The sequence below is a fragment of the Bacillus sp. FJAT-29814 genome (assembly GCF_001510715.1).
Lineage (GTDB): Bacteria > Bacillota > Bacilli > Bacillales > Cytobacillaceae > Neobacillus.
The window spans coordinates 57,672-115,342 of record NZ_LMTJ01000004.1; the positions used below are offsets into that span (position 1 = coordinate 57,672).

Genomic DNA, 57,671 nt, shown 5'->3' on the forward strand with positions numbered 1-57,671 from the left:
TTTGCATTCCATAGCTTTGTTCCCTCCAGCTCAAGTAGACAAATGGCGATAACTCCATTGCTCTTTCAATAAGTTGTTTGTAAATTTCCTCACGTTTTGCTGGATCAATTTCCTTTTTACCTTGTGCTAACAAATTGTTAATTTGTTCATCATCAAAGTTTGCTGAGTTATTAAGACGTGCAGGGCCGCCTTTGTAGAAGTTGCTCATCCAATCTCCATCTGTAATATCACCGGAAGTACCGGCCACTAAGAATTGGTATTCACCTTTAACGTTTTTATTGATTCGTGTTGCCCAGTCTGGAAGCTCTAATTCTACCTCAATGCCGATTTTCTTTAACTCGGATTGTACAGCCACCGCTGTTTGCTCATGCATTCCATATTGAGAAGTTGATAGAAGAGTGGCTTTAAATCCATTTGGATATCCCGCTTCAGCAAGAAGCTCTTTTGCTTTCTTTACATCATGCTTAAAGTATTTTGTAAACTTTTCATCATATCCCATATAGCCTTTTAAAATAGCCATTCCATAAATTGCTTCTCCACGACCGCTAAATGCTGTATTAATGATGGCATTCCTGTCGATACCATAAGCAATTGCCTGTCTTACCTTTGGATTGCTAAATGGTTCAAAGTCAGTATTAAATTGTAGAGCCATAAATGGTCCATTTGCACTTTCAAGCTTTAAATTATCTACCTTCGAAATGGAATCTGTATCTTTCCAAGGAACATTCTCAATTAAATTAACATCACCAGCGCGCAGGGCATTAACACGAGTATTTTCATCGGAATAGAATTGGAATTTAATTTCATCTAAATATGGTTTGCCTTCTTTATAGTAATCGTCAAATTTCTCTAGAACAATGTTACTTCCTTGTGTCCAGGAAACAAACCTAAATGGTCCAGCACCCATTGGCTTCGTCGCCAAACCTTCACCATTTGCTTCTGTATAAGACTTCGAAACAATAACGGATTCAGGAAGCGCTGTATAGTGCACGAAAGGAGCGGATGGCTCAGTAAGATTAAATGTAATTGTTTTTTCATCTGCAACTTGGATATCCTTAATGATCGATAATTCTGTCTTAAACGTTGCCTTGCTATCCGATGCTAACATACGCTCGTATGTAAATTTCACATCTTCCGCAGTAACTGGATCACCATTATGGAATTTTGCATCCCGAAGCTTAAAGGTATAAGATGTCAGTTCGTCATTTGTTGTATAGGATTCTGCCAACTCTGGTTCTAATTCACCTTTTTCATTGTAATTAAACAGACCTCTGTAAATAGCTAATTTTACAGTTCTTCCATGAGTACCATTTTGAATATAAGGGTCCATTGTCGTTGGTTCTGCAGCTAATCCAAATGTTAAAGATCCTCCTGATTTATCCCCTTCTGCCCCTTGGGATTTCTTTTCTGTTGATGCATCTTTCCCTGAACACGCTCCCAATAAGCCAATTACTCCAAATGCTAAAATAAACAAAACCATTAATTTCTTTGTCATACTCTCACTCCTTTATTTTGTAAAATCTTTTAAAAACGCTGTCATTAACTTCTATTGTTTGTTCTTAAGCCTTGGGTCTAGAATATCTCTGAAGCTGTCACCCATTAAATTAATAGCAAGCATTGTCACACCCAAACAGAGGGATGGCCAAATGACATACATAGGATTGTTATAAATATAGCCACGGGCATCGCCAATCATTTGCCCCCAAGAAGGTTCCGGCGGCACGACTCCCAAACCTAAGAAACTCAAGCCAGATTCTAATAAAATGGCGGCCGCTATCGTTAAACTGATTTGGATAATTAACGGAGACATGATATTTGGTAAGATCGCCTTGGTAATTACCCTGAAATGAGAAGCACCCAATGAAAGTTCACTTTGAACATATTCCAGACCTTTCACCTGCAGAGTTGCAGAATGAGTAATACGTGCAAAACGTGGAATGTATAGAACTCCAATAATAATAATTAAATTTTTCACACCAGAGCCCCAAAACCCAACTACCATTAAAGCTAATAGAATAGGTGGGAAACATAATATAATATCAATTGCTCGCATGATAGCCTTTTCGGTTAACCCACGGGCATACCCCGCAATGACCCCTAGTGAAACCCCGCCAATAAACGCTATAATAGTTGCCCCAAATGCGACAAGCATAGTTGGACGGATGCCTAGGATCAACCGGCTTAAAATATCTCTTCCATATTCATCGGTTCCCAATGGATGTCCCGATGAAAAACTTTTAAGTACCTGATTCTGATCAATCTCAAGGGGATCATTCGGAGCAATCAAAGGTCCAATAAGTGCGATTATTAAAATTGGAAGAAGTATGATAAAACTGAATAAAAACGTTTTGTGATGTAAAAATTTCCGAATCATCCTTCCACCTTCCTTCCAAGAGAATAGACAGTTTACTAACGTGTTCTCGGATCCATCAATCCATAAATAATTTCTACAGCTCTATTGATCAAAATGTAAAAAGCGGCAATCACGATAATAGAACCTTGTATAATAGGATAATTACGATTATTAATCGCTTCTACCAACAATGTGCTTAAACCAGGCCAATTGAATAGAAACTCGATTAACACTGTTCCGCCTATTAAATTGGCTAGCTCTAAACCTATTACTGTGATAACAGAAATAATCGCGTTTCTTAATACGTGTTTAAAAATAACGACTCTTTCAGCCATTCCTTTTGCTCTTAATGTTTGAACAAAGTCCCTACCTAAAACTTCAAGCATGGATGATCTCGTCATCCTTGCAATCGAAGCCGCCAAGGGCAAAGCAACTGTAATGGCTGGCAGGAGCAGCTTCTGTAAATGCTTTACGGGGTCTTCCGTAAAATCTGTATAACCGCTGGCAGGAAGCAGATTTAATTGCAAACTCAAAACCAATATAAATACCGTTCCTGTGACATATACCGGAAAAGACAAACCGGCAGCAGCAATAGATGAAACAATCATATCCACAAAGCCGCCGCGTTTTACAGCAGCAATAATTCCTAGGCTTATTCCAAATATAGAACCGACAATAATCGCTGCAATCGCTAATTCTAATGTTTTGGGAAGCCTTTCAGCCAAATATGTAGTAACATCCATGTTATTGAAAAGCGATTGTCCAAAGTCCAGTCTTAGAATATCGGCAAACCAGGCAAAATATTGTTTCAATAAAGGCTGATCCAAACCCAGTGTTGCACGCATCGCTTCAACTGCAGCAGGATCCGCTCCTCTTTCTGTACCTAATACCAATAACACGGGATCACCAGGCATGAAACGAAGTAACGCAAAAACAATCGTAGCAACAATGAAAATCTGAATCACAGCTACTCCTAAGTTTTTAGATACAAAACGAAGCAAAAATCTCACCCCAATCTTTATGGACTATTAATTAATCTTTTGTATTTTTGATTCCGCAAACAAATGACACGCAGCAGAATGGTTAGCTCCAACAGACATAAATTCCGGCTTCACTTCTTTACAGATAGCCATCGCATAAGGACATCTCGAGCTTAATCTGCAACCGCTTGGCGGGTTAACAGGACTTGGAAGGTCTCCTTCCAAAACAATCTGTTCCTTCTTATAGGTAGGATCTGGGATTGGTATCGCCGATAATAAAGCTTGAGTGTAGGGATGCCTTGGATTTTTGTAGATAGTTTCAGCTTCTCCCACTTCCACCATCTCACCCAAATACATAACACCGATTTTATCACTGACATGCTTTACCACGGATAAATCGTGAGAGATAAATAAATATGTTAGTTTAAATTCTTTTTGCAAGTCGTTCAAGAGATTCAGGATTTGAGATTGAATGGAGACGTCTAACGCTGAAACTGCTTCATCACAAATGACCAATTTGGGGTGTAAAGCAATTGCGCGGGCTATCCCGATCCGCTGTCTTTGTCCGCCGGAAAATTCATGCGGGTATCGATTAATATATTGCTGACTTAGCCCAACCATCTCAAGCAACTCATTCACTTTTTGGACACGTTCTTTTTTGTCGTAAATGCCATGGATTTCAAATGGTGCACTTATAATCTCTCCGACTGTCATCTTTGGATTTAAAGATTCATACGGTTTCTGAAAAACCATTTGCATATGTTTTCTGTTTTGGCGTAATTCCTTTCCTCGTAATTGAAGAAAGTTTCTCCCCTGAAAGTTGATTTCTCCACTGTCAGCCTTGATTAATCCCATGATTAATCTTGCCAGAGTACTTTTTCCACATCCGGATTCTCCTACAAGTCCAAATGTTTCCCCTTCATTAATCGTAAAGCTGACATCATTGACAGCCTGAACAAAATGCTTTTGAGTTGAAAACATTCCTTTGTCTTTAATCGGAAAATACTTTTTTAAATTTTTCACCTCTAAAAGAGTGTTGCTTTTCATTGTCACTTCACACTCCTTCGTTAATATGCCAACATTTAGCCGAATGTTGTGGATTGATTTCTTTAAGTACTGGTTCCTTTTCTATACATAAATCAGTAGCAAAGGAACAGCGCGGATGAAATCTACAGCCTTTGGGCATCGAATTGATGGTCGGTACTGTACCTGGGATGCTATACAGCGTTTTATCTTTTTGATGTAAGGGTGGAACTGATTGTATTAATCCTTTTGTATAAGGGTGTTGTGGATTTTTAAAAATGGTTAATACATCCGCTTGTTCGACAATTTGACCTGCATACATGACGGCAACACGGTCCGCCATCTCCGCCACGACACCCAGGTCATGTGTGATTAATAGAATCGCCATGTTATATTCTTTCTTAATCCTGTTCAATAAATCTAGAATCCTCGCTTGCACCGTCACGTCCAAAGCAGTAGTAGGTTCATCGGCAATTAACAGCTGAGGGTTGCATGATAAGGCCATTGCAATCATGACACGCTGGCACATTCCTCCTGAAAGTTCATGCGGATAAGAGTGAAAAATAGTTTCAGGGTGGGGGATCCCCACTTGTTTCAGTAGTTCGACAGCTCTATTCCTAGCCGCTTCTTTTGAAGTTTGCTCATGAATTCGGATTGCCTCCGTGATCTGACTACCACAGGTATAAACAGGATCAAGGGCTGACATCGGGTCTTGAAAGATCATAGAGATCGATTTCCCCCTGATTTTGTCCATCTCTTTCCTATTTAGGTTTACTAGATTTTTATCTTCAAAAATAATCTCACCTGATGCTATTTTCCCGGATGAAGGCAAAAGCTGCATAAGTGACATAGAAGTAATCGTCTTCCCACTTCCACTCTCACCTACGACGCATAATGTTTCACCTTTTTTCAGGGACAAGGTAACATCCTTTATGGCAGGAAAAACACCATAATCGGTATTAAATACAGTAGATAAACCTTTTATGTCAAGAAGTGTATCCCCCACAAACATCCCTCCTCCAACTGGCAAGAAAACCATTATTTGTCTTAATTTGTCTTAATTTGTTATAATAAATAATAGGCCATACTTACCGAATGTTCAACCTTATTCGAAAATTTAACTTAAGCGCTTACTTTTCTAAAAAAGTAGTTTTCAGAAAAATCGCTACCTACAACTCTACTACTATTCACTTTGTAGGTAGCGTTAATTTTTTAAATACTATTTTGGATCAATCCCAATCTATACTTTTCTGTTGCTTCCACATCGACAGAATAGGTTCCGTTGTCCCATATGATCTTAACCCCATAATCTTCTAACGCTTTTTCAACTGATACCTTTTGATCAATTACATCAAATAAAACTAATTCTGGTTCCCTGTCCACCGGAGAACCGAAGCCCCCTGACCCTGGTGTGCAAACACTGATAAGATCACCTTTGTTTAAAGGCAGCTCCGAAACTTTCGAGCTAAGTCTCATTTCCTCTTCTCCATCTTTAGAGTATAAAAATACTCCTGGGCTTCCTACTTTCCCACCATTAATGCCCCAAGGAGCAAACTTGTGACGGTCGCCCAGACCGGTATAAGAAATATCATCCGTTAAAATTCGATAGTCCCTCTGAATTCCTAATCCGCCGCGGTGTAATCCTGCTCCACCTGAGTCCTTCCTAAGAGCGTATTTTTCAATTAAAATTGGATACTCTCTTTCAAGGGCTTCAACTGGCAAGTTAGAAGTATTTGTCATATGAACCTGCACACCGCTCAATCCGTCGCCAAATGCATGGGCCCCTGAACCGCCGGCAATTGTCTCTAAATACACAAAGTAATTATCCGTATTCGGATTTGTTCCGGAGAAAATCGCTGAAGTGACTACACTATTACAGGCAGCCAATACCCGTTCTGGCGCTACCTTTGATAAGGCTCCTAGCACGACGTCAACTACACGTTGTGAAGTATCAATCCGCTGGCCGACGGGCACAGGAAGTGTACAGTTAACGATTGTGCCTTTTGGCGCTTTAACCTGTAATGGACGATAAATTCCTTGGTTTGAGAAAATATTTTGTCCGGCCACTGCCTTAAAGCAATAGAAAATCGTAGTTACCAAACCAGAATAAACCATATTTAACGGTCCGGGCACCTGAGGGCTGGTTCCTTCAAAATCTACAATGGCATTACTATCATCGATTGTAATCTTGGCTTTTATTAAAACTGGATCCTGCGAATGCGTTCCGGCATCGTCTAGATAGTCTTCAAATGTATAGGTTCCATTTGGCAAGGAACGGATTCCAGTCCTCATTAATTCTTCGGCGTAATCCAGTAATGCATCCGTGCATGTTTCGAAATAAGCTGAGCCATATTTTTGTACAACTTCCTGCAATCTTCTGACCCCTGCTTTATTGGAAGCAATTTGGGCATCCAAATCTCCTTGCCTTTCTAAAGGAGTTCTTGTATTTAGCGTAATAAAATCATAGCTCTCTCTTACAACCTGACCCTTGCTACATATTTTTACAAGGGGAATCCGTAACCCTTCTTGGTATATAGTCGTAGAATCAGGTGAAACACTTCCCGGTACGATCCCTCCAATATCGGAATGGTGCGCAATATTAGCCACAAATCCTACCAATTTCTCTTCCACAAACACCGGCGCAACCATTGTGATATCTGGCAAGTGGGTTCCACCTCCCGAATACGGGTCGTTGGTCACAAACATATCCCCAGGGAAAATTGAATCGGACGGGTATTTTTCCAATACTTGATTGACTACATCTAGCATAGATCCCAAGTGCATCGGTACATATTCAGCTTGAGCTGTCATATTTCCCTTCGCATCGAAAACGGCGGTAGAACAATCTTTACGTTCCTTAATATTAGTAGAAAAGGCCGTTTTTACTAGAGTTATTCCCATCTCTTCAGCAACAGAAAGCAATAAGTTCCCAACAATCTCCAAAGTAATAGGATCTACTTTATTCACCATGGTTTATTCCTCCTCACCGAACGTATAAATAATCAAGTTCCCATATTCATCCACCTTCATTGATTGTTCGGGGAGGACTAAAATGGTGGTATCCATCTGTTCAACAATTAAAGGACCCTGAACTTTGTTTCCAGGCTTCAGATCTTCACGGACAAATATTTTTGTTTCGTAATACCCTGGTTCATCAACCTCTGTAAAATAAACTGGCCGCGTAGCAATAGGCGATGCTGTTACAGATGCCGTGTCTGCTTTTTCAAATTCAGCTTTTGGCAACTGGCCAACAGCTGTTAATCTGAAGTTTACAAATTCCATCACACCATCTTTTTTGGAATAGCCATAAACCTTTTCATGTTGTTCTTGGAAGCGATTAGTTATTGCTGCAAAACCAAATGGATTCAATTCATCCCATTCTACAGGAATTGGAATTTCATAGTTCTGCCCCTTAAATCTCATATCAATAACCAATTCATATTTTCGTTTTGATTCTGAGATATTTTCTTTTTCCAGTAATTTTAGGCCTTCCTCTTTTAGTTCTTCAAAAATAGCAGCGGAAACGATCATGTTCTCAGGTGTAGCCTCATGTAAAGATGAACGAACATAATCTGTTCTTACGTCCGTAACCAACAAACCAAGGGAACAAAAAGTTCCCGGAGAAGGCGGAATAAGCACTCTCGGAATATTCAACTCTTTGGCAAGAGCACTGCAATGTAGACCACCTGCACCGCCAAATGAAACTAAAGTAAAGTCCCTAGGATCATGACCTTTCTGAATTGAAATTAAGCGAATAGCCCTTGACATATTGGCATTCACAACCGAAATAATACCAGCAGTTGCTTCTTCCAATGTAAGATTGGAATGCTTGCAAATGTGTTCTTTTATTGCTCGTTCTGCGGCTTCCCTATCTACCGTCATTCGACCGCCCAAAATTTCCTTAGGATTTAACCGACCCAGCAATAAATTCGCATCTGTTACAGTTGGTTTTGTACCGCCGCGTCCATATGATGCAGGTCCAGGTGTTGAGCCAGCGCTTTCAGGTCCCACTTTCAGAGCTCCACCATTGTCAATATAGGCAATGGAGCCGCCGCCTGCCCCGCAGGCATGAATATCTAACATGGGAATACGAGCGGGAAATCCTTCGACTTCTCTTTCCATTGAAATTTTCGGTTCTCCGTTTTCAATTAAACTGAAATCTGCGGATGTACCTCCCATATCGAAGGTAATCATATTTTTATAACCGGTTAGTTCAGCCAGATTTTTCGCAGCGACTACACCTGCTGCTGGACCAGAAACAGCTGTGCGTAATGGCGAAGAAACTGATTCCTGAATAGAAATAATTCCGCCATTTGACTGAGTAATATATGGTTCAGCCGGAATTCCGTATTCTTTTACCGCATTTAAGAAGTTTTCCATATAATTTTTCATGACCGGCCCGAGATAGGCATTTAATGCTGTCGTACTTAACCTTGAGTATTCGCGGAATTCAGGAACAATCTCATGGGATGCCGAAACGTAAGCTTCAGGAAAACGCTCTTTTATTGTTTCAACGGCCTTCTTTTCATGTTCAGGGTTTAAATAGGAAAAAAGGAAACAAATTGCTACCGATTTTACCCCTTGTTCCTTCAATGCATCAATTGATTTATGAAGACTTTCATCATCTAAAACTTTATAGACTTCACCGTTGGCCATAAGCCGCTCATTAGCTTCAAATCTCAAATTTCCAGGAATAATAGGGGCAGGTTTTTCTTCAAAAAAGTTATATAAGCTAGGACGTGTCTGCCGTCCTATTTCTAGTAAATCCCGAAATCCCTTTGTTACAATAAGCCCCGTAACCGCTCCCTTCCGCTCAATTAACGCATTCGTCGCAACTGTGGTGCCATGGGCTAAATAATGAACATCTTCCACTGCAATATCATTCAATTCAAGAATTTCTTTTATCCCTTTCATAATGGCACGAGAAGGATCGTCAGGGGTTGAAGAAACTTTGTGGTTCTTGATTTTCCCATTTCTACTATCGACCAATGTTACATCTGTAAATGTCCCTCCAACATCTACTCCTACCATGTAGCTCATAAAGCTTCCTCCTTTGGAAAGTAAACAGAAACTTATAAATCAATTATGTAATACATTCGTTATATATTATCATTAATAATTTTATAACATTGCAATACATTTGTTGACTGTTTTTTTTGAATAGTCCTATTATAGAATATTTTTAATAAATTTAATACTGAAAGTGATGAAAATAGGAAAACGCTATTGTAATGCTCTTTTTTTAATGATACCGGCACAAAGCGCGGGATTTGACCTGAAGTTATATTTTTATGTAAAAATAATTTTACAAAACGGCCTCCTTTTAAGAGGCCGAAATTGCATAGAAAGATATAGGACAATTAATATGCTACCTTCCACATATATCTTCGTTGATCCATTGAATGGTTTCTGAGAATAGACATTTGATAAACAAAAAATCTTTCGATTGGTATCATTACTACAGAATTAAAGAATTCAGCTACACTTGAATCGATTTGATCGAGCCCTATTTCATCTGCATCTATAATAATAAAACGTTCCGCATATTGATTTAAAAACTTCTCCGCCCTTTCATCCATCGGACGTGTGCGACCCAGACTCTTTAAGAGAACAAACGGAACTTTCTTGTCAGTTGTTTCAAATGGTCCATGGAAATACTCGCCAGAATTTAACGCAACGGCATGTTTCCACTGCATCTCCATAAAGTGGCAGCACGCCATAGTGTATGCAGTTCCGTAAAGCGGTCCGCTTCCTAAAACATAAAAGAATTCATCGTCCTTAAATTCCTCAGCAAACTGTTTGGCTTTAGGCAATAAGCTTTTTTTTGCAGAATCTACGATATTATCAATTTTGTCGTAAGCACTGATAGCAGCTTCATAGTTTTGATACCCTTCGAATTGATGCAGTATCTCGAATACTAATTTTAATGCCAGAGCCTGGTTTGCCTTAGAATAAACCTGATTATCTCCATTTGAATAAATTACTTTATATTGACCATTTTGGGCCATGAGTGTTTCAGGAGACCCCGTCATAGCAATAGTAATCGCGCCTCTTTTGTTCGCTAATTTTACAGCTTCTACAGTTTCAGGTGTAGCATTTAAAGAGCATATGATACAAACTGTCTGTTCACCTAATGCTGCTGGAGTTGCATGGACAAATTCATTACTGTTATAAATTGCTGTTGCGATATTTTTCGCTTCGCTTTGCATTAAATATTTAGCTGGATATATAGCCGCTTGTGATCCGCCGCAAGCCACAAAATATAACGCTTTCAATCCTCCCGCCACTTCAACCTTTTGTTTAATTTCATTAATTATCGTTTTAATTTCCATGTTTATGTATACCCCTTTCTAATTGTATTATATTGTATGGAAAAATGTTAATAACAATATAGTACCATTAAATTGAGGTTTTTCAACTATTTTTTTTATCTTTTCTATTTTAGTTAACACAAAGGCATTATAACCTTAAATCGTCGGGTTTATAAACCAGTATGTACAATCACTAGAGAATATCTAATAAAAAACATTCGTTACTAATTGTCATGATTATAAAACAAAAAGGATATAACAAATGTATTATAACTTTAAATAAAAAGTCAATACCAATTATTTTGAATATTATATTAAATTATATAAGAGCAAAAAAATAGCACACATCTCAACAGAGATATGTGCTTTAATTATATATCGAACCAGCCAAAACACTGATAAAGCTAATAAATAAGGGTTTTACTAAGATACTTAAACGGTAAATTTAAATTTATCCGCAACAATAAATTGCATAGAACGATGGGACGGTACGCCTTCTTTATCTGTTGAAACTCCCGAAATCGATAAAAGAGGATACCCTAATGATATATTAAGATAACGTGACATTTCATAAGTGGCATAAACAAGCTCTATTGTTTTACGCGAATTCATAAAGACAATACCATACTTTTCCGCTAAAATTGTAAACATGGAAGAATCATTTAAATCTTCATCCAATAAAAATGTAAAGCGTTGAGGTAATCTTGAAATTTCGAATGCAACTGGGATCCCATCGGCATAACGTATACGTTCTATAACAATGATTTTTGAATTCGGCTCTAATTTGAGTACTTCCGTATCCTTTTCATTTGCATCTTCTATAACACATTTAATAACCTTCGCCCCAGGTTTACGGCCTATTTCACGGCACATTTCCGTGAAACTTTTTGAACCGCTTATTCCTCTGCTGAATTTTTCATTGTTAATAAATGTACCTTTTCCTTGTTTACGTATTAACAAATTTTCCTTTGCAAGTTCTTCTAATGCATTACGAACTGTAATCCGGCTTACATTATAGAGTCTACTTAATTCAATTTCAGTCGGAATTTTTTCACCTTTTTTAAACTTGCCCTTTTCAATATCGCCACGTAGTATGTCAGTCAGTTGCTTATACAAAGGTAAAACATCTGCTTTATTAAGTGTCATTTTTTATTCCTCATATTCTTTTTATATAACCTTATAATACTATTCAATAAAAAAGAAAGCAATAAATTAACTAGAAGGATGTGGTTTATCATCAACAATAGGTACAATGCGCTTTACAGCGGCTTTCAAATAAGTATTATATTGTCTTTTTTTGCATATATCGTTTAAAAAAATAGTAAGTTACAGGACCTTTCAAAGAATAAGGGAACTTGAAAATCTCTGGATTGTGCCTGCCATCCATTGTTTCAGGTAAAATAGGGAGTATCAATTAAAATAGGGTGAATATTAATGAAACAAATAACATTCGAAAATATCAATACGCTTGGAATAATAGTCAATGAAAACACTCAATATAGACACTATCATTATCCTGAGATGTTAATCAGGTATGATAGTAAATATGAAGCACTAAAAGTATATCAGGATTAGAAAAAATTTGGGGAGTGACACGGAAATCAACAACTTAAAATCAGTGCCACTGTCACGCCCCGAAATGGCACTACTTACCCAAATAGGAAGTTGGCAATGGAGCGGCCGACGGATTTTACGCCTTCCCAGGTTTTAGTTGCGATGGTTTTAGCTGTATTACTTACTTTTTTTGCTGTGTTATATACCCTATCTCCGAATTTGGATCCCGCCATATAGCCGACTGTTCCTCCGACTACACTCCCTACAAATGGTCCGACGACGGGAATCCATGAAAGAACGGCAGCACCAACAGTCGCACCTTCCGCTGCCCATCCTAAGCCGTATGCCATCGAGGTGGTGGTTCTTCCCATTCGATCCAATCCTTGATTGACGGTCAGTTCCCCGGAGGCAATTTCACCTAGAATTTTGACATTTTCGATTCCAACACAGGCGATATTGGCAATTATGCCGGCTGGAGTCCCCTGAGGAATCACCGTAAGAATCCCTTTTTCCGAGGCTGTTTTTAGGGCAGCCGCTGCGGCAGCTTTAATGCCTGCGTCCGTTCCGGTCTTCAGAGCAAGTTCAATGGACTCGTCCACATTAATGGTTTCACCAACAGCCGCTTTCCTTGCCAAATCAAACCCTGTTGTAATAACGGCAGCCTGGATACCTGCTGTTCCTGCATTTTTTGCCAGATTAAAAGATAAATCCTTTATTTGATAATGATTCCAATCATATTTTGGCAGAATGCCCTTTTCCTGAAGCGTTAGCTGCAGCTCTTTGATTTTCCCTTTTTCCAAAGGGTGGCTGATGGCTTTTACCTTATCCGTTCCCCCAATCGAACTGACCACGGTCTTCCCAGGGAAAGCTTTTCTGACCTCGCTCAGCTGTTCCGCCGGCACAAGAATTCTTTGATTGTTGTAGTTCCCGTTCTTGACCATTCTGATCGTATCTTGAGCAGTTGCCCCGTATTTTGCTTGATACTGATTGACAATATTCTTGTTTTTATCAAGGATGACAATATCGAAGGAATTTTTCCCGTACCCTGCGCCCGGCTCCGGCCCTGAGACCTTTGCGATAAATTCACTGCCACTCAACTTCGCATTCATATTAAAGGAATTGACATGATGCTGCTCCGCCATAAACCCATCTAAGTTCATATTTTGACTGACGGCGCCATCCATGTTGGTAACAGCCTGGAGCATTTGGGCATTGGCCTGTTGAATGGATGCATCAATGGTATTCAAATAGTTTCCCATATCATTGACACTCACACCGACAGATGCTTCTTGAACCTTTTTAAAAAACCAACTTTCCTTCGTCCCGCCGTTTTCAATTGTCTCATTTAGAGACTTTAGATTAGAATCAAATGTTTCCACGCCGCGGATCGTTTCTTCACTCAGAGAGGAAGCCTCTTGATCGCTCAACTCAGGCAGCCCCCTCTTATATGCAGTTCGCAGCCATTCCTGATCACTAACATTTTTGTCTTTTTGTTGGTAGGAGTGAATAAATCGGCTTAAAACTTGTTGAAACTCGGCCGTATTTTTTTCATCTAAACCATCCAGCGTAATATTTCCCATTAGTCTATTGCCTCGCTTATATTAGGGATGCATTCTTAAATTTACGGCGTTCATATTCCTTAGACATCTTATCAATTGAATCTTTCATGATCTCAGATAATGAATTGGTGTTTTTGATTGCATTTAATATGTCATTGGTCGTTAACCGCTTCTTCTCTTCTGCAAAAACCGCTTCAATACTATCCCGGACGACCCCTTCAATATCTGCTCCACTGAAGCCCTGTGTTTTCAACACTAACTCATTAAGATTGATGCTGGATAAATCACGCTTGCGGCGTTTTCCGATATGGATTTCAAATATCTTTTTACGCTCAGCATCATTAGGCAGCCCAACGTAGAAAATTTCATCAAATCTTCCTTTTCTCATCAATTCAGGCGGAAGCTTCAAAATATCGTTCGCAGTGGCAACCACGAAGGTCGGGCTCGTCTTTTCCTGCATCCATGTTAAAAAATTTCCGAACAAACGGGTCGTTACCTCGGCACCACCGCCTCCACCAATTCCGGCAAAAGCCTTTTCGACCTCGTCAATCCAGAGAACGCACGGAGAAACTGCTTCGGCTAATGAAATGGCCTTTCTCATGTTTGCCTCCGATTCTCCTACGTACTTTCCCAGCAATCTGCCCATATCCAATCTTAGCAATGGAACATTAAAGAGCTTTGCAGCTGCTTTTGCATTGAGGGACTTACCGCAGCCTGGAACACCGGCAATTAATACGCCCTTAGGCATATCTACCCCGAACTCAATTGCCCGATTGAGATCGTTAAAAATAGCCGCCTTCCGCTTCAGCCATTTCTTCAAATTCTCTAAGCCGCCAATATCCTCAAGGCTTTCCTTTAAGTCGATCATTTCCAAAATTCCGGACTTCTTGATAACCTGCTGTTTCTGGTCATGGATAAACTTTAAATCTTCTTTCTCAAAGCCGCCGTCATGGGCGTATGCTAGAGCGAGAATATTTTTGATTTCATATTCTGTCAGCCCTTTAAATGCCATTACCATTTCATTTAATAGAGTTCTGGAAATCGACGGCATTTCATAATCCTTGAAAAACTCCGAGATGACTCCTTCTAATTCATCATGATCAAGGTAGCCAATTTCTAGCACAGTGGTGTATTTTTCTATTTCACTTGGAATGGTTAAAACAGGGGAAACGATGAATATAGTCGTTTCCACACGTCCTGACAGAATCATATGCCCGATGTCTTTTAACATACTGATAATTCGTGGTCGGTCAAAAAAATGATGGGCATCCTTCAATACTAAAATTTTCTGTGAAAGTGAATCGCCCTCTTTTTCTGTACTTAATGTCTCTTCTATTGTTCGGGTTCCTTCAAAAAGGCGTTTTTTTATAAGAGGATCCTTTCGGGTCACATTCCATTCTGTTTGCCCGTTGGAGGCATCCCACTCAACGACACCTCTCCCAACCTTTTTGGCAACATCAAATATGATCCGGTCAGCCTTTGTTTCTTCAAACGTATGAAGATAAATAATGGGAAAACTGGCATCTATGTAATGGCATAATTTTTCAATCATATGAATGTTCAACTCACTTTTGATTATTCTTATTGACAATAATTTCAGCAATTACATTAGAAAAACTCTTCGCAAATTCGCCCCATTCCGCCTTTACTTTTTCCATGATCCTATACAGGCTAAGATCTAAAATAACATCATCAAATTCTATATTTTTAGCAGTATAGAAATCTTGATCATGATACAATTGTACACGCGGTTGATTAATACCAATATATTTTGTCTTTTCTACTCCATCATTTATCCAAAATCTATGTCCCAGTAGATAAACCGGCTGATTCCCTTTGGCAGTAAGTTGATTTAACTCTTCCTGAGTCGTAATAACCCTGTCGAGGTCTTTCAATATCTCTTCAGAATCAGTAAATTGTTTAATTAACGCGATTTTTTCCCGATCCCAGAGATACTTTTTAAAATTAAAATCCTGGTTATAATCGACCCCAAACAGTTCTGAAATGACCTTCGGAATATCCTCGTTGTCATCCTTTCCTCGCAATGCCGGCAATGCGTTCAGTACTTCTGTGAATCCTCTTTGCTCTAACCACTTTTTTAACCGGCCATCAAAGAAATAGTCCAGTACACTTTCCAGGTCAAAATTCTTGCGCAAATCTTCCATAGTCCTTATTTGTTCGCTCTTTATGACAAGGGGGAATTTGATTTGCCGTTTCACTTAAACCGCCCTCTCTTATTCAAAAATCAGCACATTACTTTTATACAAAACAGCCATTTTATCATCATCAAAGTCAATCCCAAAGGATGGCTGCCCACCACGATAGCCCGGAGGTATTTTAATGGTATGAAGTAAATCAAGATTAGGTAGATCCCAGACCTTTATCGTTCCATCCTCGGATAAGGTATAAAGATTATCATTAAAGTCCTTTATTACCTTAATTTCACTATTGTGGGCTTGCACCTTTTTCTTGACCTTACCCGTTCCTAAATCAAGAATCACAATTTGGCCCGTTTCTCCCAATTGATTCCAAAGGGACCCATTATTGGCTGGAGTTCCGAAAATGGAGTTTTCATGGATCGCGAAAAGCCCCAGACTCCCCTCCAGCTTAAATGCCTTTTTCCCATTAATATGAAATTGATCAAAGACGGCACTGTAAAATTGGTCGTGATGAATAAAATAGGTAACCTTATGCTCGGTTCGATACTGTGAATAGCTATGGGCATCGCTTACCCTGAACGTTTTGCTATCATACTTGTAAAAATCAAAATAAGTAACGCTTCCTGACATATAGGTATCGTACAGACTCCAACGATAAAAACAATCCCCGATCCGTTCTAAAATGGTGGTATTTTCGGTTCCCTGTCTGTTGAAAAAGTCCTTTTTGATTACCCTTGCTATTAAGGTATCTAGATTGAATTCATATAAGTCATTCGTATTTTGACCCGAATACTCAAAATGATAATTCAATCGGTTCCCATCCTTGCAGGAATTGATGTCCCCACTATACTGCCTTTTAATCTCTTGAATAGATTTTCCGGTTTGATGATTGATGAGCAGCATTCGGTCCCGCTCCGAAAGAACCACAACATCCTTATACAGATAGATCTTATTTATCGGATGAAAGTACCCTTCTGCAATTCCGTTTAATTGATAACCGCCATTTGCATTACTTTTAATTCCGTGTACAAAGTTGGTGAAATGGCTTCTCTTCACGATTTTTTCTTCATTAATCGTGTTATCCTTCACGCCTTGCTGATCCATTGAAAGAAGGACCATCTCCTTTGAAGTGAGGTTGATATTTTTAAAAGCGATATTCTTCTTCCTTGCCTCAAATTTCCCATTCCCTCTCAAACTTACAGTAGGTTGGTTAATTCCTATATACTTAACATTTTCGATGTCATCGCTAACTTCAAACTGGTCACCAAAAAGGTAGACCACCTTTTCGTCGGATTGAAGGATTTGTTGCAGCTCCTCTTGTGAAAAGGCAATCAAATCAAGGTTATCGGGAAGATGATCATATCCTTTTAATTGCTCGCGTTTATTTTTTTGAAAAAAGTACTCTTGAACCAAGGTCTGCATGTGATCAGTGAACTCAACTTTAAAGACTTCCGTAAGATTCCGGGGCAATTGAAGAAACTCACAATCTTTTAAATCACGTAAAAGCCTCACTTCTTCATGGTAAAATCTTTGGTCAAGCCAAGTACTTAATCTTCCATCGAAATAATAGTCCAGTATACTTTCAATATCAAAATGTTTCCTTAATTCCTCTATACTCCTTACCTTCTCCCCATCTTTCATGAGAAGCGGGTACTTAATACTCCTCTTTAGCATGTTGACCATCCTTTAGCCGCAAGTAATACTTTCTTCCTAAATATACCACATAAAGCATCAGCATTTTTGTTGCAACTTCAAGAATTATCCTTCACCGTTCTAACAAAAGTACGGGAATCTGTAATTTTTCCGAAAAAATAGTTTTTTTATAGATTGGTATTGACGATTTTGTTTTTATGAAGGATAATACTCACGAGTAATATAATTGCAATCTTAGGGAGACGACCATGGGTGCAAGAGGAAGAAAAAAAGGTGCAGATGGGGAGAAAAGCAGGAATCTCCTTTTACATATAGCGGCAGAAGAGTTTTCTAAAAATGGATATCATGAAACAAAAATTAGTACGATTGTTAAAAGAGCAAACGTAACACAACCTACCTTTTATCTGTATTTCCAAAGCAAAGAGGCGATTTTTCAAGAATTGGTCGATATCTTTCGCGAACAATTAGTCGCGTATGTTCAACAGAGCCTCCTGGAAACAGGCTTGGAAAAAGGGTCAATTGAGAAGGAAATCAAGCAAAGTCTTATGAATTTATTTTCGTTCTTTAAGGAGCAAGCCGATTTGACACGAATAGGATTCTATATGGCGAAAGAATCGAGTGAAATTAAGAGTCAAATTGCCACTCAAATCGAACAAAATTTACGAAAAGAACAACAGGATGGTTATTTTAGGATCGATGTGGATATGCAAACGGTGGCAGATAGTTTAGTTGGCATCATCGAACGACTTACCGAAACAAAATTATTACAAAACCTAATTGAACCTGAAGACCTCGCAAACGAAATAGTACGACTATTATTATATGGAATGATAGCCAATTAAAATATTTTATTTTATGAGGGGTATGAGAAGCGATGGAGATAAAGGATGTGGACAATTGGAAGCTGGATGACGAATGGGTATATCTGCTATTACAGGCGAAAAAAATGGGATTGCAACCAGATGAAGTTAGGGCCTTTCTAAGGAGTGCCTCCAAAATGCAACAAACAACTACCGTACCTGGTAAACTAAAAAATAAACCTGAAGTTGTGTAAGGGTTGAGTCTTGGCAAATTCGGTAAATACAAGGAAGGTCCGACTAGTTAAATCCGCTAGTCGGGCCTTTTCACAGAGGATTCAGAACCATGGTAGTAACTTACACATGCAACTCATGAACATACCAAGCCACTACCGCCTTATCGAAGGTAGTGCAATCATTATATAAACCTAATTCTATTAAGCACTTATCTGTTACTTCCCTAACATCAAGCTGAAGTTCACCGTAAGATTTATTACTTGTAAAAATCCTCAACGTATTGGCTACCTCTTTTAACACTTTTTCATTTGAAATCGTCGTTGTAACATCTCTTAAGAGAATCGTGTACAACCGGTTGGTATACGCTCTTGGAAAATACACATCCTGTAAATATTGGAATCCATCTCTATGTTCAAAATACTCTCTAATGAGATCCTTATTTTGTTTTTGGGTGAAATCAGCTTTTAATAATGTACGTATTATATTTTTCGTTTGTTGGTCCTCTAAAAACAGCTTGAAATTTCGCTTTGCCATTTTTCCAGGACCAATTTCCGCCCAATACTTACCATTAGAAAATAAATAATTATCTTTACCATCTGAAAGTAATGACGTATTTCTATTATGGATAAAATCTTCCATACCCCTTTCTACTGACTCGATATATTCATTCCCTGCTTCTCTCAACCCTTTACCGGTTTCTGTTTCTTTCTTCTTATCTTCTGCTACATATAATTCATAGGCTTTTTTAACTAATTCACACACATTCACAAACATTCCTCCAATATTATTTTTCTATTAAAATATCAGGTATATTATCTCATTTTTTCCATAATCTAAAGAATAAATGATAAGTCTTTTTTCACGGTATTTTGAATCCCTAGTTCAATCTTCCAGCTAATCCTTGGTAAATTGCGGATTTCCACCATGATAGCGCTGGATCATATGGTCGACCATCGTCAGCAGCCACTCGAATTCAACCAAGATAATGATTTTGGGTGCCCCAAGCATCACCAATCGCCTCGTCCGGAAAAAGTGATTTCGCAACTTTCGCCAGGTTAAAAGTTTGTCCTCATATCCAGGGTCATCCGCTTTAAACGAAATTCTGCTAAGCCAGATTGCTCTCCTGATCTCCTCCTGCAGTTCCACCTTTTCCTCCTGGGTAACCGTCCCTTGCTCAATCCCGGCCTATAGTTTCTTCGCACAACCCTCCAAATCGGCAAAGACCCCGTCCAGGCCTATTTTCAATACCATTGTATCCTTGTCTCTGACTAACTCTATGATGGCAGCATAGTCCTTCAATGCGTCCAAGCACAAAAGGGCATTTTTGTAGCCAATCGGCAGAGCATCAAAGCCGATTTCCACCCAATTAAACGTTTAAGTAAAACCCCCAAAAGTATTGGTTTAATTCATTTTATTGCCCTATTCAGCTGAAAAATTTGCCATGTAACCAAACGTATATCTAGTTCCAATCCGAAGCCTACTACCCACTGATTTTTATCTAATACTTCAAAAAAAGCATGTCGAAATCTCTATTTAGGAAAACTCATAAAAAAACCACTAGCTTGGTAAGATTCATTTTTTGTAGTAAAATAGAAACTGGAAATTATTTCAAACTGCATTTAAAAACGTTGCCAGGGGGAAATGTAATGTCATTTCAAATACCAATTACCATCGCACAAGCAATTGAAAACATTGAAAATAATCGATTTCTGCTGCCTGCCATCCAAAGAGAGTTTGAGTGGTCTCACGAGAAAATTGAGTGGCTGTTTGATTCGATTATGAGAGATTATCCGATCAGTTCCTTTTTATTTTGGAGGGTGGAGGGTGAAACGAAATCAAGCTACAAATTTTACAAGTTTTTAAGGGAATATCGTGAATTTTATAAAACACATAATGAAGAATATGATACCGCGGGACTAAGTGATTTTACGGCTGTTCTGGACGGCCAGCAAAGATTAACTTCCCTTTATATCGGGTTAAAAGGAAGCTATGCTTATAAGAATCCTCGTGTGCGTAGGAAGGATACTGAAGATAATATTCCCACGAGAAAACTATACCTAAATATATTGGAACCCTTACAGGATTCAGAAGATGGGAGAATGTACGAGTTCAAATTTTTAACGACAAAACAATATGAAGCAAACCCGAAAAAATGGTTTCGCGTCGGGGAAATCTTAAATCTAGGAAAAAGCATCCAATTCAACAGATACTTAGATGAGCATGGTTTAAAGGAAAATGAGTTCACCTATGAAACATTGTCGGAGCTTCATGAAAAAATACATACGACGGCTTCCATCAATTACTTTTTAGAAAAAGACCAAAGTCTGGATAAAGCGCTGAATATCTTTATTCGGATCAATAGCGGCGGCGAACCACTTAGTTTCTCCGACCTCCTTATGTCCATTGCGATTGCGAACTGGGAGCAAAAGGATGCTAGAAAGGAAATTTACAAATTAGTCGATGAGATCAGAGATAAGGGATTTTATATATCAAAAGACTTTGTGCTAAAAACTTTCCTATTTTTGCACAGTAAGGACATTAAATTCAAAGTCACTAACTTTACCACTGAGAATGCCGTGGAGTTCGAAAAAAATTGGGACCAAATTAAACAATCGATCCTAGAAGCATTCGAATTAGTGAAACGGTTGGGCTATGTCGAATCCACTCTTACATCTAAAAACGCCATCATTCCCATTATTTATTACATCTATCATCGAAAAATTCATCAGAACTTTTCAAGTTTGAGGCAGTTTCAAAATGATAGGCTTGTCATAAAAAAATGGCTGAATCTGGCCTTGGTAGCCCGTGTATTTGGCGGCCAAGCGGATTCTATTCTTACAAGTATTCGCAGCGTATTTACAAAGGATATCTCATCAGCTCCGATTCCCCATGGTATTTTGGAGTATCCGGCTGACAAAATCGTCGCCCTTTTAAAAGGGTCAACCAAAGATATGACCTTAACTGATGAATATATCGACAACCTTTTATTAACACAAAAAGATGACAATCTTGCTTTCAGTATTTTGGCACTGCTGTATCCGAACCTAGATTATCAAAATGGGAATTTCCACAAAGATCATTTACATCCCATTTCAAGATTCACAAAGGAAAACTTGGGTAACAATAACATTCCAGACGCTGACCAGCCTTTCTATTTACATGCTGAAAATAACAACAGCATCCTAAACTTACAGATGCTTGATTCCAATGAAAACATGTCCAAACAGGATAAAGTATTAAAGGAGTGGGTAGAAACGGAAGCTGTTAAGCAAGGGATATCTATAAATAAGTTTTGCGAAAACCATATCATACCGGTAAATTTCTTAGAAATTCAGGATTTTAGCTTTTTTATTGAAGAGCGAAGGAAAATGCTGAATGAGAAATTGAAGCAGGTTTTTTGATTCAGAAATTCATACTAACAAAATAAATGCCCTGTTGATGAATAGTCAACAGGGTTGTTTATTTTTTAGTAAAGGCAGGATTTATAAGTTCTTTACTAGTCACATTCTTTCTTAAAAATGCCAGCGGAAACGCCCTATGGTCACGAGCTCTTTCAAATAAATTCATATCAAAAACGACTCAAATTGCAAAAAACAGCTTCAAAAATCATTTTTGAGGCCAAAAAAAGCATTTTAAGACCAATATTCGCTTCAAATTTGATTTTTTCTCGTTCGCCCAACGCCTCCAAACTCGATATAGTAGAGATGCCGGAAACTTGAAAACGCTCCTCGGCCACCAACAATAGCGATGAAGGGCGGAACAAGATTATGGGTATGAAGTCAGGGTGCATTGAACAATTCAAAGAATTCTCTCAGTTTTCTAGTCTTAAAGAATTTAATAATCATATGGAAATGTGGATGGTGCAGCATAAGGCTGACTTTTCTAAAGGGGAACTAATTGGGTTAAAACGGCTGGTGCGTTTTGCTGCCAAGCTCCCTGGCATCTGCAATGCCAAAATTGGCACCATTCTCAAAGCGATTCACGAGGAATACCATGACAATGGCATTTCACGCTCCACCTTTAAACGGATGATTCTAAAGGCTATCAATCTTGGGCTAGTCACCGTTCATGAGACGGAAAGAAAAAATGGATCGCAAACTAGTAACCTGTATGTATTTAATCCTTTTCCTTACAATGAACCACCCAAACCAGAAATTTTGGACCAGCCAAAAGAAACCAGTAATCTTTTAAAAACTGAAAAAGATGAAAAGATAAATAAACGTAAAGAAGAGCCGTTGCAATTGGACCATACATATGTTAGCGATCGAGTTCCACAGGAGTTTGTCCAGCTCGCAAAGTATTTCTTTCCAGAGGCAAAGAGCATTGAAGAGTACTGGCATATGACTCAAATAGCTGCCTATCGCAATAACAGTGAAAAAGAAACACAAACCATGATGGAAGTAGCAACCCAATCTTTAAAACAGCTGATCCGCAAACAAAAATTCACCAATGCCGTCAAAAAACCGATCGCCTATTTTTATGGAATTTTAAACAAGAAGTTTGCCAAGCGTTATTATGAGGCGCTTTACGAGGAATTTGGTTATCCAAACAAAACCTATGATGACCTGTTCGTCGATAACCCGTACTTCCATTATGTCACACAGAATTATGATAATTAGAATCGACTTATCTAGTTCCCACGGTCAACCTAGTTGATTTCTACAATTATTGACAAAAGGTTCTATATTTCGCCATAAGTCATAATAAACGAGACGCTTATGCGTTCCACTTTCGATTTTCTTATATGGTAATTTCTCTATAAGAGTGAATCTGTAGGTGGTGAGCTATGCTATGGGGAAAAAGGTTGTTGTAAAATTGCACGACTTAATAGATGAATATAATATCTCCATGAGGGAATTGTCCCGCATAGCCGATGTCCGTTCAGAGGCTCTAAATGAACTGGCAAACCAGCAGCGACAGAGAATTCAATTGGAACATATTGAAAAGATTGCAGATGCACTCGATATAATTGATATTGGTAAAATTATTGCCCTGGTTGAAGTCGATGATGACTAGCACTCATCTTTACGACCAAATACCACTTTTTAAACATTTTTCCTATAAATGGGGTTTCCACTTTTAACCCCCTTTACTGTTCTTCATACATATTGAAACTTCTAAACAACCCAACTTAGAAATCCGCCATAACCCATCCTGTTCCTTGTCCCTATGAAGATTTTTAAAGCGCTTCATATTTCACTACATCACAAGAGGAAAAATCCAAGAATTTTGACCATTCAACTTGAACGGTAACACTTGCACCACTTATTGCAATAGGTATCTATCATCCCGGTAGCTGCTTATTATCTTAAGATATCCCTTATAGGAAGGAGTAGACGCTTGGGCAATTTTTGATCCGAAGCTATATCAATCGGAACTATAAAATAAAAGGGAATCCAATTAAAGGAGATGAAGCATTTGTTTATTGAAGAAAACTATATTATTGGCCCGGATTTTATGTGTATGGTTGGCATTTATGATCGAAATGCAAAGCTTTGTACGCTTGTCAGAGAACAAAATAGAACGTTTATTGTTGATCAGTCTCCCTTAGAAGTTTTGACTCATAGTATCAGATGCATCGGCTATGATTTAAAAGGAGCAATGGCAACAGCCAGGTTGCTGCTTGGGAATAAACATATGTGTCCAGTAATGGTGAATCCAATACACAGAATTTGCGTGTTTCCGCATAAATCGGCCAATCATGTGGAAGCAATATGGTTTAATCCCTACCATATCGCAAGAACGAATTCTTTAGATCGGAAAGCAAAGATTGAGTTTTCGAATGGAATGATCATGGCCATTCCATCCAAGCTATATTCTTTTAATCATAAACTGCAAACCGCAGAGCAATTCATGAAAATGACGGTTGAACTAGGTTCCCATTCAAATTTTCCTAAAAAGGGACCAAAAAAAGGCGCGTAATTTCAATCAGAGCAGTTGTTAGAGAAAGTGCATTTATCCAATTTATTATTAATCATTCCGGCTCCAAGAACACTGCTTCCCATTAGTGGGGAGCAGTGTTTCCAATTTCTAGTCACAAAACAAACACTTGTAATTGGCGATAAAAGAATTAATACTCAAGGCAGGTTAGATTTGGGCAAATTCACCATTCGCCTAAACCCCATCCCCCTTACTTATTACTTACTGCAGCATTGTATTGGGGCAATATGATAAATAAATCGCGGATTCTAGAAAGGAGATTCCTGACTAATGGATACCAACATCCTTGGGCACGAGAGGCTCCAGCTTCGCCTGAGTAAAGGCGTTAGCATTGAACTTGAAATATTTGAAGTTCCAGAAGGTTTTAAAAGCATTGCATGGATCGATGATCAACAATACGAGGAATTGGATGGGTATGGCTTTCACACCGACAAAGACAAATCTGTGCATTTAGCCATTATACATTTGATAAAATTAATGAAAAAGTATAGAAAATCATTTTAGACATAGGGGGCGGGATATCGGTTACAACTTGTGATGGTTTTCAACATTTTGTTTCCCATGCCCAAACTAATTGGACGTTTGATTTATTAGACCTGAATTTTGCTCTTAATGAGATTCACCGGAATAAGGGGACACAGTTTGATCCTCAAGTGGCAGACGCATTCATAAGCATCTTCGCAGAAAAGGATATAAAAATCGAGGGCACAGCTATACATTTAGTTGAATCAAACAAAAAAACAAAAACTATATAACACCATTCTAGGCAGTGTTACAAAAATGGGAAAAGAATTTAATACTCTTTTCCCATTAATTCTTTCATAATTTTTTATGATATTCTCTATTTTTGACTATTCAACTTGCATTGAAAATAGCCACTCTGTTTCTACCATCTTCTTTTGCATGGTATAATGCCTTGTCAGCCTTTTCAATGAATTCCTCCGTTTCCTCTCCAGAATATGTAGCAATACCAATACTGATTGTAAAGCGAATTTGTTTATCTTTATAAATAAAATGTGATTGCTCAACAACCTCACGGATACGTTCAGCTAATTTTTCACCTTTTCCTACATCAGTGTTCGGTAAAATGACAGCAAATTCTTCGCCGCCAAAGCGTACATATCCATCTGATTTTCTTACATTACATCTAATGATTTCCGCTATATGTTTTAATGCCTCATCACCGCATTGATGACCAAATTGATCATTAATTCTTTTAAAATGGTCTATATCCAGCATAATGAGAACTAAAGAGCTTCTTTCGCTTATTGGAACTGCTTTTTCCATATATAAGTCAAAATATCTCCGATTATACAATCCAGTTAAAGAATCAATGATAGTAAGTTTTTGAACATACTTTAACAGCTTATTATTCTTTAGTATAAAATAACCAATTGTGAAGAGTATAGCTCCATTAACAATAGAACCAGCAATGAGGAGTATCAATTCAATTTTATCATGTGTTGGAACTTCCTCACTAAATTCCGCAGCATACTTCAACAAGCTGTAAAAGAATGCAGACCCAATGATAATCTTCCATTTTGGATACATTACCATAATTAAAATGTTAGGTATTAAAAATAGGGACCACAAAAAGGTAGATAGCCTTTCGATTCCTTCTCTAAAACCACTTTCTAATGCAATGGGTAAAATCGTAAACAATATTATCAATAGCCAGTAAACAAGCTTTGGCTTCAAATTACTATTTTCTCCTTTCGGTAGCCCAGCCATCTTAGAATGTACCTTAGATCTGAGACTTTGCATCCTTATTTTTCAATAAGTTTGCCTTTATTATTAGAAAAGCACTCCACTTTGTAATTGTTTCTCTTTTTCATTCGGGGAAAAAACTCTTTTACACATTAAATAAATTATTAGACCAATAGGGATTTATTAATAGGAACATTGGTTTTAATATTATTTTTTCCACTTCTCTTTACTTCATAAAGGGCAGAATCCGCGTTTTTTAACAATTCATGCCTGTTTTTTCCATCCTTGGGATAAAAGGCAATTCCCATGCTTGAGGTTATTCTCAGAGTATTTCCCTCAATCTTCCAAGGTTCTTGAAGAGATGTAATAATTCGCCTTGCAACTCTTTCCACTTCCAACTTCTCTTGAAATTCCGGGAGCAGAATGGTAAATTCATCTCCACCTAGTCGAGCAATTGTGTCACTTTCACGAAGCTGATTCATCACTCTATTTGAAAATTGTTTAAGGATCTCATCTCCTGCATCGTGTCCATACGTATCATTGACTTGTTTAAAATTATCTATATCCATAAATATAACCGCTAACTTTCGCTCGTATCGCTTGGCTTCTTTTAGTGATTGATCTAACCTCTCTTTGAAGAGCCTTCGATTCGGCAGACCTGTTAAAGTATCATGATACGCCATATAGGTTAACCTTTCCCTATACATTTTCCTTTCAGTAATGTCCCTTCCTAACGCAAGGAAATGGAGAATATCCCCTTTTTCATTAAGAATTGGAATCACTTTTGACTCCATCCATACCCAATGACCATCCCAGTGTTTATGACGAAACTCTATTATCTTCTCCTTCTTCGTCTGAGCTAAGCTTGTAAAAAGACTTTCTACCTTGGGAATATCATCAGAATGAATCATATCTAGTATATGAAGCCCTTCATAAAATACAGGTAAAAAACCTAATACCAATTCATGAGAGGGAGAAGCATATTTAACCACTCCATCTGGCTTGAACATTGCAATAAGGTCTGTAGAATTGTCTGCTATTAACCTAAACCATTCTTCACTTTCCTTTAATGCAACTTCTAATTGCTTATACCTGCTAATATCTCTTGCAACACCAGAAAGAGCCACAATTTCTCCATCCACATTTCGAACAGGAGAAAAGGTTAAACTTACCGTGAAAATTGTCCCATCCTTGCGAAGGGCATCTACTTCAATCCCAGATAAGTTTTCACCTAATTTCACCTTTTCCTTAATCAAGTTTGCATATTTTAACTGATTTTCCGGAATAATGGGCGATGGATTACCAACCAATTCTTCTCGTTTCCATCCATATAGTTTTTCAAATGCAGGATTAACATCAATGATGTTTCCGTTCAGATCAAGTAAATGAACCGCATCGGCAATAGAATTAAAAAGCGCATTGAACCTCCCCTCCAGTTGTTTTAGGGAAAATGTATTCTTTGTTAATTCTGTTAAAACCTTTGCGACACAAAAAATGCCTATAATTTCATTTTTAACGATTAGTGGGATACACTTTAATTGCAGGTCAAGAATCTCTCCGCTTTTATGAACGGCTTTAATCGTTGTTTTAAACTGATTTCCCTGTGCTATTTGCTTGGCATGATAATCGAATTTTTCTACCTGATCCGGAACCATTATGTCATGAAAAGGAATCCCTTGAATCTCCCCCTTGGCGTATCCAAACATATTGGTTACGACTGGATTAACCTCCTCAATTATTCCATGTATCGAAACTACAAATATGGCATCTGGATTATGCTCAATGATAGAATGGTAGATTTCAAAGGATGCTCCACTTAGTTTACTTACCATAAATCCCCCTCTTCGGCACCCCTTCCGATATAGCTGTGATCTTATTCCCCTTTGAAATATTTGGAAAAACGACATCAACCGTGGTTCCTTGATCGATGGTGCTATTAATGTCAATCCAACCTCCATGATCTTGAACAATTTTATGACTAATCATTAATCCGAAACCAATTCCCTTTTCTTTTGTATTATAAAAGGGTTCCCCTATCTTTCTCATTCGCTTATTTGGTATACCCTTTCCTTGATCCATAAACCTAATTTTAACTTTGTTTGAATCCTCATAAAGAGTTTGAATTTTTATGATTCCGCCATTTGGCACGGCTTCCACCGCATTTTGAAGAATTTGCACAAAAACTTGTTTTATTTGGCTTCTATCACATCGAACAGATGGCAATTCCATCTCGAACTGTTGGGTAATTTCAATATTATTTATTATGGTTTGTGATTTAAAAATTGAAAGCACTTGTTTTAAAAGAATGTTTATATCTGTCTCAATTATTTGATGTGCTTGTGGATTTGCAAAACTTATAAATTCATCTACGATTTCTTCTAATTTTTTTACTTCAGACAATATGGTGGTAGTATAAAAGTCTGGTTCTTTCTCTTGTTGAATAAGCTGGACAAAACCCTTAATTGTTGTAAGTGGATTCCTTATTTCGTGTGCTACGCTTGACGCTAACTGCCCAATGACTGAAAGCTTTTCAGACCTTTGTATAAACTCCTCAACATTCTTACGGTCTGAAATATCTCTTCCCACTGCAATAAAACACTCTACCTCATCATTTTCTCCATAAACAGGTGTCACTTTTGCCTCAATAGGAAGCCATTTACCTTGTGAATGCAGGTGCCGAAATTGAACCTGGCATGGTTTCCGAAATTTACTCATAATAGTAAACTGATTTTGAACGGAAGGAATGTCCTCAGGATGAAGGAAATCAAAAGCATGATGACCTTCATATTCATTTGGAGGGATTTCAAATACTTTTTCATGCGAAGGAGAAGCATAAAGGATTAACCCATTATTATCCATTTTAACAATAACATCTTGAATATTATCAGCTATGAGTTGATAGTTCGATTCACTGACTCTTAATGACTCTTCAACTTGCTTTTGATTCGTAATATCAACACAAGAGCCAATAACTTCAACCACTTGCCCCCCCTTACGGACTGGACTTAAAATTGCGATATAATGAAATCCATTTAATTCTTCTTCGTAGGTGACGTTCTCCTTACCTTCCCAAGCCCTTTGATAATAGTTCATTTTTTCCATGGCAGCTTCCATTGGAAGGAAATCTGTCAGTTCTTTACCAATAATGTGTTCAGGTGTAAAACCCATTTTATACAGTAAATCTCCGTCACTTAGAGTGTGGATGAATTTCTTATTTTCTTTTTTAAACTTAAAAATGATTCCTTGATGTCTACTTATTGTTTCACGTAATTCTCGTTGATTTTTTTTAACTATTTCCTCCATCCATTTCTGATTGCCGACATCTTGGGGAATCCCTTCCCGAACAACAATCTGTTCAATCTTATAAAAATTTCTCTCCAATTCTTCTGGCGGTAACGGCTTGCTAAAAAGAAAGCCTTGACCTTGGTTACATAGATTTTGTTGAAGAAAAATCAATTGTTCTTTCTTCTCCACACCTTCAGCAATAACATCCATATTTAATTGGTGAGCCATTTCAATGATCATCTTCACAATTGTTGCATCATTCGAATCTATTGTTGAGTTCTTCACAAATGATTGATCAATTTTAATCTTATCTATTGGAAGGTCGTGCAAATATTGAAGTGAATTAAATCCCGTTCCAAAGTCATCTAAACTGATTTTCACACCAATATTCTTTAATTCCCGAATAATTTTGGGGGCATGGAAGGCGTCTAACATAATCCCCTCCGTAATTTCAAAAATAAGATATTCAGGAGCAAGCTTTGTTTCTTTCAAAATCTGGCTTACCCTTTTTACAAAATTAGGCTGATACAATTGGCGTGCAGAAAGATTGACCGACATCAATATCGGGTTGTAGCCGACCTTTTGCCAAGCCTTATTTTGAAAACAAGCGGTTCGTAAAATCCAGTCTCCCAAGGGTAAAATCAATTCTGTTTCCTCAACGAAAGGGATAAATTCCATTGGTAGAATCAATCCTTTCTCTGGATTTACCCAACGTATTAATGCTTCAACCCCGATTATTTTCCCTGTTACTAAGTCGAGTTTGGGCTGGAAATACAAACAAAATTCGTTCCGTGAAAATGCCGCCCCAATATCCATTTCCGAATGTCTAAATTGTCTTGCTGTTCCCATGTTTACTTCACCACCTTGATTACTTCCTTTTATCTACTTGCATATCGATTTTGTTGAGTACATTTCAATAAGGTTTCTTGATCTTTGTAAATTTTTTTACATGGGTATATATTACCAGACAATTTCCTTAATAGGAATGAATTTTGTCAATTTTTTTGGTTTTTTGTCATAATTTGTAGAATTTCAATATAAATCCCAATTAATATATAAAAAAAATGAAATAATCATAAATGCTTTCACATTAAAACTTTAATTTCTTTGATAAATAGATGCACAGATACTTCAAATTTTAAAAGAGACTATACAAAATGGCATCCTGTATTTATATTGAATATTCAAAAAAATAGTGGGTGTTAGCATGGTGGATTTAGTACAAAAAGAAGAGATGACTTCAATAAAATAAAAGGTACTAGGTATCGTCTAGCACGATGGCACAGGTTTATGTTCAGGTTTCTCATAAAATAATGGGGATGGGGCAATAACGATGATCGTTATGGATTACGATTTCCGGATGGGTTAAATTAATGGTTGTTAAAGAACAATCAACGTTTATATTTATCCGATATTTGTGATTTATGGAATAAAGAAATCGTGGCATACAAAATAAGTTCCAAGAATGGTTTAGAACTTGTGATGGATACTCTGAAAGAAGCGAACAAAAAAAGAGATGTGACCGATAAAACCATTCTCCACAGTGATCAGGGTTATCAGTATACATCTCCCGAATACCACGAAGCCGTCAAACTAAATGGTATTACTCAAAGTATGTCCAGAAAAGCCAATTGTTTAGACAATGCTTGTGTAGAAAACTTTTATAGTCATTTTAAAACAGAGTGTATGTATTTAAATAAATTTGAGAAGCCAGAGGAAGTTATACAAGCAGTGGATAAATATATCTACTTTTATAATAACAAGAGAATTCAAAAGAAATTAGGCAACCTTAGCCCAATTAAGTATCGGGCAAAAGTTGCCTAAAGAGTCAACTATGATTAGATTGATTCCTTCTTCAGCTTACAGACCACATAGTTGGTTGCCGAAGCTGAAGGTGGAAGCTTTTTTCTACTGTCTACTTGACAGGGGTATATGCAAAATAATAGCTCAGAGCTTTTTTATAATAGTACGTTGTTGTACATTAGCACCCTTTAGTACAACAGTTTAACATTTGCAAACCATTAAATGGTTCCCATCAAGGTCCTTGAAATTAAACCAGTGATTATGCTCAATTTCAGTGGTTAATTCAACATTCTTACTCTTCATATGCTCATAGGCTTGTTCTATATTGTTAGTGTTCAAATGGAAAGGTGGAGTTTTGAATATATTGTCCTCTGAATAAATCTTACTGTCTAATACAATTCCTGTACCGTTCATAGGTAATACATACAAATGACCAAATAATATTTCACCATCTACTGGCAAGCCTAATATATCACAATACCAATTACAAGCTTTTTCAATGTTGCTTACGGGAATAAAAACAGTACCAATTTGATTTAAAATAGGGTTCATAAATAACCTCCAAATTTTTGTTTTATAGGTTTAATTCGTGATGAACTAATTATTTCCTTCTTTGTGAACCCACGCAGGGGGCGGTTCGCTGGATGCATGAACAGCCCCTTCCTACAAATAATCAGGCCTTTCAGTTACAACTTGTAATAGTTCCCGACATTTTGTTTCCCATACTCAAACAAATTGGACGTTTGAGTAACCAGGTTCATTCCCCGCCCATTACTGGCTTCTTACATCCACGCACACTATCCAAATCCATTTAAAAGTAATCAAGAAATTGGAAAATCTCTGGATGGTGCCTGTCATCCATTCTTTTATTCTATACTAGGCACCGAAATTAATGTTACCAAGGAACTTCGATTATCTCAGTTCCTCTTTTGTTTTTTATTCATAGGATTTAATTAAATCTATATTCTGCTTCTCTATATTTGAAAGCAGATCATAATGGAATTCTTCATTTGGCTTGTACCATGATTTGCGGTCAAAATATTGCTGTAAGTCATCAGCTGTGAAAATATAACCATGCCTTGCAAAAATCTCATTTCGTGCCAATCGTAAGTCTTGTTTTGCAAAGTCTTGAACATCTGTATCTGTTAAAATGCGAGTATTGCTATCCGGCAAGATAAAATCGTCACTCTCACTCGACTCTATGTATTCCTGTGATTGTTTAACCTCCTGTACTTTTTCCTCTTGTACTTTTTCCTCATCTGCAAATATCCCAAATAAGCTTCCTATCACTCCCACAATCAAAGCTATTATTATGAACACTGCATACCGTCGCAAATACTCCATTATCAAACCAATGATAAATAAACATACTATAATAATTAGTACAATTGTAATTCCATATTCAGCTAACTTTTCAATCCAGTGCAGCATATTTCACCACTTCACAAATTATTAATAAAAAGATTGTCTAAATAAATATTAAAGTAAAAATGTGTTAGAAAACCAATTAATCTACTTAAGGATTCAATTTATCCATCTCATCCCTGCACGAACTTTAACAAACCTTTCATTTTATTCTGTAATTCCCATTTTTTGTACTCCGGCTCCAGGACAAGCGTTAGCATCTCCTCAATCACCTTTCTATTTTCCAATAAGCGCTCGGGTAAGGGGTAGTAATAAATTGTTAGCTGTCCTTGGTGATGCTGTTGCTTGAAAAAATCTGAACGATGATCTTTACGAATATAGATCTTATTTATATGTCTGACTAATCTATTATGAATATTCCTCTTACTTTCCCCAATATAGAGCATTGTGTTTTCCCTGGTAATCATATAGATTCCGCCGACACCTTTACCAACTGTGTCGATAATTTTTCCTTTTGCATCCTTGTATTCCTGTTCAGGAGAGCTGGAATTTAGAGTAATACTAAACATTTTCCAATTAGGATTGCTTATGGGCAATATCTCTAATTTCGTTAGAACTGTTTCGATGTTTTCCCCCATCATTAACTACCAACCTTGTATTCTTTAGTGATTCATAAAAGCAACTTTATTCCTATGATATCACTAAATGGTTAAATATTCCTATCCCATTTATGACGTCAATTAGGTAATATGCACCACTATTCTACAAAATGTTGCCCGTGCGTAAACTAATTGGACAGTTGTTTAAATAGGTCCAAACCCCTGCCAGTAGTGGCTTTTTACCTCCCATATCACGAAGATGCCTGTCAGATAGACAAACGATTGAATGAATCAGCCTTAAATATTGATACCTCAACTTTTCTGCACGTATTCTTGTGAGAATTTTGATGAAAGCCGCCATATGTTGTTGGTAAGTATCTGGCATGGCCAATACAGCCTCAGAAATCCGACTAGTTCCTACAACATCTGCTACCACTTACCCCAATTAAACGTTTGGATAAAATCCTGGAGAAACCAAATTTATAAGATTTTGTTTCCCAATACTCCTAAAAACTCTGTCATGTTTCCAAACGTTTGAGTGATTTTACTCAAATCGCAGTGTTAATGGGTTCTGGGTCAGAAACAGGTGAAAATCTTGTCAGTTTTAAACGTTTGAATAATAGGGACTTTAGGGACTACATCACTGACTTTTGATTCGATAGCAAATTTTTTAGAAACCTCTTAATGCGTAATACACTACGTCAATTACTAGTCATATTATTATGAAATGGTCTTTAAAAGGAGAGTGATCCTTGGACTAGAAAAAGAAATTTATTGTTATTGAGGAAGTCTTAAGTGGCTAAGGGAAGCTCATAATATGTTTGACACCTTTCTATAAAAATCCTAACAAAAAAGGAACCCCACTCAAGGATTCCTTCAAATTACGATATTCTTTAAACTAGCACGTTTTTTGGTTAAAATAGCCGTCGATTTGTTGATCGCCTTTTTTAGCTGCTTGCATGAGACTCATGATTAGAAGCATAGCAAATGAACCGACAAATAAACCTGATATAAATAGTAGCATATGTACCCTCCAATGATTAATCATAATTCGTCGGAAGGTGGTCATTTTCGGCATCTGGCTGGCATAGTTTGAAAAACCTTAGCCCCTATAGCTTTGCGCCACCATCTTTCAATGGATTTGCCCTTTCGTACGAACTATGTAGTTATTAATATGTTACCATAATTATCTAACTAAAGATAGTTATATAACCTCTTTATCAATGATAAAAATAGGACTTTTAACCTCTTTATCACTTGGGAAAATTTTCGGTGAGAGACACTGGATGTTTCTACCCTTACTTTTAGTGATATCCAAGCTGCCCCCACAACCTTCCTTATTTGCCTTTATTTTAGAATAAAAAAAGCGAATCGCTGCATATCCATTATACAGGCGCTTCGCTTTTTATAATATAACTTGAGGTCTTACAAGTATGTTAAATCAGGATGACGCTTCAACCTTAAGCGGATTACTCTTCAATTTCGTATAGATCACAAACCGCTGCGGTGCATGCCCAATAAAGTTAAATGGGTAGCAGGTTGTAAGGGTTAGAGTCTCATAATCTGTCGGGACTGCCACGGTTTCGTCATCGGCTTCTACGATTTTGGTCTCGGTTGCTTCATAGATAAAATCACCATATGGAGTTGAGAAGGTGATTTCATCTCCCAGCTTTAAGTCTTTCAACTTGCGAAAAACGGTATCCCGATGGCCGCTTAGAAGGACATGCCCCCCTTGGCCCGGCAGAGCGCTTCCCGCCATATGACCGATGCCTTGTTTAAGTTCGTTATCATGGGTGCCCTGAACCACTGGATACGATAAATCTAAAGAAGAGATTGATAGCCTGCCAAGCATTTCGCCTGGTGAAGGCATGGTTGGCCATGCTTCTGTGTCGAACACCTTCTTAACTTGAGTAGGTTTATACGGTTTTACTACCGTCTTTGCCAACAGGGTGGTCTCCTTCGTCATTTCCCAACCAAAAACACCAATTACAGCTATTCCCGCGATTATCAATAATGTTGGTACGCCAAGGAGGATCCACTTTAGTATTTTGGGCTTTCTTTTCTTCCTTCTTTTCTTTTTGCGTACGGTTTCCATTGGATTAAGCTTGATTCTCCATTTTACGGACGGTTCGCATAGCTGGAATTAAAGCCAGACCACCTAGGACAACAAGCAGTCCACCAAGGGCAATGCCTTCAGGAAGATCTGAAGAAGTATTTGGCAGCGTAGCATTTGGCATTGGAACAAAACCTTTTGCCTTTTCAAGGCCTTTCTTCGCCTTTACCGCATCTTTTAAGGCAGCTAACTTACTATTAAGAACAGCCGGGTTTAAATCTTCTTTTTTAGGGTCAACCGTCGCTAATACGTTACCCTTAAGATCTTTAATTTGAATTTTAAGCGATTCAGCATTTTTTGAAGTTAAATTAGATAGATCGAATGGGTTGCCGTTTTTATCAACGAACGCTACTTGCAGATGTGCCTTTTGTGCACTGTCCAAGAAAAGACGGCCCAAAGTAGCCCTGTTTGCATCAGACAGCTGTTCAGGTGAAGAGACTGTCTTTAAAAGCGCAGCGGCTTCCTGTGCATTTTTCGTAATATCGTTGTACTCTTGTTGGCTAATTTTGATAGATTGCAAATAGGCATATAGGTAATCTACTTCGCCCACACCTAGCGCTTTCAATGAATCTACTAAATTCTTTGCATACTCTGATGAGCTAGCCGCTTTTGCTTCATTTACCGCCACTGGACTGAATAAAGAAAGAGAAATCCCTAAAGCAGCAACCACGGCACCTTTTTTCAATAAATTATTCACCATTATGTATCATTCCTTTTCACTATGACAATTTTATTAGTAATATAGCATATTTCGGCAAATTATTCCATAGTTTAGAAAAATCCACCTAGATAAGAATTCTCCCGCACTCACAAATAAAGGTCAATCCATAACCATATTGTCGAAATGTTTAATAATCCCATTACATATTTCTCACGTTTTCCCCACTGCCGATTTGTTATTATATATGAAAGTCCCCGTAATGCTTCGACAAACAATACAATATTCCCAATATTAATTCGGAAAATCAGATCATTGTTTTTGTAAGCGCTACAAGCTAAAATTAAACAACATTCACCTAGTGAAAACACAAAGGCAATCTGCAACTATCTATGTAGGAGTGGATTTTAATGGACGAGCAGGGGAATTTCTTAATAGGATTGTTATGGGGGACGTCTATAAGTGTTCCGTTATGGATCGCGTTTTTCGGCTGGGTTAAATTAATGGTTCATCTTTTGTTATAAATAGTAAAAGCGTAAAGTTCAATCTCGGTTCTTTACGCTTTTTATTATGCTTTATAAATAATTATAACTCCCACCACCACTTATTCTCCACATACCATTGGATGGTTTGAGTAATCCCAATTTCGAAACTATACGTAGGTTTCCAACCCAGGTTTTCTAATTTTCTCGGATCAATGGCGTACCGCTTATCATGGCCAAGGCGATCAGGAACAAATTCAATTAAATTTTCTGATTTGCCATACCATGGCTACCTTCCCTGATAAGAATTATCTGTAACGTACATTTTGTTTCCTATTCTTAATAGCCACAATAAGAATAAGCGCTACCAATGCTCCAAAGGAATCATACAATACGTCTTTATAGGTTGCTACCCTTCCAGGCATAAAGGACTGGTGGTATTCATCTGTTATGGCATAAAGGATGGTTAGGAACCACGCAAGAAGAAATGAATAACGATAGGGTTCGAGGGCTTTAAATAACAATAGAGAAAGAATGCCGAACACGAGAACATGTGTTGATTTTCGAACAATTAGGTTTATTATATTAATTTCCTTGTTATCAGCACTCGGAGTATTGATCGTTTCATGCTCTTTTTCCACTACCTTATGAATTACTTTGGAGGTATTTGCACCTGTAAAATAGGGAAGTTGAGTAAAGCAATAGATTCCTGCCATCCAAATTACCGCTGCCACTGCCCACCATTTCCTCTTTCCCACCAAACAATCCTCCTCTCATGCTGCTTAACTAGACAAATATACCCTTGCCTGCTGCTTACAGGCAAGGGTGGAATGGTTAAACAGTTAAAGTTGCAAAATATTTGAGTTTCTCTAACAACCGTATTTATGTTATTACTTTAACGAATACTGCTTCTCAAAATACTCCCGATATTCTCCACTTATGATTTGCTCCCACCACCACTTATTATCTAAATACCATTGGATGGTTTGAGCAATTCCAGTTTCGAAATTATAGGTTGGTTTCCAGCCTAACATTTCTAATTTTGTCGGATCAATGGCGTAACGTTTGTCATGGCCAAGGCGATCTGTAACAAATTCTATAAGATCCTCGGTTTTACCAAGAGTGTTAATGATTGTTTTAACAACCTGTAAATTGGTACGCTCATTATGTCCGCCAACATTATAGACTTCACCATTAACCCCTTCATGCAAAACAAGGTCAATAGCCGCACAGTGGTCTAATACATGTAACCAGTCACGAATGTTTTTGCCGTCCCCATAGACCGGTACCTTTTCATCATTCAAAACGCGAGAAATCGTTAATGGAATAAGCTTCTCTGGGAAATGGTATGGTCCATAGTTATTTGAGCAGCGAGTAATATTGACCGGCAGTCCAAATGTCTCATGATAAGCGCGCACTAGCAAATCGGAAGATGCCTTACTTGCACTATACGGACTGTTCGGCTGCAATGGAGTTTCTTCAGTAAAGAAAGTAGTTGGATCAAAATCTAATTCTCCATACACCTCATCAGTCGAAACATGGACAAATTTAGTGATCCCAACCTGTTTGGCAGCGTCCAAAAGCACTTGTGTTCCCATTACATTCGTACGAACAAAAATTTCAGGATCCGTAATCGATCGATCCACATGGCTTTCAGCCGCGAAATGAACTACATAATCAAACTTTTCCTTTTCAAAAAGAGGAATGATTGTCTCACGGTCAGCAATATCCGCCTTAACAAAGAAATAATTATCTTTCTCCTCAATTTCACGATGCTTAGTTAAATCTCCAGCATAGGTTAATAAATCAAGATTATAAATATCATAGTTAGGATACTTGTTCACCATAAATTGAACAAAGTTCCCGCCAATAAAACCTGCTCCACCAGAAACCAGAATTTTTGTGCGTGCCATTATTTCACCTCATGTTTTAAAGCATTTAGGTATCTTTTTAGAGAATCCTGCCAATCTGGTAATGGCGTAAACCCATTACCAATTAATTTTTGTTTTGACATTCGCGAATTTTTTGGTCGAACGGCCCTTGTAGGATACTCTTCCGTTGCTATCGAATTTACTTTTACCTGTTTGCCTGCAAGCCGGAAGATTTCCTTCGCAAATTCCGCCCAGCTGCAAAATCCCTCATTTGTTGCATGATAGATTCCGTATTTCTCTGCCTGAATCATATCCACCAATAATTTGGCTAAATCAAATGTATTTGTTGGTGAACCTATTTGGTCGCCAACTACATTTAGCTCATTACGAGTTTCAGACAAGCTTAGCATGGTTTTAACAAAGTTATGACCATTTAAACCAAATACCCAGGATATTCGAACAATAAACCATTCTGACAATAGCGACTGTACAACTTGTTCTGCTTCATACTTGGTTAATCCGTAATACCCAACTGGATTTGGCTTATCTGTTTCAATAAACGGAAGTTCTCCCATACCATCAAATACATAATCTGTACTAATAAACATAAACTTAGCGTCTATTTCTTTTGCGGCCATTGCCAAATACTTTGTTCCGTTGACATTGACATCCCAGCATGTTTCTTTATTGTCTTCTGCCTTATCAACAGCTGTATAAGCCGCACAATGGATAATGGCATCAGGATTAAGTTCCATAACATATTTGGAAACCGCATGCTCGTCGGTTATATCCAAATCCTCTAAGCCAGTACCAATCACGTCAAGACCGCGTCTAAGTCCTTCATGTACAACATCATATCCTAGCTGCCCCGTATAACCTGTTACAAGTATTTTCATCTTCTATTCCCCATACATAAAATTATTGTCTGCTTCTGCTAAAAGAGGAGCAGTCTCATCTTTTGTTGATAACACAGGAGTAATATCCATCGGCCATTCAACCCCGATTGTAGGGTCATTCCAACTAATGCCTCTGTCACATTCAGGAGCATAGAGTTCATCCACTTCATATGGAACCTCAACGTCATCAGTTAGTGTCATAAAACCGTGAGCAAATCCTTTTGGAATTAATAATTGTTTTTTATTTTCTGCACTTAACTCAATTCCAAACCACTGGCCAAATGTAGGGCTTCCTTTCCGTATATCAACTGCAACATCAAATATTGCACCTTTAGTGCAGCGAACAAGCTTTGTTTGAGCTCTAGAATTTAACCGATAATGTAACCCTCTTAGAGTTCCTTTACCTTCGGAAAAAGACTGATTATCCTGAACAAATTTAATGATAATACCTGTTTCGAAAAAAGTTGCTTCACTATATGTTTCCATAAACCAACCACGGTGATCACCAAAAACCTTTGGCTCAATAATCCAACAATAATAATACAATTTTTAAAGGCCTACAAAAATGTAGACCCCATGTTTATTCTATCTATTAATTGAGTAAATAGTTTCTTCAATTTCATCCCAGGTTAAAATAAGTCTATGATTGTCTTCTTCTACTAATTGAGATCCTGTTTGTACTTCTATAAATTCTAAGTCTGTTACAGCCTTTACCGCATGCTTATCTCCAACAGGAATTTCTATAACGTCACCATGTCTAATTACTCTAAATTCGTCATTTAAAAGAAGAACTCCCTCTCCCTTCACAATTGTCCATACTTCTTGACGGTGATTATGGTATTGATAACTTAGGTTTTTACCTGCTGAAATATAAATACGTTTTGTTAAGACTTCTGTTTGATCATTATATTTAGTATGATCAAGTACACGGTACCAACCCCATCTCCGTTCTTCATACATTGGTCTTTGATCTAAATCGCCAATCATCTCTTTAACCCGTGGGCTTGCTTGCTTATCCGTAACCAAGATCCCATCTGGGCTTGCTGCAACAATAATATTAGATAATCCGAGTACAGACACAGGTATATCTAATTCATTAATAATATGAGTATTCTGCGAATCCAGGCTCATATTCGCATTCCCGAGAATAGTAGTTCCCATTTCCTCAGTTAAGGTATTCCATGTTCCTAAGTCTTTCCATTCACCATCATATGGAATTGCTACAATATACTTTGTTTTCTCCACCACTTCATAATCAAAGCTTATCTTCGGTAATTGCGAATAATTTGCTGATAATTCAACATAATTTGTAGGTAACCCCTTTTCCTCCAATAAAGAAATAATTCTTCCCAACTTAAACGCAAACACGCCACAATTCCAAAGAGCATATTGTTCTAATAACAATTTTGCTTCTTCTACATGCGGCTTTTCCTTAAAGTGGCTTACCTTGACAAATTCGTTATTTAAAGACTCTATATTAGGTATTATATATCCGTATTTTTCAGAGGGGAAGGTTGGCTTTACACCCATTAATGCTAATTCAGCATTAGATGTAGTTAATATATCTTGTAAATCTAGTAATCTAGCGAAAAATTTATCCTCAACGAATGAATCAACTGGTAATACTCCAACTATTTCATTACGGGAAGTGTTTTCCATTGAGAACATATATGATGCAGCCAAGGCAATGGCCGGGAAGGTGTCTCTTCTTTCCGGTTCTACAATAATAGGAACGTCCTTACCAATTTGATTTTGAATCATTTCTACCTGGGTTTTACTTGTTGCTATTACCGCTGATTCTGTTAAACCCAACTTATCCAATTGATTCCAGACTCTCTGTACCATAGATTGTAATGCGTTTTCCTCGTCCCGCAATACCTTCAAAAATTGTTTAGATCTTGCATCATTTGATAAGGGCCAAAGTCTTTTTCCTGAGCCGCCGGATAATAAAACTAATTTCATTTTTAGTCCCCCTAAATCAGTACACAAACTATAACCCTAGTTTATTACGATTTACATATTTTACCAATTATTAATAACATTTTTAATAAATCCTATAAGGATTGGTATATCCCGATCATATCTTTAACCATTTTTTCGGCAGTTAGACTATTATTTAAATAGTTAAATGAATTTATTGATAGCTGTTTTAGTCTGTCAGGGTCAGAAATAATATGTGACATTTTATCCATAAGAGGAATATTATTTTTATCTTTAGAAATTAAAAATCCTGTTTCACCATCAACTACATATTCACTAAGTGAACCGACATTATGTGCAATTACTGGTCTGCTAAAATAATACGCTAATGAAGTTATCCCACTTTGTGTTGCCGAATTATAGGGTAACACTACAACTGAACTTTTTCTAAAAATTGTTTCTATCTGATCCTCAGGTATTTCATAATTTAATATTTCATACCTCTCTTTACTTTTAATTAAAGGGAGATATTCATCCATACTACCTTCTCCGGCAATAATTGCTTTGCTATTTTTATTTTGCTTAAGTACCTGCTCAAAAGCCATTATGAAGTTTTCTAAACCCTTGTAGGGTCTTATCCTTCCAAAAAACAAAAACGTCGAGTGCTCAATTAATTCGCTATATTTTTCGCTTGGGTTTTCTGTAGCTAATTTTACATACTTAATTCGATTAGCTTCAATGTTTTTTTCTTCCTTTAAATAATCAACCTGTGATTGACCATGTAGTAATAGCAATATATTTTTATTGAAAAAAACCAATGAATTATGAATTTCCTTGAATTTGCTAATACCCTCCCCTGGATGAGGGATTGGATCATGCAAAGTATATACTACTTTATACTTTTTTAAAAAAAGTGAAATAAAATAATTCCATGGATGGTCTGATAAGAAATGAACAATATCAGGTTTTAGTTTATTTATTTTTCTTATAACTTTAATAAAATCATTTACGTAGAAAAATTCCTTATTAATAGAAGGCTTACGCATTGAAACTAATTTATATGTGTTTTCCTCATCATAATCATAATACTTTGAAGTAATTAGATGACATCGAGAAAAATTAATTGCTTGTGTAAAAATACTATTTGTATATCGTTGCATTCCTGGTGACGTAGCAAGTGATATATATACAACATTTAAATTATCGTTATTTACCTTATTCATCTAAATCGACTCCAAAAGGAATTATAAAAGCTCCTAGATAATATACTTAACTTTATTAAAAATTTATTATATCCTTCAGTGGAAAAATAAATGTTTAAACTTTTTACAAAAACATCATCTAAAAATTCGTTTCTTTTTTTGTATACCTCATCATGATAATGCGTTACAGAAGCAAGTGGATAATAGTATACATTGTAACCATTACCATATATTTTCTTTGATAATAAATCCTCTTCAAAATATAAAAATGTAGATTCATCAAAGTAACCAAGCTTTTTAAAAATGTCTGCCTTTACTAACATACAAGCCCCGATTAGTCTCCAAACTTTGGTCGGTTTGCTAATTTTCGTAATCCTAGCTTGTCTCATCTTATAAAATGGTAACCACAGAATTGGAAAAAGATATTTTAATGTATACTGAATCGGATTTACCTTTATATATGGCCCCTGTTGAGTCCCACTATTTAATAACACTTTAGGACCAACCAATGCAATATTCTTATTCGAATGGAGATACTCTCCTAATTGATTCAAAGTAAGGTCTGAATTTAATTTAATATCTGGATTAATAATTAAAATATCATCTACTTTAAATTTTTTTAATGCAGTTTTAACAAGCCGGTTATTTCCTATAGCAAATCCAGGATTATCATCGTAATTTTCTAAAATTACATCTAAGCCTCTTGACTTAAATTTATCAACTATCTGATTAGTCAAGGATGATTCTCCCTCAGATGGTTGTATATTCCCAATAATTACTTTCAAGTCAACTTTCTTTTGCTCTTCTAAACTTTGTAGTAACTGTTGTAAATACTCAGGTTGATGGAAATTTAATATTACTGCCAATGTAGTTCTCATTTTATCTGTAACTCCTTTTTATTGGTTATATTTCCTTTGTATACTATTTGTAAGGAATAGCCCAAAAGGAATATATTAAGTAAAAGTAGTTTATAGTTTAGAAGCGCCCCACCTGAAATTAGATTATAAAAAATGAAATAATATAGAGGATATCTAAAATTACTTTTATATCTTATTAGATTTACGATTAAATACAAAATAAATAGTAATACTGGTACAATCAATACGCCCAAGATTACCGTGTAAAATAATAAAGTTGAGTGAGCAAATGTCGGATAACCCTCCAATTGCATCTGCATTTGTGAATTATAAAAGCTAAAGTATAGCCCTAACGGGTAATTCATCAGGATTTCTATTGCTGCTGAAAAAGAATCTAATCTTCCTAAACCAGACGAATCAGTAAATATATAATCTAGAAATCTCCCCTTAAAAAGGTAATAAAAAGGTTCCTTGATTCGTTCAAATTGTGTTGAAGTAGAAATTTTATATACCACTACTGGAACTACGATCATGAAGCCTAATACAATAGAATAAATTTTAATTGGAGATAGTTGCATCAGCTTTTTTATTATAACTTTATTCTTTTTAATGACTAAAAGAATTAAAAAGAAAAAGATGTATAAGAGGTCTTTTCTAGAACCGGTTAATGCAATTGCACCCATTGCAAATAAGATAAAAACGAACTTATATTTAAAGTCTCTATTATAGAGTAAATAAACAACAAAAATGGAAATGATATAGGATGTTTCCCCATGGTTTAAGTTTGGAGCAGTATACCTATTTTGAAACTCATACAATCCGGTACCCATACCTGTCAACTTAGCAAAATAAACCCCAAGAATAGTTATTAAACTAAATACGAACCATAGTTTGTCATTTTCTTTATTATCATAAGAAAAGACAAAATAAAAAAAGCATAGGGACATGCCAACTTGAAAGTATAATTCCCAAGAAAAAAACATAGTAGGATTATGATAATATAAACCCGCCAGAAATATATCCTTTATAAAAACCATTAAAAAAAACAGGACCAACAGATAAAAGTACCTAATTTTTTTATAGAAAATCGAAGTAATACCAGCTATTATTACAGGAAAATACAAAAAACTTACATGGAATGAGTAAAGATAATAATGAATAAAGGATGTTTTTTCAAAAGAATATATAGATGTTAATTTATATAAATCATTCGGAATGATAATTAAAAACAAGCAATAATATAACATGATATTTTTAATATCTAATTTTATCTTCATTTAAATAACTCCATGAATTTTTTACTGTCCTGAAATATATCTATATTTTCTCTTATTGCTTCTTTATCCCAATTCCACCATTCTATTTCATTCAATTTATTGATCTCGTCTTCAGAAAATCTATACCCAATAACTTTTGCTGGGGAACCAGCAACTATTTCATAATCATTAACATTTTTTGTTACTACTGAGCCCGCTCCAATAATAGCACCATTTCCGATTTTACTTACTTTACTGGTAATGATTGCATTTTGACCAATCCAAACATCATGGCCTATTTCTATCTTTGTTCTTGTTATACTTTCTTTTTTTACAAAGTTAAAAACTGGATTATAAATAATTGGGTGTGTAGTAATAAAGTTTTTAGGATGGTCACCATTGTAAATATGAACGTTGGGAGCAAATGAACAATATTTCCCTATTGAGGTGCCTCTTGGTATTTTTGTATGCTCGAAACATCCTCCATAACTACCAATCCCAATGTGTATGTTATGGATATCTTTAAATAATCGGCGGATAAGAGGACTCCACGCCTCTCCGCCATTAAATTTTGCAATCAGTTTTATTAACTTCCGTTTATGAGGATTTGTCAATTTTTTATAAATAGTTTTTATTAGAAAATAATTACCCATACCTACAATTTCCCTTCAATTATTCTAATAAAAGTACCGACAAATCCCTTAGCATTATTTTTTAAACTATTCTTTAAAAGAAGCTTTCTTAATAGGTTTCTATCATATTTTGGTATTTTTCTATTAAGTAACTTCATTGTTAATAAACGAACTGGCAGTTGGCTCCTTCTGCTTTTTTGGAAGGGTTGGATTTTGTCGATATAAGTTAAATCCTTTAATGGCTCTAATGATAAAGAATTATTTTCCATCATTTCTTTTAACAGATCTTCACCTTTTTCCGTTCTACCGATAACTAGGCTAGTTCCAGCGCCTTCCTTGAAAGTTGGGTAACCCTTCTCATCGCCAACCCAACCATCACCGCAGCTTATGTCTGCAAATTCACCAATACCGTCAATACACATCTTACATCTGTTGTTGAGCTTTTTATTTAGGATTTTACCCCAAGATTCCTCATAATCAGATGAAAACTCATTCGTATTAGTCTTGACTACTGTTTTACCCGGCCAGCCATTCCCTCTATACCTAAATGAAACAACATCTTTTTCCTCGACATTATGACTATTTAGAATATCAATGGTGGCGCTATGGCTTGGAACCCCTGCACAAAAGAAGGAAATCATATACTTAAATGTTTCTTCAATAGTGGGGTTAACCATTGCATATTTTCTCATAGCGACAATATCACAAGGCTTTCCAACTACTGCATATTTTTTCTGCGTATTTAATAGTTCGTTAACCGTGGTCAATGGTGCACTAGGTGCATATCTGCTACCGGAATTAACTAATATTTCTTCTCTTGAGGTGCTAATTTTTACTTCGTTTAAAAGTGGATTAATGTCACAAACACCAATGTGAAGGACTGCATCTATATATTTATTTTCTATAAGATATACTAATATTGCTGAAATTACTCCACCCGAAGATCCTCTGTATCGGATTTCGTCATTTAAGGAATGGCCAAGTCCCATAGACTTGCTATTCCCCCAAAGAGTATTTTCAACGTTCTTATCCTTATTTAGTGCATAATGAGATAGTCCCAACCCGGGGCAAACGGAATTTAAAAGCTTTGTCTCTTCCTGGCTTAGCTCTTCTTCATCTTTTAGTACTGGCTGTAAAAATCCCCTATCAGAAAGTTTCATATTCACTTTTTTATTAAATAAAGATTCACATAGGCCGCAACCTGAACATAAATTATTACTTGTGATTTCTTCTAAAGAGAGCATTTTACTTATCATCCCTTTTCTCTTAAAGATTTTATATCTTTAATCGATACAATCTTTTTCTTGAATATTACAAATACATATATGCCTACAAAAACAAGCCCAGAAAGGAAAAAGTTAACAATGTGATTTGATAAAAATATAGAAGATAAAATCTTCGTTATGATTATGATTGGTAGTGTAATAACAGATATTTTCACTATAAAAGTCCACTCAAGCATTTTAGCAATGCTAATACCGCTAAATTTCTGTGTATACCATAGCTGTAAATAAACGATTAAAGAATGCATTAAAACGGCTGAAAGAACAGCACCATATAGTCCAAATATTTTACTAAACATCCAAAGAAAAACCACATTCGATACTGTTGCAAATACTGTATTCATTAAAATATGATTTTGTTTATTTAGTATAATTAATACATTACTAAACGTCGTAACAGATAAAAGTAACTTAGTTAAATAAATTACAAAAATAAACTTTGCACTTAGAAACTTATGCCCAAAAACAAGTTGAATATATTCCATGCTATAAAAGAGTAGAAACCAAAAAATTGGAATAACCACGACTACACTTATTTTAAAGACATTATTCCATATATCAAAACTGCTTTTTATTATTTTCGTCTCTGAGTAGATTTCTGTCATCTTTCCAAGCACTAAGGTTGACAGTGTTACAACTAGGATTGAAATGATTGGTATAGGCATTACTCCAGCGGAATAAATGGCAAACTGGCTTCTACTGAAGAATACCAAAACAAAAATGGAATCCAAATAGATATTTACATTTTGTATCACTGCGTTAAGCCCTAATGCAAATGACCTTTTAAACAAATTCTTAATAATAGTTATATCTAATTTAAAGGAAATATCCTTATATATCGTAATCATTAAAACTATTAATCTTACTATATCGACAATCAATATACCATATAGAATATTTAATAGTTCAGTTTCCAGTAATGTAAAAAAAGTGCCCACTAATGAAAGGATTACATATGCTATAAGCGAAAATATTGCATATTTCCTAACTTTTTTAACTACTACAAATTTATTTTCAAGTAAGGCAAAAAAAGCCTGAAGAATCGCACTTAAAATAGTGACTTTATAAAACATACTGTTTAAATCTTTGTAAATGAAGGAAATCAGAAGATAAATAAACAATATAATTGAGCAATATAAAATAAAAACAATAGTGCTATTCCAAAATATTTTATTTTTTGTTTCATTTTCCTTTTCGAGATTATAAAGGTAAAGGAAAACAAGGTTAACTCCCCAAGGAAGAATGACAACACCTAATGAAATTAATAGATTATATTCTCTAAATAAGGCATTTGTTGGTAGATCATACATTCTTGCAATAAGCATTGTTAAAAGTAGTAAGTAAACTGCTCTAGCAAATTTACTTACTGTAATAATCAATGAATCTTTTAGTAATTTATTCATAAGTAATCTACTCGATTTTATCTTTTATTATGTTAAATTTCTTAATGGCCGTTTTGATATTATCGGATAGAGTATTTTTTAGTTTATCTCTGTTTTCGAAGTTATCCTTAATAATTCTAATGATTTGCTTATTGTCATAGACTTTTGGATCTGCAACAGCGTCGCCGGCACCTAAGTCATTCCAAATTCCATGGAATTTCCTACTGTAAGCAATTGGAACTGTAGGGACAAATGAAGAGATTGCTGCTATACAAGCATGCATTCTTCCTCCAATAAAGAAATCCATTTGGGCAATAAGACCTTTAATTTCATGCTCTTTTAAGTTCCCATCTAAAACAAAAATTCTTTTTTCGTAATTCCCTTTAAAATACTCCAAAACATTCAATGAAGCTAATAGGTCATTTTCAACTTCAAAGCCTTCCGGAACTACATGTGGAGTTAAAACAATTACCGTTTCAGGTATTGTCATGAAATACTCTATAATAGAAATAGATAATTCATTATATGGTTCCTTGAATCCAAACATATTATCTTTACTATATCCTCCGTTATAAAGTAAACCGCTTATATTCAACCCAATGAAAATCGGTTGTTTTTCATTACCACGATATAAATCTTTTAAGTTCACCTTGTCATCTTTTTTCATATAAAATGCAATATCAGGTGTCCTATTAACCGGCTTTTTAATACCTAAATCTTCTTTCACTACTTTTTCACTTATGGAATCTCTGACAAATATCTCGCTAGCATTATTTAGTAAATTTCTTGCTATCAGTTGAGATGATTTCTTCTTAAATGGGCCAATAGTTTGTGGCATAAAAACTAATTTTACCCCATTTTTATTACAAAGATACTTTACGATTGAGTGAAGTATTAATCTTTTTTGGCCGTAAATATCACTAAAACTATCGCCTTCACTTATATCCAACACCTGGTCAAAGCCTTTTAAGAAGGTTTTCAATTCGGAAATGTATTTAGAAAGTGATAAAGGATTTTTCATATTTTGTTTAAATTTAAATGGTATCTCTTTCACAGATAATTCTTTATTTGAACTTTGAATTTTGTGTGTCCTTACTTGATCCGTGCTATATGATAATATTTCGATTTTATCTACTTGTAAATTATCTATTAAATAATTTATTGTTCCCCTTGTTAATGCGTTAACACCCTTGTTGCCTGAAATCAACGAGGCACCTACAATCAAAAATTTCATTTAATAACTCTCCTCATATCCTTGCACTTAAATTAAATTTCAAATGGAAAAGATGAAGCAATAAGGGTCTCCATCTTAGTTTTGTTCACTATATTTCACTTTTCTACTAATAAGCACCTTTTCTCATTAATACCTGTACAATTGTTTTAAAAATAATTTTTATATCTAGGGTTAAACTCCTATTATAGACATAGTACAACTCTATTTCTACTCTCTCTGGATACCCAATATCACTTCTTCCACATACTTGCCAGTATCCTGTTATTCCTGGTTTTACAGATAAGAAATCCGCCTTTTTATCATTGTATTCATTTAACTCTTCCACTACAACTGGCCTCGGGCCTACTAAACTCATATCCCCTTTTAATACATTGAGGAATTGTGGAAGTTCATCTAAACTAGTTTTACGAATAAATCTTCCGAATTCAGTAATTCTTGGGTCTTCATCTTGCTCCAACTTAAAGTTATTATTTATATATTTATTGTACAATTCTTTGTTTTCTTTTAATTTATTTTCAGCATCCACTACCATAGATCTGAATTTATAAATATAAAATTTACGTCCATCTTTTCCAATCCTAACTTGCCTAAAAAAGATTGGGCCTTTATTTGGCCCAAAAAAATAAAAACTACTTAATACTATTAAACATGGGAAGGTTAACAAAAGTCCGATTGTTGCCCCAATAATATCTATTAACCTTTTAACAACTAAATACAATTTATTTTCGTTTTCTTTTAATACTAATGATTTTTCTCCTTCAATATAACTAACCTCTTGATTTGCAAGATTAGACATCCATGACCCCTACCTTCTCTCAATACCAAAACTTTTTCTTCTCTAGTAATGCAATTAGATTTTTAAGATAATATAGTACATTATAATGAAGTTCTTCGTTCGGCAACGCAAATTTAATAGTGCGACATAACACCAAATACCTTTAAAATCACATGCATACATTTTTTCAGTTTAATTCAGCTAGTTATCGCAACTTTTAATCCGGATTTCTTCAACTACGCATGGTTCTTGAGGAACTTCAAATATAAAACAAATACGGTAAATATGACATCTCATGCGGAATTTAAATATTTTGATTTTATTTCTATTTAACCTAACTCTCTTTTGCAAGAAAAAAACTTTTTCCGGTAGGGTCTTCACTCTTGATTAAAATGCCGATAATAATTAATAGAGGACTTAATAGAATGATTCCACCTAATGTACCGACATCTCTTTGTAAAAAGATAGAGCCTTCCGTCATGTACTATACTTTAGAGCTCTGTTTTTTCAAATAACTAACATTCTGATTTGCTAAATTATGCAACTGTGACCCCTTCCTTCTCTCTATACCAGTACTTTTTCTTTTTCTGATGAAGAAACTAGATTTTTTAGGTACTCTAGCATGTCATCGTGGAGATCTTCATGCTGCAGTGCAAATTCGATTGTAGTTTTAACAAACCCAAACTTTTCACCGACATCATACCGTTTACCTTCAAAATCATAGGCAAACACCCGTTGAATTTGATTTAGCTGGTGAATCGCATCAGTTAACTGAATTTCCCCTCCGGCACCTGTTTCTTGACGTTCCAAGAACATGAAAATTTCCGGCGTTAACACATAGCGGCCCATTATTGCTAGATTAGACGGAGCTGTACCTTGCTTTGGTTTTTCTACGAAATTACTTACTTGGTAGCGACGGCCATCCTGCATGGAAAGGTCAATAATGCCATAACGATGGGTTTCATTGTCAGGTACCTGTTGCACACCGATCACAGAAGAAAAGGTTTCTTCATATTGGTTTATTAATTGTTTTAAGCAAGGTGTGTCGCTTTGGACGATATCATCGCCCAACAGCACCGCAAACGGTTCATTTCCGATAAAGTTTCGTGCACACCATACTGCATGCCCAAGGCCTTTCGGCTCTTTTTGGCGAATATAATGGATGTCTGCTAGATTGGAAGAATATTGCACCTTATCTAACAAGTCATATTTTTCCTTCTCAATCAGGTTTCGTTCAAGCTCCGGCGCCATGTCAAAATGGTCTTCAATCGCGCGCTTCCCTTTACCTGTTACAATGATAATATCCTCAATCCCTGACGCCACCGCTTCCTCCACTATGTATTGAATAGTGGGCTTGTCCACAATTGGGAGCATTTCCTTTGGCATTGCTTTTGTCACTGGTAGAAATCTTGTTCCCAGACCAGCTGCCGGGATGATGGCTTTTCTTACTTTTTTCAAACTTTTCTCCTCCGTTTTCTCTATTTCGCTTTTCTAAATATATGGTCAAAAAAATAAATATCTAATGGAATTGCAAGTGCTTTCACACTTATTCTTTCATTAGATATCTATTCATCTTGTTATTTTAAATCGGGCATCTAACCCGTCCTCACGTCATGCTCTCGACGACTCGCGTCTAAGGCCTGTCCTACTATCGACCCACAGCATGACCGAGTGCCCCCATGGATAACGGACAGGGAAGCCTCGCCGTTCAGGTATTAAGCCTGATTAAGATGTTTAATTTTTTGTAATCTCAACTCAGCTTAATTTTTTCATGGATCGCCCCATCAGGGCGGTTATTTTATTCAGGTTAGAAGATACCCAAGAACTTTTTCTTTTTCACGCGTTCCGGAATCTCTTTATACACATGCTGCCCTGCAATCACCAGCTCAGCATTCTCCTTCAGCATATACACCAGTTCATTTCCGTATTTCTCTTGAATGAGACTATAAGCCTCTTTCATTTTAAAATTCCTGTTCCCGGTATTATGGGCATCAGAGGCGATGAAATGGGTTAAACTTGCTTCAATTAACTGCAGTGAAAAACCTTTAATCTTTTTTCCAAAATCACCGCAAACACTTGCAGCTGTTATTTGTGTTAATGCGCCTTTTTTCACAAGCTGATACAACACTTCCGGCTGTTCGACAATTTGCTGATTCCGTTCCGGATGGACAATAATCGGAGTCAGGCCGTTTAGCTGCATATCGAAGAACAACTTATCCGTGTATCTTGGAACATGGCTCGATGAGAACTCGACCAATACATACTGCGAATGGTTTACCGGCATGATCTCTCCCAGCTCGTATCCTTCCAGCAATTCGCCATGGAGGCGCACTTCCTGACCTGGGAGCACTTTTAAATCTATTTTTTCCGCCTGAAAAACTTGGTTTAATTTTTCTACTTCCCCAATAATCGTCTGCTTCGGGTTTTCGTATTGATTATTGAGATGATGCGGCGTTGCGACAATTGTCGTAATTCCCTGTTCTACAGCCTTTCGCGCCATTTCGATACTTTCGGCTAAATCTCTTGCCCCATCATCCACTTGGGGCAAGATATGACAATGTAAATCCACCATTTTCCCCGCCCCTTTCCAGTAAACTGTTAATTTTCTAGTACTTTATCATCTTACCAAAGTCGAAAGTAACAGGAAAGGGGGAAGATTTGTCGAAATTTGTTACTTCGCACCGTATGACCCATAGTAATAATAGTAATCGCTCTTTTGAACATCCTTATGGTTTAATACGACACCCAACAGTTTGCTTTGGGCATTTCCAAGCAATTCCTTCGCCTTCTTGGCCTGGTCAATTTCTGTCTTTTCACTAAATACGACTAAGATCGAGCCGTCCACTTGGTTCGCCAAAATTTGCGGGTCCGCCACCGCTAATAATGGCGGTGTATCAAAAATGATATAGTCAAACTCTTCCTTTGCTTCCTCGATAAATTGCTCCATCGATTTCGAGCTCAACAGCTCAGCAGGGTTGGGCGGAATCGGCCCGCTTGTTAAAATATATAAATCCAGCTCTTCGGTTTCTTGGATTGTTTTATCCATTGATCGTTGCTTTGTTAATACGGTCGTAAATCCGAATAAATTATCTACCGCAAACGTATGATGTACCGTCGGCTTACGAAGGTCAGCATCGACCAATAAAACCTTCTTGCCTAACTGGGCGAATGTCACCGCAAGGTTTGAGGCGGTTGTTGACTTTCCTTCTCCAGGGCCGGATGAGGTAACCATGATTGCTCTAATTTCTTCATCGATAGAAGAGTACTGGATATTCGTCCGAATCGTCCGGTATTGCTCCGCAATCGGTGATTTCGGTGCAATCGCCGTAATCAGTTTGCGGCCCGGGTCTCTGCTCAGTTGTTTTTTCTTTTTTCTAAGAGCCAACTGTCTCACCTCTTACCCTTGAATTTCTTGCTGATCGTCTTGCCTTTAGTTCTTCCATCTTTTGATCATCAATCGTGGAGATGACCCCTAAAATCGGAAGTCCCAATTCTTTTTCTATATCCTGCTCGTTTTTAATTGTGCTATCGAAGTATTCCAGCAGGAATGCCACTCCGACACCAGCCATTAAACCGACTACAAGTGCAATCGCCACGTTCATTAACGGTCTCGGTTTGATGGGTGATGGATTCTCACCTACATCCGCCTTGGCGAGGATGCTGACGTTATCGACGTTCATGATATTGGCAATTTCCTTTTTAAACACTTCAGCTGTCTTATTGGCAATTAGTGCAGCAGTGTCAGGATTCGGGTCCTGAACCGATACATTTACCACTTGGGAATCCTTTTCGCTGCCGACGGTAATTTTTTCATTCAATTGCGCGGCATTCATGCCTAAATCAAGGTCATCTGCCACAATATCTAGAATCGCCGGGCTTTTGATTATGACATTGTAGGTATTAATCAATTGAAGGTTGGTCTGTACTTCACTCGGGCTGTAAAATGCTTGGTCATTTTTCGCTTGGTTGACAAGAATCTGCGTTGAAGCCTGATAAATCGGGGTTAAGAAAAAATAACTGACAACGCCGCTGACAAGGCCGGCAATCGCAGTAATGGAAATGATTAATAACAATCGCTTTTTAAGCGTCTCGAACAACTCTTTCAAACTAATAGTCTCTTCCATTTTGTCCTCCTAAATATCTACATACAATTGGATATTATATCATAATTTGTCGTATATTTTCAGTCTTTTGTCGAAACATCACTCTTTTAATTAAACAACTTTTTGTAAGATTTTTGAAGGGGTTTTACTATTTTGGTAATAAGTTCTTTTATTAATTTTGACAAACCCCGTCATAATTTGTAATTTTTCGTAGAATCAAGAGGATAGTTGGAAGATATTTCTGCTATAATAGGATTGCACTAGATTTGGGGGTTATCACACATGCAGAAAGTCCTGACCTTACTATTATGTATCGCATTTATAGCCGTACTCTATGTAGGCCAATCCCATTGGAATGACAAAATAACGGGCACATCGGCCAAAAATAAACAGACCGGCACCTTAAGCCAGGGGGAAGCTGCTGAAGAAGAGCAGGCTCCGATGGATGAAAAGCTGCTGGCGTTAACGAAAAACTGGCCCGCCGAAGCCGCGGAGAACTTTAAGAAGAAGTTGGTCGCCGGGGATAGCTTTAAAATCCTGTTTGTCGGCTCACCCGCTATCGGTACTGAAAGTGAAGGCGTCTTCCCGCTTGTCAAACAGGGGCTGCTTGCTGCCTATGGGGCAGACCATCTTGAGGTGGGACTGAAGACGTATAATTCCACTTCCAATTATTTGATTAAAGAAAATAAAACCGCAGAAATCGCTGCTGAACAGGCTGACCTTGTTGTCATCGAACCGTTTATGCTTAAGAATAACGGTTTGGTCTCGCCGGCGAATACCTTTAACGATTTAAGCAAAATCATCGAAGACGTGCGTTCTGCGAAGCCGGAAACGGTGTTTATCATTCAGCCATCCTATCCTATATACAAAGCGGACATCTATCCGAAGCAAACCTCTCAGCTGAAGACCTTTGCCGAGGAACAGAAGCTTACCTACCTTGATCACTGGACCGCTTGGCCTGATGCGAATACCGAAGGGTTCAAAGACTACATAACCGCCGATAAAAAAGCGGTAACCGACAAAGGCGCCCAGGTGTGGAGCCTGTACCTTATCGAATATTTTGTCCAAAAAAGCGAATCCTAGTAATGGATTCGTTTTTTTTGCATAAACTCATCGATTGGCGAGACCGTTTGGACGGTTCATGAGGCGTAGTTGAATTTATGCGGCAGCTAAAAAAAGCCACTGGAGTCCGCTCCAGCAGCTTATCTTCTTCCTATCTATATTAGCAGCCTGCCACTAAATGTTTCAGTTCTGTTTTTAAATCGGCCATCAGTTGTTCAATGGTCAGTTCGTCCTCGGTCATTCCTTTTTCATAAGCCTTTTTCACGATCTCGCTAAAATCCACACTTGTTCTGGTTATGTTGTTTCCCTTCGACTCCAATTCCCACTAACGACCTCCCATACATATTTTTAACAATAGTAATAGAAAACCAGTGAAATGTAAATAGATTTCCAGTCGAATTTTGGCACAATTATGTGAAATTTGTAGAGTTAGAATATTTAGGACTATTACTCATGACAAATTCCACGCCGTTAAGCGTTTATTTTTATTTTTCCTTCAAAATTTACCAATTCGGCGCCCATAATATTAGCAATCTATGGTAAAATGAATAGAAAAATAGCATAATAGGGGGGAATAATCTTGGATAATAAAACCATAGTGCGCGTGCTATCGACCACCGCATTCCTGTCGCTTGCCTATGCAGGCGCCGCGCACGCCAGTACATACACGGTCCAAAGAGGCGATACCTTGTCAAAAATCGCCCTGACCCACAAGACGACCGTCAGCCAATTAAAAAGCTTGAACGGCCTAACTTCTGACTTAATCTATCCTAACCAGACCCTTAAAGTTTCCGCCAAACCGGTTGCCGCACCACAGCCGCAGCAGCCAGTTGCCCAAGCACCAGAGCCAGCAGCCACCTATACCGTTGTCAAAGGCGATGCGCTAATCAAAATCGCCAACCGCTATGGCGTCACGGTCGCCGAATTAAAACAGTGGAACAATATTTCCGGCACGGTGATTTACATCGGCCAGACCTTGAAGGTTTCTGCACCTGGACAAGCAGCGCCTGCTCCGGCACCAAGCCCAGCACCTGCGCCTGCACCTGCTCCAGCGCCGGCTCCAACACCGGCACCAGCTCCGAACCCATCAACGGCGCCGCCAAGCTGGCAGTCGAGTATTGAGTACACAATCGTAAGCGGCGACAGCTTGAGCAAAATTGCATCCAAATTCGGCACGACGGTCGGAGAATTAAAGACGCTTAATAACTTATCATCAGACCTAATTTATGCAGGACGCAAGCTGTTGGTACCTGGTCCATCCGGATCCGCTGCTCCTGCCCCGGCTCCTGGTGTTGCACCGGCACCGGCAACCGACTTTGGTAGCAAAACGATTGAAGTCGCAAAAAGTTTAATGGGCATCCCATACGTTTGGGGCGGAAGCACCCTGTCCGGCTTTGACTGCAGTGGCTTCATCTACTATGTCGCCAACCAGTCCGGCAAGAAAATCGGCCGCTATTCTGCTGCCGGCTACTACGACCGTAGCTATTATGTCGACCAGCCGCAAATCGGCGACCTCGTGTTCTTTGCCAACACCTATCAAAAAGGCATCTCGCACGTGGGCTTCTACATCGGCAACAACCAGTTCATCCACGCCAACTCAACGAATGGCGTGATGATCTCAAGCCTGTCGAGCACCTACTACAAACAGCACTTTGAAGCGTTTAAACGCTTATATTAAAGCATAGAGAAGACCAGCCCGTGTTTTTGCCGGGCTGGTCTTTTGTTTTTGGGAAATCGTGAGATTTCCTTGTTTCTATTTTTTCGTTGCTTCCCCTTTGCAGCAAAGTCGTGGCTCATTCGTCAGGTCTAGGCCTGTCTGTGCTGCGGATGGCGTTCAACAACGTTGCAGAGTCAAGTGCACCTACCAAGGTTCTTTTTTCAAAAAGCTTGTTTCATTCGTTCAGCGTGTGCGGCCGTTTATTTTTTCGATATAGGTATTTTTCAAGGAAATGGCCGATGCCGCCAAACAGCAGGCCAAACAGGAGTCCGTTGAAGACCGGATAATCCATGAGTGGGACGGTGTCGGCAATCCGGCTGTCATGCCAGAAGAGGCCGAAATCCATCCCGATGACGAGTCCCAGAAAGAACCCGGACAGATAGGTTCTGGTGGCGCCTTCATTTCCCTGCTGGTGCTTGTTGAAGTTTATGGCATAGTTTAACGCCTGCCACATGGCAAAGGCGTAAAAGGATGGGTAGAACAATCCCCAGCCGAGGTTGCCTATCTCATGGGCATCGGCCAGTTTGCCTCTAAAGGAATATAATAGGGCCAGATTTAAATCCGCCTTCACGTTGATTAAAAATTCCAATACAATCAATGCAATTCCTATGACGTAATCCCGGTTGTACAGCTGCCCAAAGCCCGGCAGCACAAGCGACCACAGCATCGCTGCCCAAGGGGATCGATATTTGCGACTTTGCCTCAATAGGGTCCTCTCCCTCACACACGGTATATCTCTATAATTAATTTCAACCTCGCAGGTGAAAATTCCTTTATTTTTACAAATTTTAGTAATTTTTGCATAGATGTACACTTACTGCTTAGGTGGTAGTACCTAAGCAGTAGGAAAAAATGAAGGGTTTTCTTAAAGCGCAAATAAAATTCGCGCGGAGCTCTCACACT

General features: G+C 37.3%; 54 protein-coding genes, 1 pseudogene and 2 riboswitches (1 of these 57 only partly in view). Of the genes and pseudogenes, 10 read left to right on the plus strand and 45 right to left on the minus strand.

Annotation, left to right across the window (positions count from 1 at the left end; translation table 11 throughout):
* The 13 genes from AR334_RS10570 to AR334_RS10635 form a co-directional block, all read right to left on the minus strand.
* Window positions 1-1,495 carry the 5' portion of an ABC transporter substrate-binding protein gene (locus AR334_RS10570; protein ID WP_066309578.1) on the minus strand. It extends 86 nt beyond the left edge of the window, so the window shows 1,495 of its 1,581 coding nt (coding positions 1-1,495); the start codon lies at window positions 1,493-1,495; its stop codon lies off the left edge, out of view.
* Window positions 1,496-1,546: 51 nt separating this feature from the next.
* Window positions 1,547-2,374 (minus strand): ABC transporter permease, encoded by an 828-nt coding sequence (locus AR334_RS10575; RefSeq protein ID WP_066309580.1) that lies wholly within the window; start codon window positions 2,372-2,374, stop codon window positions 1,547-1,549.
* Between the two features lie 35 nt (window positions 2,375-2,409).
* Window positions 2,410-3,354, minus strand: coding sequence for an ABC transporter permease (locus tag AR334_RS10580; protein WP_066309583.1), 945 nt, complete (start codon window positions 3,352-3,354; stop codon window positions 2,410-2,412).
* Window positions 3,355-3,381: 27 nt separating this feature from the next.
* Complete coding sequence (locus AR334_RS10585) at window positions 3,382-4,380, minus strand: ABC transporter ATP-binding protein (RefSeq protein WP_066309586.1); 999 nt, start codon at window positions 4,378-4,380, stop codon at window positions 3,382-3,384.
* Between the two features lie 7 nt (window positions 4,381-4,387).
* Window positions 4,388-5,368, minus strand: a complete 981-nt coding sequence (locus tag AR334_RS10590; protein ID WP_216638022.1) for an ABC transporter ATP-binding protein — start codon at window positions 5,366-5,368, stop codon at window positions 4,388-4,390.
* A gap of 200 nt (window positions 5,369-5,568) precedes the next feature.
* The gene (locus tag AR334_RS10595) at window positions 5,569-7,326 is read right to left on the minus strand and encodes a hydantoinase B/oxoprolinase family protein (RefSeq protein WP_066309593.1); all 1,758 of its coding nucleotides are present in this window, start codon (window positions 7,324-7,326) and stop codon (window positions 5,569-5,571) included.
* A 3-nt stretch (window positions 7,327-7,329) separates the two neighbouring features.
* Complete coding sequence (locus AR334_RS10600) at window positions 7,330-9,396, minus strand: hydantoinase/oxoprolinase family protein (RefSeq protein WP_066309594.1); 2,067 nt, start codon at window positions 9,394-9,396, stop codon at window positions 7,330-7,332.
* 320 nt (window positions 9,397-9,716) lie between these two features.
* Window positions 9,717-10,688: an SIS domain-containing protein gene (locus AR334_RS10610; protein ID WP_066309597.1), complete on the minus strand. Its 972-nt coding sequence runs from the start codon at window positions 10,686-10,688 to the stop codon at window positions 9,717-9,719.
* Window positions 10,689-11,099: 411 nt separating this feature from the next.
* The gene (locus tag AR334_RS10615) at window positions 11,100-11,813 is read right to left on the minus strand and encodes a GntR family transcriptional regulator (RefSeq protein ID WP_066309600.1); all 714 of its coding nucleotides are present in this window, start codon (window positions 11,811-11,813) and stop codon (window positions 11,100-11,102) included.
* A 503-nt stretch (window positions 11,814-12,316) separates the two neighbouring features.
* On the minus strand, window positions 12,317-13,801 hold the full coding sequence (locus tag AR334_RS10620; RefSeq protein WP_066309603.1) for a hypothetical protein: 1,485 nt from the start codon (window positions 13,799-13,801) through the stop codon (window positions 12,317-12,319).
* A 16-nt stretch (window positions 13,802-13,817) separates the two neighbouring features.
* On the minus strand, window positions 13,818-15,332 hold the full coding sequence (locus AR334_RS10625) for an AAA family ATPase (RefSeq protein WP_066310747.1): 1,515 nt from the start codon (window positions 15,330-15,332) through the stop codon (window positions 13,818-13,820).
* A gap of 13 nt (window positions 15,333-15,345) precedes the next feature.
* On the minus strand, window positions 15,346-15,999 hold the full coding sequence (locus tag AR334_RS10630) for a hypothetical protein (RefSeq protein ID WP_066309604.1): 654 nt from the start codon (window positions 15,997-15,999) through the stop codon (window positions 15,346-15,348).
* A 15-nt stretch (window positions 16,000-16,014) separates the two neighbouring features.
* Entirely contained in the window at window positions 16,015-17,613 is a 1,599-nt protein-coding gene (locus AR334_RS10635) for a hypothetical protein (RefSeq protein ID WP_156431255.1), read from the minus strand.
* A gap of 227 nt (window positions 17,614-17,840) precedes the next feature.
* Here AR334_RS10635 and AR334_RS10640 point away from each other — a divergent pair, with 227 nt between their 5' ends.
* Window positions 17,841-18,434, plus strand: a complete 594-nt coding sequence (locus AR334_RS10640; protein ID WP_066309608.1) for a TetR/AcrR family transcriptional regulator — start codon at window positions 17,841-17,843, stop codon at window positions 18,432-18,434.
* Window positions 18,435-18,466: 32 nt separating this feature from the next.
* A complete protein-coding gene (locus tag AR334_RS10645) occupies window positions 18,467-18,646 on the plus strand; it encodes an anti-repressor SinI family protein (protein WP_066309610.1) in 180 nt (59 codons plus the stop codon).
* A 100-nt stretch (window positions 18,647-18,746) separates the two neighbouring features.
* Here the strand turns inward: AR334_RS10645 and AR334_RS10650 are convergent, their stop codons facing one another.
* The 3 genes from AR334_RS10650 to AR334_RS29475 form a co-directional block, all read right to left on the minus strand.
* A complete protein-coding gene (locus AR334_RS10650; protein ID WP_066309617.1) occupies window positions 18,747-19,394 on the minus strand; it encodes a hypothetical protein in 648 nt (215 codons plus the stop codon).
* Window positions 19,395-19,520: 126 nt separating this feature from the next.
* Entirely contained in the window at window positions 19,521-19,772 is a 252-nt protein-coding gene (locus AR334_RS10655) for a hypothetical protein (RefSeq protein ID WP_066309619.1), read from the minus strand.
* Window positions 19,773-19,811: 39 nt separating this feature from the next.
* The gene (locus AR334_RS29475; protein ID WP_156431256.1) at window positions 19,812-19,988 is read right to left on the minus strand and encodes a hypothetical protein; all 177 of its coding nucleotides are present in this window, start codon (window positions 19,986-19,988) and stop codon (window positions 19,812-19,814) included.
* Between the two features lie 284 nt (window positions 19,989-20,272).
* Between AR334_RS29475 and AR334_RS10660 the strand changes: the two genes are divergently transcribed.
* From AR334_RS10660 to AR334_RS10680, 5 genes are all read left to right on the plus strand, one after another.
* Window positions 20,273-22,027, plus strand: a complete 1,755-nt coding sequence (locus AR334_RS10660) for a DUF262 domain-containing protein (protein WP_066309620.1) — start codon at window positions 20,273-20,275, stop codon at window positions 22,025-22,027.
* Between the two features lie 366 nt (window positions 22,028-22,393).
* On the plus strand, window positions 22,394-23,245 hold the full coding sequence (locus AR334_RS10665; RefSeq protein ID WP_066309624.1) for a hypothetical protein: 852 nt from the start codon (window positions 22,394-22,396) through the stop codon (window positions 23,243-23,245).
* 172 nt (window positions 23,246-23,417) lie between these two features.
* Window positions 23,418-23,642 (plus strand): helix-turn-helix transcriptional regulator, encoded by a 225-nt coding sequence (locus AR334_RS10670; protein ID WP_066309630.1) that lies wholly within the window; start codon window positions 23,418-23,420, stop codon window positions 23,640-23,642.
* Window positions 23,643-24,044: 402 nt separating this feature from the next.
* Complete coding sequence (locus AR334_RS10675; protein WP_066309637.1) at window positions 24,045-24,548, plus strand: competence protein ComK; 504 nt, start codon at window positions 24,045-24,047, stop codon at window positions 24,546-24,548.
* Between the two features lie 288 nt (window positions 24,549-24,836).
* The gene (locus AR334_RS10680; protein ID WP_066309638.1) at window positions 24,837-25,070 is read left to right on the plus strand and encodes a hypothetical protein; all 234 of its coding nucleotides are present in this window, start codon (window positions 24,837-24,839) and stop codon (window positions 25,068-25,070) included.
* A 351-nt stretch (window positions 25,071-25,421) separates the two neighbouring features.
* On the opposite strand, the gene AR334_RS28850 is transcribed toward AR334_RS10680, so the two are convergent.
* The 3 genes from AR334_RS28850 to AR334_RS10690 all read right to left on the minus strand — a co-directional run bounded on the left by AR334_RS28850 (window position 25,422) and on the right by AR334_RS10690 (window position 30,407).
* The gene (locus AR334_RS28850) at window positions 25,422-26,264 is read right to left on the minus strand and encodes a GGDEF domain-containing protein (RefSeq protein WP_172799207.1); all 843 of its coding nucleotides are present in this window, start codon (window positions 26,262-26,264) and stop codon (window positions 25,422-25,424) included.
* A gap of 16 nt (window positions 26,265-26,280) precedes the next feature.
* A riboswitch (cyclic di-GMP riboswitch) is annotated at window positions 26,281-26,363 on the minus strand.
* A gap of 74 nt (window positions 26,364-26,437) precedes the next feature.
* Window positions 26,438-28,105 (minus strand): sensor domain-containing diguanylate cyclase, encoded by a 1,668-nt coding sequence (locus tag AR334_RS10685; RefSeq protein WP_066309643.1) that lies wholly within the window; start codon window positions 28,103-28,105, stop codon window positions 26,438-26,440.
* Window positions 28,095-30,407, minus strand: a complete 2,313-nt coding sequence (locus AR334_RS10690; protein ID WP_066309645.1) for an EAL domain-containing protein — start codon at window positions 30,405-30,407, stop codon at window positions 28,095-28,097. The genes AR334_RS10685 and AR334_RS10690 overlap by 11 nt, the downstream gene beginning before the upstream one ends.
* Before the next feature lie 528 nt (window positions 30,408-30,935).
* On the opposite strand from AR334_RS10690, the gene AR334_RS10695 reads away from it, so the two are divergent.
* On the plus strand, window positions 30,936-31,382 hold the full coding sequence (locus AR334_RS10695) for an IS3 family transposase (RefSeq protein ID WP_082692896.1): 447 nt from the start codon (window positions 30,936-30,938) through the stop codon (window positions 31,380-31,382).
* 180 nt (window positions 31,383-31,562) lie between these two features.
* Here AR334_RS10695 and AR334_RS10700 read toward each other — a convergent pair whose 3' ends face one another.
* The 24 genes and pseudogenes from AR334_RS10700 to AR334_RS10805 form a co-directional block, all read right to left on the minus strand.
* Window positions 31,563-31,913, minus strand: coding sequence for a VOC family protein (locus AR334_RS10700; protein ID WP_066309649.1), 351 nt, complete (start codon window positions 31,911-31,913; stop codon window positions 31,563-31,565).
* A gap of 384 nt (window positions 31,914-32,297) precedes the next feature.
* Window positions 32,298-32,792: a YARHG domain-containing protein gene (locus AR334_RS10705; RefSeq protein ID WP_066309651.1), complete on the minus strand. Its 495-nt coding sequence runs from the start codon at window positions 32,790-32,792 to the stop codon at window positions 32,298-32,300.
* Between the two features lie 107 nt (window positions 32,793-32,899).
* Entirely contained in the window at window positions 32,900-33,367 is a 468-nt protein-coding gene (locus tag AR334_RS10710) for a hypothetical protein (RefSeq protein ID WP_066309653.1), read from the minus strand.
* Between the two features lie 856 nt (window positions 33,368-34,223).
* Entirely contained in the window at window positions 34,224-34,349 is a 126-nt protein-coding gene (locus AR334_RS30625; RefSeq protein ID WP_301337161.1) for a hypothetical protein, read from the minus strand.
* A gap of 46 nt (window positions 34,350-34,395) precedes the next feature.
* A riboswitch (cyclic di-GMP riboswitch) is annotated at window positions 34,396-34,481 on the minus strand.
* 285 nt (window positions 34,482-34,766) lie between these two features.
* Window positions 34,767-35,420, minus strand: coding sequence for a class D sortase (locus tag AR334_RS10715; RefSeq protein ID WP_066309662.1), 654 nt, complete (start codon window positions 35,418-35,420; stop codon window positions 34,767-34,769).
* 4 nt (window positions 35,421-35,424) lie between these two features.
* Complete coding sequence (locus AR334_RS30345) at window positions 35,425-36,138, minus strand: cell wall anchor protein (RefSeq protein WP_253701277.1); 714 nt, start codon at window positions 36,136-36,138, stop codon at window positions 35,425-35,427.
* Window positions 36,139-36,681: 543 nt separating this feature from the next.
* Window positions 36,682-36,858 (minus strand): annotated as a pseudogene (locus AR334_RS28855) (dTDP-glucose 4,6-dehydratase); the annotation flags it as partial.
* 28 nt (window positions 36,859-36,886) lie between these two features.
* Complete coding sequence (locus AR334_RS10725) at window positions 36,887-37,336, minus strand: VanZ family protein (protein WP_066309668.1); 450 nt, start codon at window positions 37,334-37,336, stop codon at window positions 36,887-36,889.
* Window positions 37,337-37,468: 132 nt separating this feature from the next.
* Window positions 37,469-38,491 (minus strand): dTDP-glucose 4,6-dehydratase, encoded by a 1,023-nt coding sequence (rfbB, locus tag AR334_RS10730; protein ID WP_066309674.1) that lies wholly within the window; start codon window positions 38,489-38,491, stop codon window positions 37,469-37,471.
* Window positions 38,491-39,345, minus strand: a complete 855-nt coding sequence (gene rfbD, locus AR334_RS10735; RefSeq protein ID WP_066309678.1) for a dTDP-4-dehydrorhamnose reductase — start codon at window positions 39,343-39,345, stop codon at window positions 38,491-38,493. The genes rfbB and rfbD overlap by 1 nt, the downstream gene beginning before the upstream one ends.
* A gap of 3 nt (window positions 39,346-39,348) precedes the next feature.
* The gene (rfbC, locus tag AR334_RS10740; RefSeq protein WP_066309681.1) at window positions 39,349-39,891 is read right to left on the minus strand and encodes a dTDP-4-dehydrorhamnose 3,5-epimerase; all 543 of its coding nucleotides are present in this window, start codon (window positions 39,889-39,891) and stop codon (window positions 39,349-39,351) included.
* Window positions 39,892-39,930: 39 nt separating this feature from the next.
* Window positions 39,931-41,307: a sugar phosphate nucleotidyltransferase gene (locus tag AR334_RS10745; protein WP_066309683.1), complete on the minus strand. Its 1,377-nt coding sequence runs from the start codon at window positions 41,305-41,307 to the stop codon at window positions 39,931-39,933.
* 92 nt (window positions 41,308-41,399) lie between these two features.
* Window positions 41,400-42,488, minus strand: a complete 1,089-nt coding sequence (locus AR334_RS10750) for a glycosyltransferase family 4 protein (RefSeq protein WP_066309684.1) — start codon at window positions 42,486-42,488, stop codon at window positions 41,400-41,402.
* Window positions 42,485-43,345 carry a glycosyltransferase gene (locus AR334_RS10755; RefSeq protein ID WP_066309691.1) on the minus strand — a complete coding sequence of 287 codons (861 nt, stop codon included), beginning with the start codon at window positions 43,343-43,345 and terminating at the stop codon, window positions 42,485-42,487. The genes AR334_RS10750 and AR334_RS10755 overlap by 4 nt, the downstream gene beginning before the upstream one ends.
* Window positions 43,342-44,601: a hypothetical protein gene (locus AR334_RS10760; RefSeq protein ID WP_066309693.1), complete on the minus strand. Its 1,260-nt coding sequence runs from the start codon at window positions 44,599-44,601 to the stop codon at window positions 43,342-43,344. Before AR334_RS10760 ends, AR334_RS10755 begins: the two co-directional genes overlap by 4 nt.
* Complete coding sequence (locus AR334_RS10765; protein WP_066309696.1) at window positions 44,598-45,233, minus strand: CatB-related O-acetyltransferase; 636 nt, start codon at window positions 45,231-45,233, stop codon at window positions 44,598-44,600. The genes AR334_RS10760 and AR334_RS10765 overlap by 4 nt, the downstream gene beginning before the upstream one ends.
* A 2-nt stretch (window positions 45,234-45,235) precedes the next feature.
* The gene (locus tag AR334_RS10770; protein ID WP_066309699.1) at window positions 45,236-46,468 is read right to left on the minus strand and encodes a Coenzyme F420 hydrogenase/dehydrogenase, beta subunit C-terminal domain; all 1,233 of its coding nucleotides are present in this window, start codon (window positions 46,466-46,468) and stop codon (window positions 45,236-45,238) included.
* Window positions 46,465-47,898, minus strand: a complete 1,434-nt coding sequence (locus tag AR334_RS10775; protein ID WP_066309702.1) for a polysaccharide biosynthesis C-terminal domain-containing protein — start codon at window positions 47,896-47,898, stop codon at window positions 46,465-46,467. Before AR334_RS10775 ends, AR334_RS10770 begins: the two co-directional genes overlap by 4 nt.
* Window positions 47,899-47,905: 7 nt before the next feature.
* Window positions 47,906-49,111, minus strand: coding sequence for a polysaccharide pyruvyl transferase family protein (locus AR334_RS10780; RefSeq protein ID WP_066309705.1), 1,206 nt, complete (start codon window positions 49,109-49,111; stop codon window positions 47,906-47,908).
* Window positions 49,112-49,217: 106 nt separating this feature from the next.
* Complete coding sequence (locus AR334_RS10785; protein ID WP_066309707.1) at window positions 49,218-49,907, minus strand: sugar transferase; 690 nt, start codon at window positions 49,905-49,907, stop codon at window positions 49,218-49,220.
* A gap of 543 nt (window positions 49,908-50,450) precedes the next feature.
* Window positions 50,451-51,344 carry a UTP--glucose-1-phosphate uridylyltransferase GalU gene (gene galU / locus AR334_RS10790; protein WP_066309709.1) on the minus strand — a complete coding sequence of 298 codons (894 nt, stop codon included), beginning with the start codon at window positions 51,342-51,344 and terminating at the stop codon, window positions 50,451-50,453.
* A gap of 349 nt (window positions 51,345-51,693) precedes the next feature.
* A complete protein-coding gene (locus AR334_RS10795; protein WP_066309714.1) occupies window positions 51,694-52,458 on the minus strand; it encodes a tyrosine-protein phosphatase in 765 nt (254 codons plus the stop codon).
* A 99-nt stretch (window positions 52,459-52,557) separates the two neighbouring features.
* Complete coding sequence (locus AR334_RS10800) at window positions 52,558-53,271, minus strand: CpsD/CapB family tyrosine-protein kinase (protein WP_066309716.1); 714 nt, start codon at window positions 53,269-53,271, stop codon at window positions 52,558-52,560.
* Entirely contained in the window at window positions 53,261-54,010 is a 750-nt protein-coding gene (locus tag AR334_RS10805; RefSeq protein ID WP_066309718.1) for a YveK family protein, read from the minus strand. Before AR334_RS10805 ends, AR334_RS10800 begins: the two co-directional genes overlap by 11 nt.
* A gap of 261 nt (window positions 54,011-54,271) precedes the next feature.
* On the opposite strand from AR334_RS10805, the gene AR334_RS10810 reads away from it, so the two are divergent.
* Entirely contained in the window at window positions 54,272-55,072 is an 801-nt protein-coding gene (locus AR334_RS10810) for an SGNH/GDSL hydrolase family protein (protein ID WP_066309720.1), read from the plus strand.
* A gap of 139 nt (window positions 55,073-55,211) precedes the next feature.
* On the opposite strand, the gene AR334_RS29910 is transcribed toward AR334_RS10810, so the two are convergent.
* Window positions 55,212-55,370, minus strand: coding sequence for a hypothetical protein (locus AR334_RS29910; protein WP_172799208.1), 159 nt, complete (start codon window positions 55,368-55,370; stop codon window positions 55,212-55,214).
* A 261-nt stretch (window positions 55,371-55,631) separates the two neighbouring features.
* Between AR334_RS29910 and AR334_RS10815 the strand changes: the two genes are divergently transcribed.
* A complete protein-coding gene (locus AR334_RS10815) occupies window positions 55,632-56,729 on the plus strand; it encodes a LysM peptidoglycan-binding domain-containing protein (protein ID WP_082692897.1) in 1,098 nt (365 codons plus the stop codon).
* Window positions 56,730-56,943: 214 nt separating this feature from the next.
* Here the strand turns inward: AR334_RS10815 and AR334_RS10820 are convergent, their stop codons facing one another.
* Entirely contained in the window at window positions 56,944-57,474 is a 531-nt protein-coding gene (locus tag AR334_RS10820; protein ID WP_066309723.1) for a hypothetical protein, read from the minus strand.
* Window positions 57,475-57,671 lie beyond the last annotated feature (197 nt).

Bases quoted from the DNA above. Each gene is read 5' to 3' on its own strand.
- AR334_RS30625 (WP_301337161.1), bottom strand. From the start codon at position 34,349: ATGCTACTATTTATATCAGGTTTATTTGTCGGTTCATTTGCTATGCTT.
- AR334_RS10780 (WP_066309705.1), bottom strand. From the start codon at position 49,111: ATGAAATTTTTGATTGTAGGTGCCTCGTTGATTTCAGGCAACAAGGGT.
- AR334_RS10715 (WP_066309662.1), bottom strand. From the start codon at position 35,420: ATGGAAACCGTACGCAAAAAGAAAAGAAGGAAGAAAAGAAAGCCCAAA.
- AR334_RS10585 (WP_066309586.1), bottom strand. From the start codon at position 4,380: ATGAAAAGCAACACTCTTTTAGAGGTGAAAAATTTAAAAAAGTATTTT.
- AR334_RS10700 (WP_066309649.1), bottom strand. From the start codon at position 31,913: ATGAACCCTATTTTAAATCAAATTGGTACTGTTTTTATTCCCGTAAGC.
- AR334_RS10615 (WP_066309600.1), bottom strand. From the start codon at position 11,813: ATGACACTTAATAAAGCAGATGTTTTACCTTTGTATAAGCAACTGACT.
- AR334_RS10665 (WP_066309624.1), top strand. From the start codon at position 22,394: ATGGGTATGAAGTCAGGGTGCATTGAACAATTCAAAGAATTCTCTCAG.
- AR334_RS30345 (WP_253701277.1), bottom strand. From the start codon at position 36,138: ATGGTGAATAATTTATTGAAAAAAGGTGCCGTGGTTGCTGCTTTAGGG.
- AR334_RS10595 (WP_066309593.1), bottom strand. From the start codon at position 7,326: ATGGTGAATAAAGTAGATCCTATTACTTTGGAGATTGTTGGGAACTTA.
- AR334_RS10575 (WP_066309580.1), bottom strand. From the start codon at position 2,374: ATGATTCGGAAATTTTTACATCACAAAACGTTTTTATTCAGTTTTATC.
- AR334_RS10765 (WP_066309696.1), bottom strand. From the start codon at position 45,233: ATGGGTAATTATTTTCTAATAAAAACTATTTATAAAAAATTGACAAAT.
- AR334_RS10690 (WP_066309645.1), bottom strand. From the start codon at position 30,407: ATGGGAACAGCAAGACAATTTAGACATTCGGAAATGGATATTGGGGCG.
- AR334_RS10685 (WP_066309643.1), bottom strand. From the start codon at position 28,105: ATGGTAAGTAAACTAAGTGGAGCATCCTTTGAAATCTACCATTCTATC.
- AR334_RS10640 (WP_066309608.1), top strand. From the start codon at position 17,841: ATGGGTGCAAGAGGAAGAAAAAAAGGTGCAGATGGGGAGAAAAGCAGG.
- rfbB (WP_066309674.1), bottom strand. From the start codon at position 38,491: ATGGCACGCACAAAAATTCTGGTTTCTGGTGGAGCAGGTTTTATTGGC.
- AR334_RS10610 (WP_066309597.1), bottom strand. From the start codon at position 10,688: ATGGAAATTAAAACGATAATTAATGAAATTAAACAAAAGGTTGAAGTG.
- AR334_RS10755 (WP_066309691.1), bottom strand. From the start codon at position 43,345: ATGAGAACTACATTGGCAGTAATATTAAATTTCCATCAACCTGAGTAT.
- AR334_RS10805 (WP_066309718.1), bottom strand. From the start codon at position 54,010: ATGGAAGAGACTATTAGTTTGAAAGAGTTGTTCGAGACGCTTAAAAAG.
- rfbD (WP_066309678.1), bottom strand. From the start codon at position 39,345: ATGAAAATACTTGTAACAGGTTATACGGGGCAGCTAGGATATGATGTT.
- AR334_RS10750 (WP_066309684.1), bottom strand. From the start codon at position 42,488: ATGAATAAGGTAAATAACGATAATTTAAATGTTGTATATATATCACTT.
- AR334_RS10635 (WP_156431255.1), bottom strand. From the start codon at position 17,613: ATGCTAAAGAGGAGTATTAAGTACCCGCTTCTCATGAAAGATGGGGAG.
- AR334_RS10710 (WP_066309653.1), bottom strand. From the start codon at position 33,367: ATGATGGGGGAAAACATCGAAACAGTTCTAACGAAATTAGAGATATTG.
- AR334_RS10680 (WP_066309638.1), top strand. From the start codon at position 24,837: ATGGATACCAACATCCTTGGGCACGAGAGGCTCCAGCTTCGCCTGAGT.
- AR334_RS10660 (WP_066309620.1), top strand. From the start codon at position 20,273: ATGTCATTTCAAATACCAATTACCATCGCACAAGCAATTGAAAACATT.
- AR334_RS10810 (WP_066309720.1), top strand. From the start codon at position 54,272: ATGCAGAAAGTCCTGACCTTACTATTATGTATCGCATTTATAGCCGTA.
- AR334_RS10670 (WP_066309630.1), top strand. From the start codon at position 23,418: ATGGGGAAAAAGGTTGTTGTAAAATTGCACGACTTAATAGATGAATAT.
- AR334_RS10770 (WP_066309699.1), bottom strand. From the start codon at position 46,468: ATGATAAGTAAAATGCTCTCTTTAGAAGAAATCACAAGTAATAATTTA.
- AR334_RS10645 (WP_066309610.1), top strand. From the start codon at position 18,467: ATGGAGATAAAGGATGTGGACAATTGGAAGCTGGATGACGAATGGGTA.
- AR334_RS10795 (WP_066309714.1), bottom strand. From the start codon at position 52,458: ATGGTGGATTTACATTGTCATATCTTGCCCCAAGTGGATGATGGGGCA.
- AR334_RS10705 (WP_066309651.1), bottom strand. From the start codon at position 32,792: ATGCTGCACTGGATTGAAAAGTTAGCTGAATATGGAATTACAATTGTA.
- AR334_RS10620 (WP_066309603.1), bottom strand. From the start codon at position 13,801: ATGGGAAATATTACGCTGGATGGTTTAGATGAAAAAAATACGGCCGAG.
- AR334_RS10760 (WP_066309693.1), bottom strand. From the start codon at position 44,601: ATGAAGATAAAATTAGATATTAAAAATATCATGTTATATTATTGCTTG.
- AR334_RS10600 (WP_066309594.1), bottom strand. From the start codon at position 9,396: ATGAGCTACATGGTAGGAGTAGATGTTGGAGGGACATTTACAGATGTA.
- AR334_RS10590 (WP_216638022.1), bottom strand. From the start codon at position 5,368: ATGTTTGTGGGGGATACACTTCTTGACATAAAAGGTTTATCTACTGTA.
- AR334_RS10745 (WP_066309683.1), bottom strand. From the start codon at position 41,307: ATGAAATTAGTTTTATTATCCGGCGGCTCAGGAAAAAGACTTTGGCCC.
- AR334_RS10625 (WP_066310747.1), bottom strand. From the start codon at position 15,332: ATGATTGAAAAATTATGCCATTACATAGATGCCAGTTTTCCCATTATT.
- AR334_RS10775 (WP_066309702.1), bottom strand. From the start codon at position 47,898: ATGAATAAATTACTAAAAGATTCATTGATTATTACAGTAAGTAAATTT.
- AR334_RS10785 (WP_066309707.1), bottom strand. From the start codon at position 49,907: ATGTCTAATCTTGCAAATCAAGAGGTTAGTTATATTGAAGGAGAAAAA.